Here is a 55,791-nt window from a genome sequence, read left to right as displayed (position 1 = left end):
CGCGCGAGATCGTTCATAGATTTCAGTGAACCGAACGAAGCAATCAGCCCCACCGATCCGGATGCCCCATGCCAAGTGAAACCGAAGCCCGCCGCCTCTTGCTCCTGCATCTCGGCAGCATCTTGCGGACGCTCAGCTGCGTGCTCGAATACGAGCCGGACGACCGGACGCTCGACTCGCTGCTGGCCGTCCAGCCGATGCTCGCGGACGCTCCGCTGCTGAATCAGGTGTTCGCTCACATGACCGTGCGAGAATTCACGCGTGCGATTCTCCACGCATACTGCCTATGGCCGCAACTGTTGCTCGACGAGCCGCTCGACCGCGATGCACTCGCCGGGTCCGTGTGCGCGTCGCTGTTCGCAGGCAACCCGGGCGGCTGGGCACGGTATGTCGCATCGCTCGGCGCCGTGATTCCGTGGTTCGGGCAAGGCATCGAACCCTCATCGTCGTTCGGTCGACGCTCGGCTCGCTCATCGCCGGCCGTGTGATTGCCGGTCATTCCCGGCTCCGTCAAAGGCGACACTCACGGGATTCGTCATGCCTACTTCAGAATCTCCGCCAGCATACGCGTGCCGGGCCACGCGAACGTCGACGCCTTTCCCGCAGTGGAATAGAAAGCGTTCAAGGCGCTGGCGGCCTGGCTCGGCTAGCTAGACCTCCCGGCTGCCCCCGGTGCACGATTCCGTCGCATCGGTTGCGAGTACGTCGAACGCCGCGGCACGACCCAGTTCGAACAACGCCGAGATCGATGTATCGGAAAAATCGAAGTCGCGTGCAAACGTGTTCCCGGCCGCGGCATGACCATCCAGAGCGATCCTGAAAACACGTCCGGGTGCGCGATTCCCCATCAACCGAATGTATTCCGGGAGTTGGCGTATGCGCGCCGCTGTCGCGTAATCGAGCCGGCTGGTTATACGTTCGATCAGATCGCGGAAATCGTTTGCATTTTCCTCGAACCGCAAGTCGTTACGCACCCGATCGGCATAGACGATCTCGTCGCGCCGCAGCATGACCTCGATCAGGTTCGACGGCAGCGGCCGCGGCCCTGAAAACAGATCGACGACGAATACGCGCCCGGCTATCCGTCCGCACCGTTCGATCACGAGGTCGAGCGGCGAGTTGCTGATAATGCCTCCGTCCCAGTAAGCGCGACCATCTATCAGCGTCCACGGCATCGCCGGTGGCAAGCTGCCGCTGGCAAGCAGGTGCTCGGGCGTAATACGATCGACATAACTGTCAAAGATACGCCGTTCTCCGCTTTCCACGTCCACTGTCCCGAGCAGCAGGCGCGTCGCGCTGGCCGCCAGCGCGTCGAAGTCGACATGGCGGCGCAGCAGGGTAAGCATCGGTTGCGTGTCGTAGCAACTCGTCCACCATGGCGCGCGGCCGGATGAAGGAATCCCGTCGAGCCACCCGTGTGGTCGCAGGAAATTCGGAACGCCGAACAGCATGATATGCCACGCGAGCATGGCATGTCCCGCATAGCCGGATAACGGCACGCCCACCGGATTCGGAATCGAAAGTTCGCGCCAGAACGCAACGAGTGCCTCGGCTGCATGCCCCGGATGACTCGCGGCAACAGCGCCGTTGAACGCACCGATCGAGACGGCTGCGATCACGTCCGGCCGAACGCCCCGCGCCTCGAGCGCGGCGATTGCGCCGCTTTCGAACGCACCTAGTGTAGTGCGTCACAAATAATGCAACTTAATCGCGGTTTACGAGTCTCCTTGATACGGAGGGAGAACTCATGCGAATCGCGGCGAAAGTTGAGCTAAGTGAAGCACAGCGCAAACAGTTAAAGACGTGGGCTACTGGCCGGACGATTCCGGTTCGACTGGCTGAGCGCGCCAAGATGATTTTGCTCGCAGCGCAGGGAAAGACAGATAAAGAGATCAGTGCGGACCTGGCTATCTGGCGAGGCACGGTCGCACGCTGGCGCGCTCGCTTTATAGCTGACGGTGTGACGGGGATCGAGCGGGATGAGACGCGACCCGGGCGCAAGCCGAAGATCTCCGCGCGCAAGGTCAAGACCGTTGTGGCACTGACGACGCAGCAACGTCCGGATAACGCGACGCATTGGAGCACACGCAGCATGGCAGCGGTGGCCGGCATAAGTGAGGCGAGCGTGCGGCGCATCTGGCAGGCGCATGGCCTCAAGCCGCATCGGTTAGAGAGCTTCAAGGTATCGAACGACAAGCACTTTGCCGAGAAACTCGAGGACATCGTCGGGCTGTATCTCGATCCCCCGGAGCACGCCTTGGTCCTGTGCTGCGATGAGAAGTCCCAGATCCAGGCACTTGATCGGACCCAGCCGGGCTTGCCGCTCAAGCGAGGTCGCGCTCAAACGATGACGCACGATTACAAGCGCCATGGTGTGACGACGCTGTTTGCCGCGATGAACACGCTCGATGGCAGTGTCATTGGCCAGTGCCAGACTAAACATCGTCACCAGGAGTGGTTGAGCTTCTTGCGCAAGATCGATCGCAACACGCCCAAGGACAAGGAGCTGCATTTGATCGCTGACAACTATGCAACCCATAAGCACCCCGAGGTACAGGCATGGCTTGCCAAGCACCCGCGATTCCACATGCATTTCACGCCCACCAGTGCCTCTTGGCTCAACATGGTCGAACGCTTCTTTCGTGACTTATCAGTGAACCAGTTGCGACGTGCGGCGTTCCGCTCGGTACCCGAATTGGTCAGCACAATCGAACAGTACGTGCAGAAGCACAATCGTCATCCGAAACCATTCATCTGGACAGCAAAAGCCTCCGACATCCTCGCGAAAGTCACGCGTGCCAGGGCCAAACTGAATAAGATGCAATCTGTTTGACGCAGACCACTAGCGCACCGCCGCCCTGCAGGATCAGGACCGTTTGGGCCGGCAGCTCGCGCAGCTGCAACGCGTTGTGTGTCGCAGCCTCGAGGTGCGCCCGAAGATTGACCCGGTGGCGGATCGCCTCCTCGGCAGCGGTCATTTCGTCCGCACGCACGCCGATCGAGAACATCGCGCGCAGGACATGATGTTTCAGATAGAGCAACGAATACGGGGCGTTCGGGAATCCACCCTGTTCGACGACTTCGGTCGCATCCGAGGCGTTGCCGAGGAAGTTGTATGGCACATCGAATACGTTTCCGTAAAAGATCGACACATCCCGATACGGCAAGCGCGCGCCGCACATGTTCCTGGCCGCGAGGCGCCCCTGACGCACCGCATTGTCCCAATGTTCGATACGCCTCTGCATGCCGAACACGGGATCGCGAAACCGCGCCACATCGCCGGCTGCATAGATGTCCGGATCCGACGATTGCAGGCATTCATCGACGAGCACACCGTCCGCTGTCGCGACGCCGCTGCCCGCAAGAAGTCCGCAATTAGGCTCGACGCCCACGGCGATCACGACGAAATCGCATTCGACGACCTGGCCGTCGGCGAGCACGGCCGCCTCAATCGACTCGTGCCCGATGAAGCGCCCGACTGTCGTTCCGATACGAACGTCGACGCCGCGCAATGCACACATCCTGCCGAAATGACCGGACAGTCGGGCGGAATGCAACTGCGGCAACAATCGTTCGCAGCGCTCGACGAGCGTGACTTCCAGACCTCGCTCGCGCAGCGTAGCCGCCGCTTCCATACCCGTGAAGCCGCCGCCTACGACAAGCACGCGGCGGCGCCGGGCAGCGTTTTCGCGAAGCGCGGCCGCGTCGCCGATGTCGTGAAGGTGGTAGACGCCGGTCAGCGTGGCGCCCGGCACCACCAGATCACGCGGCGAGGCGCCGGTCGCCACCAGCAGCTTGCCGTACCGCACCGCGGAGCCATCGTCGAGCCTGACCGCATGCGCGCCCCGATCGACCGAAACGACCTTCGCGCCCAACAGCAGGTCGATCCGGCGCATGTCGTAAAAACCGGCCGGATGTATCTCGATTGCCGCCGGAGCAATGTTTCCCGCGAGGAATTCCTTTGTCAGTGGCTGTCGCTGGTAGGGCAGCACGCCTTCGCCGCACAGGATCGCGATGCGTGCCACCGGATTCACGCGCCGCAACGTATGTGCGGCTGACACGCCGGCGGCGCCGCCGCCGACCAGCACATGATCGTAGTGACGCTCGCCCCCTGCTCGCGCCGTCACGTTGCTCGCTCCACGCTCATGTGAGGAGTAAGCCTGCGGACGATCGAGCGGGCAAAACGCGCGAGTTTTCTCCTGGCCATGCCATCACGAATCTCGCGTCCCGAGATTGAGCACGTCGCGATCGGCTTGCGCCCTGCCAGCACCTGCATCTGCTCGAATGCAGTCAGGTCGCCGCGCAGGCCCATCGTGCAGAAGAATGCGGTCGCGCGCAGTTCCGGCCCGTGACGCGCAAGCCAGGTCGATACAGGCGTCGACGCGCGCCCGGCCCAAACCGGCGTGCCGAGCACAACGACGTCGTATACCGACGGCCAGCACGTCGTCGGCCGCAAGTCCGCGGCACGCTTGTTGATCACGTCGGAAAGTGAGCGCAGAAAGCCGATGGCGCCGAGCCGCCGTCGACTGTCGGCGTCATGCAGAGGTTCGCAATCTGCGTTGAGCTCGGCAGCGAGCTGCCGCGCCAACGCCGCAGTCGTCCCGCTGCGCGAGTAGAAAACGACTAGTATGCGTCGGGACACGTCCATGCTCCACCCCCTGCTTCAATCGAGGATCCGAAGACCAGCTTATGCACCGGATGTCGGAGCGACGCTGATTCAGGTCAACACGTCGCTGCGCGATCGGGCGACAGTAGGCGTATCCGGATTCCCTGCGATTTCCCGCGCATGCGACATGTGGTATGACCTGATCGAACGACAGCGACAGTGGTTATGTACGTGGGACGCGGCCGCGCAGCTCGCGCGTGGCCTTTGGCCCGACGCTGCGCCGTCTTACTACGCTGATTTGTTCGAGCCCTTGCTCGACCTGCACGCCGACGCGCCGCGGTTCACGATCGATTCGGTTGATCTGGACGGCCAGCGCGTTGCCGTCGACGACACGATCGTCGCGCAAAACCCGTTTTGCTTGCTGCACCGCTTCGCGCGAGAGGGCATGCGACGCGTGATTCTGCTGTGCGTGCCGCTGGCCGGCCACGCGGCCGTAATGATGCGGGAGACGGTCGAGACGCTGCTTGCCGACGGCGACGTCTTCGTCACCGACTGGGCTAATGCGCGCGACGTGCCGCGTCATGCGGGCCGATTCGGCCTCGACGAGTACGTGGCGATGCTCGACGGCTTCATTGATGCACTGCTGGTCGACGGCCGACCGGTGCACGTCGTCGCCGTCTGTCAAGCGACGTTCCCGTCGCTCGGCGCGATCGCTCTGCGAGCGCAACGCGGGGCAGTGCTGCCGACAAGCCTCACACTGATCGGCGGCCCTCTCGACGCACGAATCAATCCGAGTGCGCTCGGAATCGCAGCCCGGTCTCGTTCGCTCGCCTGGTGTCGCGCCACGCTGATCGACGCGGTGCCACCCGGCTTTGCCGGATTCGGACGGCAGGTATTCCCGGCCTATCTGCAACGCGCCGAGATCGCGGTCGTGTACCCGCAACGATATATGACGCTCCTGGACTGCTATCGACAGGCCGCTTTGAGCGGCGATGCCGACGCGCTCGCGCATGCGCGCCGGGCACTGCGCGAATATCTGACGCTCCTCGATATGCCGGCCGAGTACTTCCTCGATACGATCGACATCGTTTTTCAGCGTGCATGCCTCGCGAACGGAACCTGGTACGTCAATGGCCGGCGGGTCGATCCCGCCGCGCTACGTGCAATCGTGCTGCTGACCGTAGAAGGCAAGCGCGATGCGGTCACCGGCACCGGACAGACCCATGCCGCGCTGGCAATGTGCAGCGGCCTCGCGTCGGATGCGCGGCTGCGCGTTGACATCGAGCATTGCGACCACTACGGACTGTTTACCGGTGAGCGCTGGCGCGCCGACGTCCATCCCGTCCTGCAGGCGACGTTTGCCCGGGCCGAAGACGGCCGGCTGAACTCGTGCACGGCGTGACGCGGCCTTTGCTCCGATCGGGTACGGTCGCGCAACCCTTCGTTTCCCGTTCACGTCGGTGACGAATGCTGGCCGGGCCCGCCCTGTTCCGCAGCCGCCACACGGCGCTTGACCGCGATGAAGCTATCGGGGCTGACCGAAACCGAGTCGATTCCACAAGCGACGAGAAAATCAGCGAATTCTGGATGGTCGCTCGGCGCCTGGCCGCATAGGCCTACCTTCGCCGCCGCGTTCCGGGCCGACTCGATCACGCGGGCGATCATCCACTTCACGGCTTCATTCTGTTCATCGAACAATCCGGCCAGTTCCGCCGAATCGCGGTCGACGCCAAGCGTCAATTGAGTCAGATCGTTGCTTCCTATCGAGAAACCGTCAAAGCGGTGCGCAAACTGGCTCGCCAGGATGACGTTCGACGGAATTTCACACATCACATAGATCTGCAATCCATCTTCGCCGCGCTTCAACCCGTTCGCAGCCAGGACGTCGAGCACGCGGTCCGCCTCGTCGAGTGTGCGGCAGAACGGAATCATCACGACCACGTTCCTGAAACCCATATCGTTTCTCAGCCGGGAAATGGCCCGGCATTCGAGCGCGAATCCGTCACGGTAGCGCGGCGAGTAGTAACGCGATGCGCCGCGAAATCCGAGCATCGGATTCTCTTCCCGCGGCTCGAACTGCGCGCCGCCGACCAGATGCGCGTACTCGTTCGTCTTGAAATCGCTCATGCGGACGATCACCGGCGCGGGATGGCATACCGCCGCGATACGCGCGAGGCCGTACGCGAGTCGCTCGACGAAGTAGTTCGACGGGTCGTCGTAGCCCGACGTCAGGGCTGCGATGGCGCGCTTCGCGTGCAGGTCCGTCAGCGTATCGTAGTGAGCCAACGCCATCGGGTGGGCCTTGATATGGTTGCTGATCACGAACTCCATTCGCGCGAGCCCGATTCCGTCGGCAGGCAGACGCCACCACCTGAAAGCCGCAGCCGGATTCGCGAGGTTCAGCATGATCCGCGTACGAGTGGCCGGAAGGTCGGTCAGGTCGATCGCCTCCACGTCGTACTGCGCGATGCCTTCATAGACGAATCCGGCCTCGCCCTCCGCACACGATACCGTCACCTCCTGCTGATCGTGCAGCAAGCGGGTTGCGTTGCCAGTGCCGACGATTGCCGGCAATCCCAGTTCGCGGCTCACGATCGCGGCATGCGACGTGCGGCCGCCATGATCGGTGATGATCGCCGTGGCGCGGCGCATCACGGGCAGCCAGTCCGGATCTGTCGTGTGCGTCACGAGCACCGCGCCATCGACGAATCGTGCCATGTCGCGCGGACTGTCGATCACACACACGCTGCCGGCCGCGATGGCCTCGCCGACACTGACGCCGGTGAGCAGCTTCCGGCCGGTCTGACCGAGCCGATATGTCTTGATGGCGCAAGCTTCGCGTCGGGACTGCACGGTTTCGGGGCGCGCCTGTACGATGAACAATTCCCCGCTGATACCGTCCTTCGCCCATTCGATGTCCATCGGCTGCCCATAATGCGCCTCGATCGCGCAAGCCCGGTTCGCAAGCGCAAGGATGTCGCGATCCGCCAGGACGAAGGCGGTACGTTCGGCCTTCGAGGTCGGGACGTTGCGGGTCGGCGCATTCTCGTCGCGCGCATAGATCAGCTTGTACGCCTTGCCGCCAAGCGTCTTGCCGATGACAGGCGTACACGCCGGATCGCCGAGCAATGGCTTGAATACTTCGTATTCGTCGGGGTCCACGGTGCCCTGCACGACGTTCTCGCCAAGCCCCCACGCCGCGCTGATCAGCACCACCTTGTCGAATCCCGTTTCCGTATCGAGCGAGAACATGACGCCGGCCGCGCCGACGTCCGAACGCACCATTCGCTGGACGCCGATCGACAGCGCGACACGCAAGTGATCGAAGCCCTTTTCTTCGCGGTAGGCAATCGCACGGTCAGTGAACAGCGATGCATAGCACCGGCGACAAGCAGCAAGTAACGCATGCTCGCCGCGCACGTTCAGGTAGGTTTCCTGCTGGCCAGCGAAACTCGCGTCGGGCAGATCCTCGGCGGTCGCGCTCGAGCGCACGGCGACGGCGACGTCGCCTCCGCCGGACTGACGGCACAATTGCCTGTAAGCATCCAGGATCGAGTCCGCAATGTCGTCGGGCCAGTCTCCGTGGAGGATCGACTGCCGAATCGACGCACCGGCCTCGGCGAGCGCCATCTTGCGTGCGGTGAAGGCGTCGAGCGTGCTGCCGATGGTCTGCCGCAATCCGTTTGCATCGATGAATCGCCAGTACGCATCCGCGGTCGACGCGAATCCGGGTGGCACGCTCACGCCCTGTGCGGACAAGTTGGCGGTCAGTTCGCCCAACGACGCATTCTTTCCACCGACACGCGCCACGTCGCCGCGGCGCAGGTCGCCGAACCAGACGATGTGTGTTTTTCCGTGATCCATGACGAGTCCTCCGATGGTCGCGGCCGGGCCGCGAGCGACAGGCACACGGTCCGGTATTTCCGGGCGCTACCGGCCGGGCACGTTCATCCTGGCTCCGCGCCACTGCTGCTCCCGTGATCTGAATCAAGAACGGCAACCGAACGCATGGAATGCGGTAGTCAACCCGCATTGCCCCGGGCCGGCATCGCGCGCCGGCTATGTGATGCCGGGCTTGCACCGGTGCCTGGCACGTGGCGGGTTCAGTGGGTCGACGATACGGTTGGAGTACCGGAACACGGCGTTTTCACGGGCAGCGAAGCAGATTAGCTGGAGCGGAGGCGCTCACTGCGCCGCCCCCATCGCAACTGCCAGGCAGACTACGCCTGGCGAACCGCCGCAGACCGGTCGATCATCCCATGGCGAATCGCGTCCGGAGCGCGGGACGTGTCAGCGCGAACTCTCGTGGGATTCGGCCCCAGCGGTCCTGGCGAGTTTCCGCTCCGCAAAGTCGAATGCCCGCTCCAGCGCGTCCACGGGATCCCCACCCATCATGTGCGGAACGGGACAGAATTCCCCCGTGCGCATGATCAGATCGAGTCGTATGTCATACCTCGGCTGGCGAGTCGACGCTCCCATGGCCTCGATCGCGAGATGGCACCCGGCCAGTTGCCGACTGAACGGCTCGAGACGCATCAGCAGGATGCTCGCTTCCGCTTCCAGATGTGCCGATCCGGCAAAGCCGAAATAAGCGATCTGCATCCCGATTCCCATGCTCCACTCCTGTCGATCGCTCCGATTGATGGCGAGAACCGATTCATCAGTGTGGTGCGCTCGCAATACCCGGTTTCATGCACCTATTTTCCATGGCGACGGCGCTATCTGGTTGACATGCGTCAACGCGACCGACTCTGCCAGCTTGCGCATGGCCCGCTCGGCAAATGCCGCCAGAATTGGACTGGCCTGGCCGTGCAACGTTTCGCGCGGCGTGACCCGGCATTCGGCCAGCGGCGCCTGGCGCGCGAGCATCCGCATTTGAGCCAATGCCGACTCCGCGCCGCGTTGCGCGAAACTGCAGAAGAATGCAACCTGCGGCAAACGCCGCTGATTCGCGTCGAGATAGGCGCGTACTGGCGAAGATACGCAGCCCGCCCAGACCGGGGATCCGATCACAACGAGATCGTATGCTGCCGGGTCCCGCTTCGGCGCGACGATGTCCGCCGGTTTCCGGTTGATCGCCTCGATAAGCGAGCGCAGATATCCGAACGGGCCCGAGCGCCCCTGCGTCAAGATGATTTCCTCGACGTCGGCGGCGAGCATCGCCGCCAGTGCGGACGCGGCCCGGCGGGTCGTGCCTGTTCGTGAATAGAACACGACAAGTATCTTTGCGGAATTCATGCTCCCTCCTTGCTGCATGCGGGACGTGGCTGTGTGTGCATCGCCCGGGGTCGAGCGTCGGACCGTGATTCACGGGTGCAGCGCACATGCGCCGCGAGCATGACGGGGCCGCGTCCACGGCCATGCGCAGCCAGCGCGATACGAAGCGGGATTCATCGGCCCCGGCATCCGCAGGCGTGCGTCGACGGATGCCGGCCCGGCTGCATCACCTCGCCTTGACTTCGATCTTCTTCTCGGCCTTGCGAGCTTCCGATGTCTTCGGCAGCGTGACCGTCAGAACCCCTTTCTCGAACGATGCCTCGATCTTGTTCCGGTCGACACCATCGGGCATCCGGAAGTAGCGTTCGAACGAGCCGAAGCGGCGCTCGTGGACGTAGTAGTCCTTGTTCTGCTCCTCCTTCTCTTCCTGCTTCTCGCCTCGAATCGACAAACCACCGTTCGAGAGCTTGACTTCGATGTCTTTCTCGCTCAGCCCCGGCAGTTCCGCGGTGATTTCGTATGACTTGTCGGTTTCCGCGAAATCGACCGCGGGCTCGGCCGCCCATTCGCGTTCGCGGCGCCAGAACGGCTGGCGCTCAAAGAACGAGTGCCTCGCCGACGGCACGCCCGCGCGGCGATTGAAATCGTCGATCAGTCGATCCATCTCGTGCCGCAGCGCTTCGACAGGATGCCAGTACGGCGCCATCGGCGAACGCTCCGCGCTCTCTTGCGGCTTCTTGACCGGCAGTTTGGTGGACGATTCATTCATGTCATACCTCCTCCTCGTCAGTAACACATTCATTCTCGGTTGGTCAGGACTGCGGCCATTGACGGAGATCAATGCTCAAGGGCAAGATACCGGCCGCCCTTCCGCGAGCAGACAGTGCACGACACGTTGCGGCCACTGGCCCCGAGTCGACCCGTGCGCAGCGCCGACGGGTGGCGCATACGGGTTTCCGGTGGCATGACTCGCGAGGTGTGCTACACAGTTTTCGCGGCCGCGCGGGAAGCATCGATGGTCCATTGCGCGCGGCACACGCTCAGTCCGGGCGGCGCGCGACAGCCCGAAGTGTCCGTGAATGGCTCCGACGACCAGATCGAGCCGGCCGAGGAAGATGCATTCGTGTGCGCATGCAGGTCGCCGCGCAGGTGCTCGCGTTCGACGAGTGAAGGCAGTCGATTTTCCCGCGACGCATCGATCTCGCCCTGGTCTTCACGCAATTCCGGTGGCGCCCAACGCAGCCCGATCGATGCAGAGACGGATTCCTCGGTCTCGCCGGCGATACGTTCTTGTTCGCGAAATACCGCGTACTCGTCGATCTTCGGTCCGTGTGCCCGCGTCATGCGCCGCAGGTGCGCGGGCAGCCGGCGTGTCATCTCACGATTGCGACCCGTCCTACGCTGGTGAAGCGCGCGCCATTCGTTGCGCAAATCCATTCCGGCCAGCATGCGATAAGCCTCGCAGGCTACCCGGCGATCGGCGGGCGACCTCGTCATGCTATGGGTACGCATCGTAGTGCCTTCGAAATCGCACGATCATGAAATGCCGAGTTGTCCGGCCCTACCGATCACATCCGGATCAGGCTCGACTTCACGGTGACGGGTTGCCGCACGATCGACACCATTGCCACGGAATACGCTCGACAGCCACGTCGCGTTTCGACTTCAAGTCGGCACAGATGTCATCGTGCCGGACGGCGGATTTCCTTCCTCCGGACGTGCCGTGCGCAGCCGCCGGCATACTTGACACAGGTCAATCGCGTGGCTGGGCTGATCACTAACCTGTATTTCAGCGAGACAGGCCTGCATTGTCGCGGCGTCGCGGTTCAAGGCCACTCAGGGCCGCAAGCTGCCGATGCAGGCGCCCCATTCACGAGGACACGGTATGGCCAGGCACAAGACGTATCCGCTCGCCCCACTGGATCGGGAGCTTGCTGAAAGAATCGAGTACGAACTCCACCATGACCCGCTCGCCGGCAAGGAGTCCATTGACGTGGATGTCAGCGGCGCACGCGCGACGCTAAGCGGCCATGTCGCGACCTATGCCGCAAAACTGGCTGCGGCCAAAGCGGCCCGGCAGATTCCAGGTGTCATTGCCGTGACAGACGATCTGGAGATCGTGCCCGCAGCGTCCACGCGATGCACCGATGCGCAGTTGCGCGATGTCGCTCTCGAAACGCTAAAGTGGAAAGCATACCTTCGGACCGACACGTTCGAGGTTTCCGTCCGCGACGGATGCGTTACCCTCGACGGGCGCGTCGATTGGACGTATCAGAAGCAACTGGCCGAACGAACGTTGGCGGCGCTCCCGGGTGTCACATCGATCCGCAATTGCCTTCATGTGGGCGACAAGCAGACACAAATGGAGGTCATGACTGCAATTCGGGCGGCTCTGCGCAATGCGGCTGAAGCCCAGGCCGATGCGCTTGACGTACATGTGTGCGACGGAACCGTGACTTTGCGCGGCACACTGTCCGCCGTCGAGGCCGGTTCGCTGATTAGCGAAGCCGCAAGGAACCACCCGGAGGTGCGTGTCGTGCGCAACGAGCTGCAAGTCATTGCTGCCGAAGCGGCTGAAGACGCTCGCCGTAAGGGCGGCGAGGCGGGCCGCATTCCGGATGACGACGCGGCTGACGGGCCCGGACCGTAAACGGAACGGCACCGCGCGGCAGTGCAGGCGTTCGCGATCAACGCGATCCGGCCGCAGGAATGCCGGTTTGCCGCGCAGCCGCATTGGTCGCGACCGCTTCGGGATCACATGACGCCACGAGGCGCCTCAGGTCGCTGACCTCTCCGCTAAAGCGCCTCGGCGCTCCTCTCCCGGCTATGCCACCCCACCGACGGTTCGAGCGGTTCGACCGCACTGGTTTCGTCGAGGTGAAAGAGCGCGTCGAATTGGGACGCGAGCGCGGCTTCGAAATAGTGGCTTTGTCGCTCCGTCTGCGGCAGATACAGCACGCCGATCGCGCGTTCCAGAAACGGTTCGTCGAGCGCGCGCGGGCTGTCACTCCGCATGGGCAGAAAGAAGCGGTCGTAACCCGTGGTGTGGAAAAGATGCTCCCAACTGTCGTGTAGTGCGGGACGCACCCATTTCTGCTCGACCTCGCCGTCCCATCGTGAAGCCGCTGAAACATGCCCGGTGTACGTCGTGAATCCGACCAGCAGCGCCCGATGCCGAGCATTTTCCCGCACGATCTGACCAAGGTTCCATTCGCCGCGACGCCGTGATTCCGTTGCGCGCGCATCGCCGAGATGCGAATTGTGTGCCCAGACGACAACCTTGCCGCTACCGCCACGGCGCACGCGATAGCGCGCCAGCGCGAATAGCGTGCCGGCCATGTGGGCATCGCGCAGGTTCCACGTGTTCATCCGATTTCCGAACATCCCGCGATAGTACGCTTCGGCATTGACGACGACCTGCGCATTCTGCTCGGCGAAGAACTGCGCATCGAGTGCGTCGGTGCCGTCGCGCGCCAGATGGTCGAGCTGGTCGGCACGCAGTTGCAGAAGCTGCCGCACCGCTCCAGCCTGAGCGGCAGGTCTGGCGCCGAACGCCGCAGCGTAACCATAGGCCTGCGGCTCCCGCACATGGTCCAGCGCCGCGTAGCGGGCACGCGCGCGCGCGGCCTCTGCCGGGTCCACACCCTCAAGGTAGCGAATCACCGCGTCCGCGGAACGATAGAGACTGTAGAGATCGAGGCCATACACGCCCACCCGGGTCTGCTGCGGCCTGGTGACGTTGATTCCGCGCAGCGCGGCAATGAAGTCGCGTACCTCCCGATTGCGCCACATCCAGACGGGGAAACGCTCAAAATCGTCAAGCGCGGACGATGCGTCGTCGGTCCCCTCGCCTTGCACGAAGCGATCGATTCGCCACGCGTCGGGCCAGTCTCCTTCAATGGCGATCGTGTCGAAGCCTTGCTCGGCGATCAGGCGCAGGGTGATTTCCCCGCGCATGCGGTAGAACTCGGCCGTGCCGTGAGTTGCCTCGCCCAGCAGAATCAGGTCACGGCCGCGCGCCATTTCCAGAAGTGCGTCGTAGTCGGTGCTGTCACCGTTCATACGCTGCCCGAGCGCACGAACAGCAAGGAATGGTGTTTTCGGCGGTTGCATCATGCGTTTTCTCCGTGCGAAATGCGGTTGTGGCGTGCCCGATCCGGGGACGGGGCGCCGGTTTCGGTTCGCACGACACGCTGGCAGAGAAGCCGGTCAGCGCTTGCCACCGTCCGGCGCAGCGGCACGCACGCCGTCGTCGCCGTCCGCCGCACCACGTTGCCGGTCCTGCACTGCGGCGAGGCAGCTTCGCACCTCTTCGTCGCTCGTCTGCGGGAAGTCTGCGTAGAACTGGCTGATGCTCATGAACCAGACCGGCTGCAGCAAGCAGATGAAGTCATCTGCAATCGACTCGAAACGGGCTTGCGCCCCGGCCGGGCACACGGGCACCGCGACGACAATTCGCTTCGGACACCGATTGCGCAGTGCATCAAGGGCCGCTTGCATCGTCGACCCCGTCGCCATGCCGTCGTCCACGACGATGACGGTCTTTCCTTCGACCGGGGCAGGCGACTGCTGTCCCCGGTAGGCCCGCTCCCGGTGTTGAAGCGCGATGCGTTCGCGTGCGATGGTGTCGAAAAGCTGTTGCTCGGTGACAGGAACGCTACGTAGTGCGGACTCGTTGAGATAGAGTGCGTCGCCCGTCGCGATTGCCCCGATCGCAAGCTCCGGATCGGACGGTGCCCCGAGTTTGCGTACGACAAGCACGTCCAGGGGGCACTGCAAGGCGCGCGCCACCTCGTAGCCAACCGGCACACCTCCGCGCGGCAGCGCCAGCACCACGACATCGCTGCGTCCACCGTAGCTCTCCAGCGCCGCGGCGAGTTGCCTGCCCGCATCGGTGCGATTCCGAAATATGCCGCTCATGATCGATGTCCTTTAAGTGATGTGTCCCATCCTCGCGATGCGGGAAGCGCGAATGCAGAGCGGCGCATCTCCAAGTCACGACACGGTGCTGTATTCAGGAGGGCCGCGGGCGCAACCAGCGCTCGAACCAGCCGACGGCAAGGCGCGTCACTTCGTCGAGCGCGCCGGGTTCCTCGAACAGGTGTGTCGCACCCGCCACAATCGCGATGCGATGCTCGCACGTCAGTTGCCCGGCGGCCTTTTGATTCAGCCTGATCACGTCCGTGTCGAGCTCGCCGACGATCAGAAGTGTGGGTGCGCGGACCGACGGGAGCGTCGTCCACGCCAGGTCGGGTCGGCCGCCCCGCGATACGACGGCGCCCACGATGCTGGTCCCCGCGGCCGAAACGAGTGCGGCTGCGGCACCCGTGCTTGCGCCGAAAAGGCCGACCCGGAGCATCCCGACGTCTGGCCTTTGCGCCAGCCAGGCAAGGGTCGCGTTCAGCCGGCGTGCCAGCAGCGCGATATTGAAGCGGTAGGTCGCGTCGACGTCGTCGTGATGCTGCTCCTCGAGCGTCAGCAGATCGAACAGCAGCGTTGCGAAACCTGCGTGCTGCAAACCTGCCGCCACTTGCCGATTGCGTGGACTGAAGCGGCTGCTGCCGCTGCCATGCACGAACACGACAATCGCGCTGGCGTCATCGGGAATCTCCAGAATCCCGTCAAGCGTGACATAGTCGACGGGAATCTCCACGTACAGCGTTTGCATCCATCGCTCCCGACGTCATCACGGTCCGTACGGGTACCGCCCGAGATCGCTACCCGAGCGCGCCCCACACAATCGCGCCTCGCCTCCACGTCAGCTTGCCTTGACCTTGATTTTCTTCCCGGCTTTGAGGGCTTCCGACGTCTTCGGCGGCGTGACCTTCAACACGTCCTTCCGCAGCGACGCCACCAACTTGTTCCAGTCGACACCGGTAGGCACGAGGAAGTCGCGCTCGAACAAACCGAAGTGTCGATCGCGAACGAAATAGTCCCTGTGCCGCAGCGCTTCGACCGGATGCCATCGCGGCGCCATCGGCGAACGCGCCGTGCTCTCCTGCGACTGCCTGAACGAAAGTCGGCGGGACGATGCGTTCATGTCGTAGCGCCTTCCCGTCACTGCCGTACTCATTCTCGATTGACAGACACCGCGGCACTTGATGCAGATCAACGCTCGGGATGAGAAGACGGGACATGCCTCTTGCGAACATGCGACCGTGCGCAACGCCTCGCGCTCGTTGACCCAGGTCAACCCGTCCGATCCGCCTGCAGGTGGAATATCGGTAGCCGGTGCCGCGACGAATCCTGCCCGGCTTCCTGTAACAGGAGACGTATCGTGCCCGCAAAATCGCTGGTCTTTCATCAGGATGCGCGCCAGCGCCTGCTCAAAGGCGTCAACGCGATGGCCGAGGCCGTCAAGATCACGCTCGGTCCCGGCGGGCGCAACGTGATCGTCGAGCAGCCCGGCGCCGCGCCGATGGTCGCGAACTCGGGTGTCGTTGTGGCCGGCTCTGTCGACCTGCCCGATCCGTTCGAGGAAATGGGCGCCCGGTTGCTGCGCGAAGTGGCAACCCGCACGAGCGAAGTCGCCGGCGACGGCACGACTACCGCCACCACCCTCGCCCAGGCGATCGTCGCCGAAGGAATCAAATGCGTCACTGCCGGACACGACCCGATGGCGCTCAAGCGCGCGATCGAAGCGGCCGGCCGCGACGTGGTCGCCGAACTACACCGCGTGTCGAAACCCTGCGCGAGCGCGGACGAAATGCGCCAGATCGCGACGATTTCCGCAAGCGGCGACAACACGATCGGCACGCTCGTCGCGCAGGCCGTCGAGCGCGTGGGCAGGGACGGCGCGATCAGCATCGAAGACGGCACGAAGCTCGACGACACGCTCGAGACGGTGGACGGCTCGCTGATCGATCGCGGTTATCTGTCGCCGCTTTTCGTCGAATCGGACAGTCATCGCGTCGTCCTCGAGGAGCCGCGGATCCTGCTCTGCGACATGAACATCAGTTCAATCGCGCAACTATTGCCGGTGCTCGAGGCGCTCAGCAGCACCGGCAAGCCGCTTCTGGTTGTCGCAAACGAAGTGGAAGGCGAAGCGCTTGCGACCCTCGTCGTCAACCATCTGCGCGGTACGCTGAAATCCTGCGCGATCCGCTCGCCGGGATTCGGCGAGGCACGCACCGAACAGCTTGCGGACCTCGCCGCACTGACCGGCGCAACCGTCATTTCAGCGCAGGCAGGACGCACACTCGAGCGCACGACGCTGGACGATCTCGGCGCAGCGCGTCGCGTGGAGATTACGCGCGAAACCACAACCGTCATCGCCGGGCACGGTGAGCGCAAGCCCGTCGACGACCGCATCCAGGCATTGCGTGCGCGTGTTGCCGCGACTCCACCCGGCTACGAGCGCGACGCGCTGACGCGGCGGTTGACGAAGCTCGCAGGCGGCGTCGCGGTGATTCGTGTCGGCGCCGCGACGGAAACCGCGCTGCGCGAACGCAAGAACCGTTTCGAGGATGCATTGCATGCGACGCGTGCCGCGATGGAGGAAGGCATCGTGCCCGGCGGCGGCGTCGCACTGCTGCGTGCGCGGCGCGCGATCGAGGTCAGCGGCGCAAACCTGACGGATGCGCAGCGTACCGGCGCACGGATCGTGCACGACGCCCTGGCGTCACCGCTTCGCCAGATCGCCGAGAATGCCGGGGCGGACGCACAGGCCATCGTACACGCGGTCGATTCCGCGACCGGACCATTCGGCTATGACGCGGCAACGGCAACCTATGGCGACATGATCGCAGCTGGAATCGTCGACCCCGTCAAGGTGGCACGCTCGGCGCTGCAGAACGCGATCTCGGTAGCGGCCCTGCTGCTTACCACGGACTGCATGATCGCCAGTCGCCCACGCACTGGCCCGTTGCGCGGCGCCCCGGGCGCCGGAAACTGGGGCGATGAACCGGGCTGATCCGTCCACGTACCGGGTGGGTCTCGAACGACCTGCTCAGCATGCGCGACACGCAACGGCGCGCGTCACCGGCACGCCGTATGCGCATCGCGTCGGATTTCGCATCGCTTCCGCTATCGGTCCGCAACGCCAACGGATGCTTCCGAGGTCGAGTGCGTCGATTGCCGCGCGCGGACACCGTCGGTTACCCCGGGCAGCGCCGCGCGCGAGCTCACGTTCGGTCCTCACGGCCGCGCGGGCCATTGATGCGTGTCAAGCCGCGCATGCATCGCAGGCCTACGCTGTAAATGCGGCTGACATCGTTCAAAAGCGCTTTCAGGCCAGGAGGCAACCATGCAGACCGGACATCACTTCCTTCCCGAGTTTCGGCACGCGACGTTGCCGACTTACTTCGTCTCCTTCGTATTTCCGCTGCTGCTCGCCGGCTACGAGGTTTATCGAATCGGCCATTGGGTCGTTCAGCATGGCTGGCATTTCGCGCAACTGCCACAGGCCGGCTATGAATTCACGCTGATGCTGATCGTGTTCGCACTGCAGGTAATTCTGGACGGGCTGTTCTTCATCACCGCGTGGGCCGGCAAACGTCCGGACGTCGCGCATCGACTCGCGAACCTGACGCTCGGTGTGCTGTGCTCGGTGCTGGTGATCGCATTCGATATCGCCCTGCAGGTCGCCGCTTTCTGAATACCCGTCATGGACGCGTCAATGGGCTGACGGGCACGACGGTTTCCCCCGTGGAAGGGATTCGACCACTATCGACGGATCAAACCATGAAGCCACCGTATGAGCTGGTCTTTCAAGGCATGTCACACTCGGACGCACTTGAGGCAGCCGCAGCGCGGCATGTGTCCAGGCTAGATCGATTCCGGCAGGACATCACACATTGTCGAATCGAAGTCGTGCTCGACGAGAAGCACCACCTGCAAGGAAAACCGTTCAATGTCCGGATCAAGGTCATGGTTCCCGGATATGAACTGGTGTCCAGCAAGGAACGCCACGAGGACGTGTACCTCGCGCTTCGCAATGCGTTCGGAAACGTCACACGAATGCTGGGAGACACTGCACGCAAGCAGCGAGGTCGCGGCAAGCAACGCGACGGACGCCCGGTCGGCCTCGCGGCGCGAAACGATGCGGGAAAATAGCACGCGCTTTTATGCGACACAGTCGTCGCCAGTGCCGGACCACGAAACCGTCTCACGCCCAATCCAGATCGACGCGATTCACGCGCCGGCCTTCCAACCGAACCGGAGCGCCACGTTTTCGTGCATTCAGCGGCCCCGGCAGCGGCAAGTCACGGGAACGTGCATCTGGCGGCCATACAGGTTATCCATGCGCACGCAAGGGCGGAGCAAGCGTTATGCCGCGCCGGACACGGGCGCGCAGCGAAGCCGTCGGCTCGGTATCCGGATGACCGTGTAAACGGCGCACCAAGCGTCCACCGTACTCTTCGCCCTTGTGCAGCAGGATGCGGCCGAATCGCTGACGAGTACTGCATTGCTGTAGCAAACCGGCACCGATGCGAATGCCGCGCTGGACAGCGCTGTACGCCCTGGCACCCGAAACCCGCGAGCTGATCGCCGGCGCAAAGGATGTGCTGGTGCGATCGCGAACGGCAGTTCCACAGCCAACGTTATTCTCATAGCGCGCACCAGGACAAGACTCCGAACGCGGTCCCTCAATCTGAGCTGTACTTCGACGGTTCCTCGTCCGCAAGCGGCATTGCACGCCTCCACACTAAATCGTCTCGGCGCCAGTGGTGCCCCGGAGGCATGCCGCAGCGCTCTCGGTCACGATCCGAAACCGCTTACCTAGCTGCGACGTCGGTTACCGAAGAGTCGCATCAGCATCAGGAAGAGATTGAGAAAATCAAGGTGGAGGGCAAGCGCGCCCATGATCGCGCTCTTGCCGGCGATCTCGCGATCTTCGCCTGCCGTGTAGATGCGCTTAATCCGCTGCGTGTCGTATGCTGCAAGGCCCGTGAACACGAGCACGCCGATCACGGAAACGGCGAATTGCAGTGCCGCGGAATCCACGAAGAGATTCACGAGCCCTGCAATAACGATACCGACAAGCCCCATGAAAAGAAACGCACCGAGGCGCGAGAGGTCGGAGTGCGTCGAGTACCCATAGAGGCTCATTGCACCGAAGTTGGCCGCGCTGATGAAGAACACGCGTGCGACGCTCTCGCCTGCATGTATGAGGAAGATCCCGGCGAGGGACAGGCCAGCCAGCGTGGCATAAAACCAGAAACTAATCTGCGCTGCGGCACGGCTGATGTGCTCGATGCGAATACTCAGAGACATGACGCGCCCCAGAGGGGCGAGCAGCACGATCCAGATGAGGGGCGTTCCGGCGTTCGACACTCGATGTCTCCGACCGCTTCGAGTCGGAACATCGGGCGGGTTCGGAAAAATGCGATGATTTCCATTCGTCCCGAATCGATGAGCCGCACGCGTAGCGAGGTGCCAACGGGATAGGCATCGGCTGTGATGAAACTGGACGGTCATGCGAGCAGAGATGTCAACGAGAAGAAGGAAGGCTCGCCGGAAGGCGGCGTCGCTAGCACCCTGGTACGTCGAGACGATAGCCCCACGTGTCCGTCACAATGTGCTTGGGATGAGCCGGATCTTGCTCGAGCTTGTGCCGAAGATGCCCGACATATACGCGTAGATAATGGTGATTCATTGCGCGTGACGGTCCCCAGATCTCCGCCAGCAAATGCTCATGTGTGAGCACCTGCCCCGGATAGCGGGCTAAAAGAGCAAGAAGACGATATTCCGTTCGGCTCAAGTGAACCGGATTACCTTCACGCAAAACGATGCGCTTACCAAGGTCGACTTCCACGCCACCGAAACAAACAATTCCATGCGACGGGAGCGAACCCGTCGCATGCCGCCGAAGGTGGGCATGAATTCGAGCAACGAGTTCAGCAGCGCCAAATGGTTTGGTCAAATAGTCGTCCGCACCGGCATTGAGCGCGGCAACTTTGTCCGACTCTCGATTCCTCGACGACAATATGACGAGTAAGGCAGACGACGATCGGCGAATTTCTCGTATCAGTTCCAGACCGTCCATATCGGGTACGTCGATATCGGCGATCACGAAATCCGGGTGTCGCCGCTCGATCTCCGCGAGCCCGCTTACACCGGCATCCGCCGGAAAGACCGATATTCCGTCCGCTTCGAGCGCCACGCAAACGAAGTGCCGGATGGCCGCCTCGTTGTCGATCACGATGCCAGTTACATGGGGTTCGTTCATGTCCGGGCAGATTGGCGTGTCAACGCATGGGCTTCAAGTCGTCAAGCGCGAGGTTCAACTGCAGCACATTGATCCGCGGCTCTCCCAACACCGCAAGTTGGCGCCCCGACGTGTGTTCGGCGATCAACCGGTCGACCTGATCGACTGGCAGACCGCGCGCTTTTGCGACCCTTTCCGCCTGATAAGCGGCGGCGGCCGGCGTGATGTCCGGATCGAGGCCGCTGCCCGATGACGTCGCCAGATCGACCGGAATCGGCTTCGTGGTGTCGGTTCCTGCGGCCTTGAGGGCATCGATTCGACCTTTGACCTCGTCGGCCAGTGCAGGGTTGGTCGGCCCGAGATTCGAACCGCTCGAACCGGATGCGTTATAAGGATTGGGCGTGGTTGCAGAGAGGCGCCCCCAAAAGTAGTAGGCCGCATCGAATTGCTGACCGATGTGCGCAGAGCCAATGGTCTTGCCGTTCCTCGTCAACAGACTGCCGTTCGATTGCCACGGAAACACCGCCTGGCCGATCACGGTCACCACGAGCGGATAAATACCGCCCGTTATCACGGTCAGCAGCGCGAACAACACAAGTACCGGTCGAATGACGGTTTTCATGATGTATGCCTCTTCAATCCTTCAAGCCCATCCGCACGCGGTCAGGATCATGTCGATCAGCTTGATGAACGGGAACGGCAGCGCGATGCCGCCCAGCCCGTAGATCAACAGGTTTCGACGCAGCAGCGACGCCGCGCCGAGCGGACGATACTTCACCCCTTTGAGCGCAAGCGGAATCAGCGCCACGATGATCAACGCATTGAAAATAACCGCCGACAGAATGGCGGATGACGGTGACGTCAGCCGCATCACGTCCAGCACACGCAGTTGCGGGTAGGTGGTTGCAAACGCCGCAGGGATGATCGCGAAGTATTTCGCGACGTCGTTCGCAATCGAGAACGTTGTCAGCGAGCCGCGTGTCATCAGCATCTGCTTGCCGATCTCGACGACCTCGATCAGCTTGGTCGGATTCGAATCGAGGTCGACCATGTTGCCGGCCTCCTTCGCCGCCTGCGTGCCGGTGTTCATGGCGACCGCGACGTCGGCCTGCGCGAGCGCCGGCGCGTCGTTCGTGCCGTCGCCCGTCATTGCCACCAGACGCCCTTCGGCCTGATGTGCCCGGATGGTCGTCAGTTTCGCTTCCGGCGTCGCCTCGGCAAGGAAATCGTCCACCCCCGCCTCCGCAGCGATCGCGGCCGCGGTCAGGCGGTTGTCGCCGGTCACCATGATGGTCTTGATGCCCATCTTGCGCAATTCGGCGAAGCGCTCCTTGATGCCGCCTTTCACGATGTCCTTCAGTTCAATCGCCCCGAGCGCACGCGCGAGCCCGTCATGCAGTTCCGCCACCACCAGCGGCGTGCTGCCGCGTCGCGCAATATCCGTGACGATCTGGTCGATGTCGGCAGGAAAACGCCCCCCGCGCGCCTCGACGTAGGATTTGATTGCATCGGCGGCACCCTTGCGGATTTCCCGATCCGGCAGATCGACTCCGCTCATGCGGGTCTGTGCGCTGAATGAAAGAAACACCGGGTGTAAAGCCGTCATGTCACGCTGGCGAATATTGAATCGCTGTTTCGCCAGGATCACGATGCTGCGACCTTCCGGCGTCTCATCGGACAGCGACGCCAGTTGCGCCGCATCAGCAAGCGCCTCTTCAGTCGCGTTCATCACCGGAAAGAAGGCCGACGCCTGACGATTGCCAAGCGTGATCGTGCCCGTCTTGTCCAGCAGCAGCACGTCGACGTCGCCGGCTGCCTCGACTGCACGGCCCGATGTCGCGATCACGTTCGCCTGCATCATGCGGCTCATGCCGGCCACGCCGATCGCGGAAAGCAAGCCCCCGATGGTCGTCGGGATCAGGCACACGAGCAGCGCAACGAGCGCGGTAATGGTGACTGCGTGCCCGGCCTTTACCGCCGCGACAGAGAAGATCGAGAATGGCAGCAGCGTGGCAGTCGCCAGCAACAGCACGATCGTCAGCGCGACGAGCAGGATCGTCAGCGCGATCTCGTTCGGCGTCTTCTGGCGTTTCGCGCCTTCGACCATCGCAATCATCCGGTCGAGGAACGCCTCGCCCGGATTCGCCGTCACCCGGACAACGATCCAGTCGGACAGCACACGCGTGCCGCCCGTCACTGACGAGAAGTCGCCGCCGGACTCCCGGATCACCGGCGCGGATTCGCCGGTGATTGCCGACTCGTCGACCGACGCGACGCCTTCGATCACCTCGCCGTCAGCGGGGATCGTGTCCCCGGTCTCGACAAGCACGACGTCATCCCTGCGAAGATCGCTCGCCGCCATGACGCGGACCGGCGATTTGGGATGAGGTCCCTCCAGTTTCTTCGCCATCACATCATGACGTGCCGCGCGCAGCGATGCCGCCTGCGCTTTCGAGCGCCCTTCCGCGAGCGCCTCGGCAAAGTTCGCGAACAGCACTGTGAACCACAGCCATAGTGCGACCGCGAGGATGAAGCCCGCCGGTGCCTCAGCTTCGCCTCGCAACGCGGCGATCCACAAGACGGTTGTCAGGATGCTGCCGACATACACGGAGAACATCACCGGATTACGCAGCTGCGTGCGTGGCGCCAGCTTGCGAAATGAATCCACCAGCGCAGGCCGAACAATCGCCAGATCGAACATCGACCGCGCGGCGAGCCGCGCGTGGCCGAGGTTGTCTTTCTGATGCGCCGGTTGTTGAGTATCGATAGTCATACGAACCTCGTCATCCGAAACTTCAGTGCCCCGCGATCATCATGAGATGCTCGACGACGGGCCCGAGCGCCAATGCAGGCACATAGGTGAGCGCGCCAACGAGAATCACCGTGCCGAGCAGCAAGATCACGAACAATGGTCCATGAGTCGGGAGCGTGCCCGCGGTGACCGCTATGCGCTTCTTCTCCGCGAGCGAGCCGGCGATGGCCAGCACCGGAACGATCGTGCCAAGGCGGCCGAACCACATCACGACGGCGAGCGTCACGTTATAGAAAGGCGTATTGACGGACAGGCCCGCGAACGCGCTGCCGTTGTTGTTGGCCGCCGAACTGTACGCGTAAAGAATCTCGGAAAAGCCATGCGGCCCGGGATTGGCGATCCCCGCCACACCGGCTGCGGACAATACGGCGATCGACGCACCGACCAGCACAAGCAACGGCGTCAGCAGCACCGCGATCGACACCATCTTCATCTCATAGGATTCGATCTTCTTGCCGATGTATTCGGGCGTCCGCCCGATCATCAGACCGGCGACGAACACCGCGAGCAGCGCAAAGATCAGCATGCCGTACAGTCCGGAACCGACACCGCCATAGATGACTTCGCCGAGCTGGATCAGCAGCAGCGGCACGAACCCGCCGAGCGGCGTCAGTGAGTCGTGCATGTTGTTGACTGCGCCGCACGAAGCCGATGTCGTCGCGACAGTGAAGATCCCCGACTGCGCGATGCCGAAACGTGTCTCCTTGCCTTCCATGTTGCCGCCGTCCTGAAGCGCGGAGGCCTGCTGATCGACATGCAACGTAGTCAAGACGGGATTGCCCGCCTGCTCGGCGGATATCTCGCCCCAGCACGCGATCGCGAACGCAATCGTCATCGCTGCGAGAATCGCGTACCCCTGACGTCGATCTCCGACGGTCCGTCCAAACACGACACAAAGTGCCGCCGGGATAACCAGCATGGCGATCATCTGGATGAAGTTCGATAGCGGCGTGGGGTTCTCATACGGGTGCGCCGAGTTCGCATTGAAGAAGCCACCGCCGTTCGTGCCGAGCATCTTGATCGCTTCCTGCGACGCAACCGGACCCATCGCAAGTGTCTGCTTGTCGGCCTTGAAGTCGGCCATCACCGGGTTGCCCTTCGCGTCCTTGATCGGGTTGCCTTGCGCATCCGTCTTCGGAGCCTGGTAGTGCGTGACCTGAAGCGTCGGAACGTCGGTATAGGACGCGAAATTCTGGATCGCCCCCTGACTGACGAGCAACAACGCGACGATGAACGCACACGGCGTCAGAACGTACAGCGTGATGCGCGTGAGGTCGACCCAGAAGTTGCCGACCGTCTTCGACGTGTGCCTCGCAAATCCTCGAATCAATGCGAACACGACCGCGATACCCGTCGCCGCGGAGAAGAAGTTCTGGACGGTCAGCGCGATCATCTGGGTCAGGTAGCTCACCGTCTGCTCGGGCGTGTAGTCCTGCCAGTTCGTGTTCGTGACGAAGCTGACTGCCGTGTTGAACGCGGCGTCGGGCGTCATCGGGCCGAACGCTTGCGGATTGCCCGGCAACCACTGCTGGATGCGAAGCACGCCATAGACGACCGCTACGCCAAGCGCATTGAAGGCAAGCACCGCGATCGCGTAATGCTTCCACGACATCTCGGCATCGGGGTCGACGCCGGCCAACCGATAGAGCGAGGATTCGATCGGACGCCCGATACGCCGCACGACAACGGACGAGCCGTCCAGCACGTTCGCGATATGCCGGCCAAGTGGAATCGCGAGTGCGATCAATACGACGATATAAAGGCCGGTCTGGAGCAAGTTGTTCACGTTCATTCGAGTTGCTCCGCGCGCAGTAGCGCATAGAGGAGGTAGGCGAACAGAATGACCGTCGCCGCCCCTGCGAGCCACATCATCCAGGCAATCATGAGCGGCCTCCCGAGGTGCGGCGCAGCTTGTCGCAGCCTGCGGCGAGGCCGCCGATCAAGATGGCGAGCACGGCAATAGCGATCAGATAGAGGAGATCCATAACGACTCCTTCAAGCGGAGTTACGCTGGATTCAGCGTATTCAACGCATCGTAACTTTCCCGAAAAACCGGCGCGATTTCGTGTAAACGGCCCGTAAAAACCGGGGTAGTCCCATTCATCGCACAGCCGCCGCTTCCGCCGTTTCCACCGTTTCGCGTTGGTCGCGAGAGCTTCGTGGCGTCACAGCTGCTCGCCCTGCTCGGCAGCGCCATCTTCGTGGTTCTTGTGCATCGGTTCGCGATTGCGCACCACGCTTCCCCCCTGCATGCGGTTACCCTCATGCAGTTGCGCTTTGTTCATTGTGGCTATGCGAGGATCACCATCGCGGAGAGATAGAGCATCGGCAATATGTGCGGGAAGACGGGTGCGTCAGGCGCTCACATCCGGTATAGCTCCACGAGCGCGCCGAATCCCGTCCGATACGAGATCGTCAGCAGATCGCGTAGCGGGATTTCCCTGCCATTTCTCCTTGTCCGAGCTATTTGTCGCGCTGCTCGTCAGATCCATCGTGCAACCTGGAGCCTTGAATGGCTTGACATGCCTCAAGAGAATCCACCGAGGAACAATAAGAGGGATAGTGGCAAGCACATGATTAGGTAGGCTATTTTTTTAGATCCTGACCGCTAACGCTGGCCCCACGTAGAGCGGCCTAGAGCTGTGCCTTGGCCGCTGCCTCCTCGCGACGAGCCGTGTTGTGCTCGCGCCGGACGGGGACAAGCTCCGCAAGCGTCGACCGGCTGAATGCGGAACGGGGCGGCCGACGCCTCATCGACGCATATCGACCGCGCCGACCAGAACTCAGTACAGCAAGAACGCCGCCCGCTCGCGTGCGAACACGGCATCCTGCGCATCGACGACACGTTCGATGTCGTCAAGCGAACGCCCGGCTTCCAGCATGTCCGCCACTTCGCGCGAGCCAACCGACGCCCGTATCGCATCGATCCGGAACTGCGCCGGATAACGCCGGTGCAGCGCCAACGCGAGCGCCAGCCCGATCTCGCCCGGCCGCGTCGCGCCGGGCAGCCGCTCGATGCGCACCCCTTCGCACAACCTGCCGTGATACGGCCCCTCCGCCGGTACGAAGCGAACGGGCGAGAACGTCGCGTGGAGCCGCATCGCGCGCAGATCGTCCGCGAGGATGCGCGCGTCGATCCACGGTGCGCCGACTACGCCGAAAGGTGTCGCGGTGCCGCGCCCGACACTGACCGCCGCCCCCTCGATGAGCCCCGTCTCCGGATAGCGTGACAGCGCGGCGCCATCGCGCAGGTTCGGCGATGGCGGCACCCACCCGAGCCCGGTGTCGTCGAAGCGCATCGCGCGCACGTAGTTCGCCATCGGCACCACGCTGAGTGCCGCGCCGATATGCAGGCGGTCGTTGAACAGCCGTGCCAGTTCGCCGAGCGTCATCCCCGGCTGGAGCGGCAGCGGGTAATAGCCGGTGAACGTAGCCGGCCCGGCATCGGCCACGGGCCCGCCGAACGCATCGCCGCCCAGCGGGTCCGGGCGGTCGAGCACGATCACGGGAAGATGGGCGGCGGCGGCGGCCTCGAGCGCATAGCCGAGCGTGGCCAGGTACGTGAAAAAGCGTACGCCTGCGTCCTGCAGGTCGATCACCAGCACGTCGGCATCGGCGAGCAGCGCGGGCGCGATCCGGCGACGCTCGCTATAGAGGCTGTGAACGACCACGCCGGTCGTCGTGTCGACGGTGTCGCCGAACGTCTCGTCGACGTCGGTGCCGAGCCCGTGCTCGGGCGCGAATAGCGCGACGAGCCGCGCGCCCGGCGCCTGCGCGAGCAGATCGACCGTGCGCCGGCCGAGCCGGTCGAAGCCGCTGCGGTTCGTGACGAGCGCAATGCGCTTGCCGGCTACGGCCGCGAAGCCGCTCGCCGCCAGCACGTCGATGCCGGCCAGCACCGGCCCGCGCGATGCCGGCAACCGGGCGGCCTGCGCGACGGCCGGCGCCATCGCGGGCACGCGTGTCGCAATCTGCGACGGCGTCACCGGCGCGGCCTCGCTCGAGACGATCCCGAGCACGAGCGCGCGCAATGGCATCGCCGTGCCGGTTTCGTCGGGATACAGCCGGCTCGTCAGCACGATCGCGAAGCGTCGCGTCGCGGGATCGATCCAGAGCGCTGTGCCGGTGTAGCCGAGGTGTTGCAGCGCGCCGACCGGCGGCAGCCGGTAGCGGTTCGCGACGAGCGGCGGCCCGATGGCCCAGCCGGGCGTGTGCAGGTCGCCCTCGGCGTCGAGCGTGGCCGGTGTCTCGAGCGCGGCGACGCTGCGCGTCGTCAGCACGCGCACCGGGCCGAGCGCGCCGCCGTTCAGCAGCATGCGCGCGAAGCGCGCCAGATCGTCCGCGCTCGCGAACAGGCCCGCATTGCCGGCAACGCCACCCATCGCCGCCGCGACGGGGTCATGCACGCTGCCGCGGAGCAAACGGCCATCGCGAACGACGGTGGGTGCAACGCGCGCGAGCAGCTGGCCCGTCGGCCGGAACAGGGTACTCGCCATCCCGAGCGGCCCGAACACGTGCTCCGCGCACCACGCGTCGAGCGGCCGGTGCGACGCGCCGGACGATCGCCAGTGCCACGTAATTGACGATCGCTGTAGCGCACCCGCGTGCCGGGCGACGCGACGGGCATCATCGCGACGATGTCGGCAAGCACGGCGGCGCGGCTGCGCAGCGCGCGGGACGACGACACGCCGGCCGGCAGACCCGACACGTGTGCGAGCAACTGGCGGATCGTGATGCCGCCCTTGCCGTGCGCACCGAACGCGGGCCAGTAGCGTGCGGCTGGCCCGTCGAGGCTCAGCATGCCGCGCTGCGCGAGCTGCATGATCGCGACCGCCGTCGCCACCGGCTTGGTCAGCGACGCGAGATCGAAGACGGTATCGGCCGTCATCGGCTCGGCATGCTCGCCCGTCACGCGCAAGCCGCGCGCGACGCGCACGCGCACGCCGCCGGCATCGCCCGTCACGACCACCGCGCCGGCAAGGTGCCCGTCCGCAATCTCGGCGGCGATCGCATCGCCGATCGCGGCGGCCTCCTGCGGCGCCGTGGTCGGGTCGGGTTGCGCTCGCGCTCCCGTTGATGCCAGGCCGAACATCAGCGCGACGGTCAACGTAACAGCGCAGCGCAGCGCCGCCCCGGCGGCCTCGATCGAACGCACGGCTAGCGGTTCGGCTGCCGATACGCTTCGGGACAGGCCTTGCACAGACGCATCGCGCCGTGCCGCTCGGGGTCGTGCCAGTAAAAGCGCACGTCGACGCCCCCTCGTGCCGGGACGACGACGCGTCTCGCTTCCTGGACGGCCCGGTCGTGCGCCGAGACGGTATATTGCCCCGGCGGCACGCGTGCGAACAGGAACGGGCCATCCGTGTGCACGTCGAGAATCGTCGACCTGCCGGATGACAGCGTCACGTCGACATCGGAAAGATAGTGGCCGGTCTTCGATGCGAACGTGATCCGCAGGTTGTATCGCGGGGCGACGTCACGAAACGCGGTGACCTCGTCCTGGCCAATTCCTCCGGTGATGTACGCGACACCGTTGCGCTCGACGGGCTCGGGCGACGTTTGCGCCAGCGCGCTTGCTCCGACGCTCAGCACGCAGGTCGCCAGCAGCATCTTCATGGTTCCGGTCCACATCTTCACTCTCCTGATTGAGCACGCATGGCTGCAATGCCGCCCGTCCGGTCGCGAAACGTGTTGCGTGCGATGCCGTCGTGCGCTCGCATCGGCGACGATGCCAGCGTCGCGCGGAACGTCGATTTTCCGTTGACTCAAGTCAAGGGCGTTTCTGTCGACGCCGGGCAAACCGGATGAAACGCCCGCGAAACGGTGATTGCGCCCCCGGCCGCCGGTGCGCCCGGACACGCCTGGAACCGGGAGGAAACGGCATCCATCCGGCGCGATGTCCGTGATCGCTGTCAGCCGATATTGCAGGGTCCGTCGGAAATTTCCGACACGGCCGCCCCGACGTCGGACAGCAAGCTCAGGCCACGCTGATTGTTCCGCCCGGCCCCGCCGCCAATACTGGAGACGTGACAGGACGCAACGCATTTCGCGGTCGACGAGCGGTTCTACCGCCCCGCCGCCGCAGGACCGAGGAGCTGGCGATGATTGATCCGACCGCAGCGCTCGCCGACGACGCCAACCTGGATGGCGAACCGCCGGTCGGCGCCCACCTCGTGACCCGCCGCCCCGGCTACCTGCATCACGGGATCTACATAGGCGGCGGCAACGTGATTCACTACGCGGGGTGGTCGCGCCATCTGAGCGGCGGCCCTGTCGAAGTCGTTACCCTCGACGACTTCCGTGCCGGCTTCGAGCTCGCGGTGATCCGCCACGCGCGCACGCTGTACGACGGAACGGAAGCCGCACGCCGCGCGGCGTCGCGCCTCGGCGAATGCCGCTACCGGCTTCTCACGAACAATTGCGAACACTTCTGCCTGTGGTGCCTGTTCGGCGTCGGGAGGAGCGAGCAGGTCGCGTCGTGTCTGCGCAATCCCGTGCACGGCCTCGCGGTCGTCGTCATGCTGATTGCTTGTGTGCTGGTCGCACGGGCGCATCCGGCGATGGTCGAGCGCGAATGCCGGGCCCGGTGCGCGGCCTAGCATCGCCCGAACCGCCGCCACTCACCGCGCGTCACCCGCGGCCGCGCAAGGCGGCACGCGCATACCCCCAGCGTTTCGCCTGCGCGATCGCTATGCGGATCGCGCTGCCCTCGGTACGCCCCTGCCGCAGCAACGCGTTGGCAATCTCGATCGCCTTGCCGCGAACCGGCGGCGGCAGATTCCGCATCGACGGCGGATAACGTTCGTCAGTCCATGGCATGGTCGATTCGTTCCGTACGGGATCGTGCCGCTCAGCGCGGCAACGCGGCAGGATCGTAGCGATTGCGCGGGTTCCACAGCATCCAGCCGTCCGTGCCCGCCGCGTCGGCGGCGTCGACCTGTGCGCGAATCTCGTCGGCGTCGAACGGCCGACGATCGAACGCATAGTCGCGAAACGCCTGGAGCCACGGCCGAAACCGGACGCCCTCCAGTCCGGTCCGGCGCTTCGCCTCGGCCAGCGACCGCGAAACGATCTCGCCCGGATGTTCGGTCGGTTTCCGGCAGCCCGGCAGACCCCATGTGAAACCGGATGGATACAGCATCGGCGACACGTAATCGACGACCGATCCGAGCGCGTCGAGTCGCTGCCCGATCGCGGTGTCGTCGGCGTTCCAGCAGACATATCCGAAGATGTCGGCCGACACGTAGAGGTTGTACGGCCGCAGCCGTTCGCGCGCGCCGGTCAGGAATCCGGTGATCGCTGCGACCCGGTTGGCCTCGGTATTGGGTTCGGCAAACCGGAGACCGTTGGCGTCGGGAAACCGCAGGTAGTCGAACTGGATTTCGTCGAAGCCCATCCGGGCGACTTCTTCGGCGACATCGTAATTGTGCTGCCAGGCCGCGCGCGACGTCGGGTCGATCCAGCGCTGATGCTCGCGGTCCTGCCAGATCTCACCGGCTGCATCGCGCACGGCCCACTCGGGGTGGGCGCGTGCCAGCGGATCGTCCTTGAACACGACGATGCGGGCAATCAGGTAAAGACCGCGCGCATGGAAAGTCCGCAGCAGGTCCGGCAGGTCGGGCGGATGAACGATTGCAGCCGACACATGGTTCGCGGCACCGGAGGTTTCGCGCGCAAGGCTGCGATAGGGCGTGACGCCACTGTCACCCTTCACGTCGATGACGAGCGCGTTGACCGCGGTCGTATCCTGCAGCGATAGTGCCGCTTCACGCAGCGTGCGATCCGCGACGCCGTATGCGGACAGATAGACCGCCTTCGGGCGCACCGGTGTCATGCGGATCGTATGCACGACATCGACCGGTGTCAGCGTGACTTCGGTCCGCGCGTAGCCCGGTGCACGCACGCTCACGCGCGTACCCGCCGCGTCGAGCTCCAGTGAAAACGCGCCATCGCGATCCGCGGTCCGGTTCACGCCCGGCGCGTGGCCGATCGCGCCGGCCAGCGGACGGCCGGTCGTTGCATCGACAACGGTGATCGACACCGGCGCCGCGCGGGCGGCGGCACCGGCGAACAACAGGAGCAGACAGACGATCAGGCGCTCAATCATGGCTTGCTCCGGCAGTTCGCAACAGTCCGTTCATGCATCGCGTGTCGCACGCATCCGTCATCAGGTAGCGCGGCAGCGCCATGGCCGGGTCCGCGCGTCCGACGGGGCGCGCGTCGAGCGTAAATGCCGCGACGTAGCCTTCGTCAACGGCCTGCTGGTCGGTCTGCGCATCGTGGACGCCGAACGGCCAGGCCAGCAGCGTGACCGGCTTGCCGGTCTCGGACTCGAGCCGTTCGCGGGACCGGCGCAACTGGAACGACACGAAGCGCCGATAGTCGTCCGGTGTCAGCCGGGCACGCTCGGTGCGGAAATTCGGATGCCAGTACGTATGGGACTCGATGTCGAACCCGCCGGACCGCCCGAGCGCGCGCAGCTGGTCCCATGTCATCGCATAGCTGGCGTTGGAGATGGCCGACGGATAGATGAACAGCGTGACCGGCACCGGATGCGTCGCCAGCAACGGACGCAGCACATCGTAGACAGAGCGGTGACCGTCGTCGACGGTGATCGCGACCGCGCGCGCCGGCAACGCACCCGTCTCGCCGCCATGCCAGCGCACGATGTCGGCGAGCGGCACGATACGATAGCCGTTCGCCTCGATCGCCCGCAGCTGGTTGAGGAACGTTTCGGTACGCACCGTCGTCGAATCCAGGCGCGCCGCGGCGAACCGGTGGTACACCAGGATCAGCACACGCGGCTGCGGTGGAGAAACGACGGTCGCGGCGTCGGTGGGCGAAACCGGCTGCATGCACGACAGCAGGAGCAGACCGGCGATCAGGCGAAAGGCCATGGCGGTCCTCGTGGAAGGGTTGCCTCATTTTTCGCGATCGCGGCGCGGATACCGCTGAGCCAGATCAACGATCGATCGCGCATCGACGAGATACATGCACGCGTTGGGCTGTCTGCACGTCAGCTTGCCTGCGCAACCAGTTCGGCATGAATCCGCTCGACATCGCCGCGCGTGCACAGCGCCGTACCAGGATGCTCGACCGAAGCAGCCGATGCGGCCAGCGCATAGCGGCACGCATCGTCGAACGGCACGCCGCGCGCCAGGGCCCAGACCATGCCGCCGACGAAACTGTCGCCGGCGCCGACCGTGCTGCATACCGCCGCCGGCCTGCCGGGCAGGCGCAGTGCGCGATCGTGCGTGACGACCCACGCGCCGCGCGCACCGAGCGTCAACGCGACGATGTCGGCCCGCCCCTGCTCGACGAGTTCCCTCGCCTTCCGGCACGCCGACGTGTCGTCGAGCGGTTCGCCGGCCAGCGCGCTCAGTTCGCCGAGACTGGGCTTCACGAGATGAACACCGGCCTCGAGAGCCGCTTGCAGCGCACGGCCCGACGCATCGACGACCACCCGGCTGCCGCTTGCCCTGGCTGCCCGCGCAAGCGTTGCATAGAGATCGTCCGGCGCGCCGGGCGGCAGGCTGCCGCTCAACACGAGATAGCGCGGCGCCGGTCGCATCGCCTCGATGCGGGCCGCGCAGTCGCGCCACTCGGCTTCCGTGACCTGCGGCCCCGGCATCAGGAAACGGTATTCGCGCCCGGTCGAGGTCTCGGTCACACAGACGTTCTCGCGCGTCTCGCCGGCGATCCGGATTCGCACGCTCGGCAGGTGCTCAGCCTCGAGCAGCAGCGTCAAGACGTCACCGGTCGGCCCGCCGGCCAGGTACAGCGCGATGCAGTCGCCCCCGAGCCGGTGAATGGTGCGGGCGACGTTGATTCCGCCGCCGCCGGGGTCGCGCCGCGGCCGTGCGCAGCGCAGCTTGTGCGAGTCGACAATGTGCTCGACCGAGGTCGCGACGTCGACTGCCGGATTCAATGTGACGGTAACGATATCGGTCATGGCATGTGGCTCGGAGTCAATGACAGGCGCGATCGGCCGGCTTGCGCGACGGACGCCGGCGCCGCGATTCCCGGCAATCGGTGCTTGCCGGCCGTGCCTTCACGTTACGTTCGATGCGGGTTGCAGCATTGACGCCCGTCAAGCGATGCCGCTACGGCACCCGATTGCGCTCGATCAACGACACGTTCGGACAGGCTCTTACAGTGAATCATTCGTAGCAGCCGAGCCCCCGTCATGGACGAGCAGCCGCTTTGCACCACCGTCTTCGCCGAGCGCTACGCGCAGCCCGGCGAAACGTCTTGCACAGCCGTGTTCCATCGCGTCGCCCATGCGCTGTCGCTCGCCGAACCGCCGGAGCTGCGCGCACAGTGCGAGCGTGCTTTCTTCCGGAACCTGCTGCGCGGCGCGATCGGCGCAGGCCGCGTCCTCGCGAACGCCGGTGCGAATACCGGCGCGACGATGGTCAACTGCTTCGTCCATCCGCTCGCGATTCCGGCCGGCACATCCGTACAGGCCGTCGACGCCGCGCTCGCGCAGGCGCTCGACGAGGCACGGCTCACGCTGTCGATGGGCGGCGGAATCGGCTACGACTTCTCGCCGGTGCCGCCTGCCGATGCGTACGGGCACCGCGCGTCATCCGCACGAGGCGCATGCGTCGCGATCGACCGCTTCGATGCGATGTGCCGTGCGCTGCCGTTCACCGGCCCGCGCCGCGGTGCGCAGATGGCCGTGCTGCGCTGCGATCATCCGGACCTCGCGGCGTTCATCGCGGCCAAGCGCGGACGATCGCGCTGGCCGACGTTCAACCTGTCGGTCGGCGTCACGGATGCGTTCATGGAGGCGGTCCAGCACGGTCTGCCGTGGGCGCTCGTCCATCGAGCGCCGCCCTGTTCCGCATCCGGCACGCCGCCTCGGCGGCCGGACGGACAGTATCTTTACGCGACGATCCAGGCTCGCACGCTCTGGCACGAGATCGTCAGCGCGGCGCGCGACAGCGCCGAACCGGGGCTGCTGTTCCTCGACACGATCCGCGATGCGAATCCGCTACGCGAGCACGAGCGGATCGACGCGACGAACCCGTGCGGCGAACAGCCGCTGCCGCCCTACGGCAGTTGCGTGCTCGGGCCGCTCGACCTGTCCCGGTTCGTTCTCCACCCATTCGGTACCGAGGGCAAGCCGCGCTTCGATTTCGCGACGCTCGCCGACGCGGTGAGGATCCAGGTCCGCATGCTCGACGATGTGCTCGACCTGACCGCATGGCCGCTCGCCGCGCACGAGCACGAAGCGCGGCGCACGCGGCGCATCGGGGTCGGCGTCACCGGGCTCGCCGACGCACTGACGATGTTGCGGCTGCGTTACGACAGCGGCGAAGCACGTGCGTTTGCGCGCGGGATCGCGCTGACGATGCGCGAACATGCGTTTGCCGCGTCGGCCGCGCTTGCCGCCGAGCGCGGCGTGTTTCCGGCCTACGATCCGGCCGCCTACCTGACCGGCCCCGCGTACCGCATGCTCGTGCCGCTGAAGGTGCATCATGCGATCGCGCGGCACGGGCTGCGCAACAGCCATCTGCTGTCGTTCGCGCCGGCCGGCAGCGTGAGCCTGGCGTTCTGCGATAACTGCTCGAACGGGATCGAGCCGGCCGTCGGCTGGACGCAGCGTCGCATGGTGCGCACCGCGGACGGACGGATCCGGCCGTTTCGTGTGGAGAATCATGCTTACCGGCTGTATCGCGAACTGCATGGCGACAGCGCCAGGCTGCCGGACTATTTCGTCACGGCGGCGGATATCGCGCCGGCCGACCATGTCGCGATGATCGCGGCGCTGCAGCCGTGCGTCGACGCCGGCATCTCGAAGACGGTGACGATGCCGGGCCAGTGTTCGCTCGCGCAGGTCGATGCGTTGTTCGTCCAGGCGTGGCGCGACGGTCTCAAGGGCATCACGATCTTCCGGCCCGATCCGCAGCTCGCCTCGGTCGTGACCGACGACGCGGCGCAAGCGCGGCGCGACAGCCCGGTCTGCATCGGCTGCTGACTTGAGACTTCGGAGTTCAGGTGGAGGCGCCCGTGATCGTTTCCGTATCGGCATCCGCCGGCCGGCTCGTCTCGTCGGCATCGTCCGGCGGCGTGATGAGCGCCACCAGCGAGTCGTGATCGATCGATTCGTGCAGCAGCAGGCTGTGCGCGATCCGTTCGAGCGCATCGCGGTGCCCGCCGAGCGTCGCCGCGACTCGCGCATGCGCGTCCTCGAGCAGCGCGCGCACCTCTTCGTCGATCAGTTGCGCCGTGTGCTCGCTGCAGCGGCCGTCGCCGGGCGTCCACACGCCGGGCGCGCCGCCCGGCTGCGCCGCATCGTCGAAGGTCGCCAGCCCGATCTTCTCGCTCATTCCGTACTGCATGACCATGTGCCGCGCCAGCGCGGTCGCGCGTTCGAGATCGTTCTGCGCGCCCGTCGACACGTCGCCGAACACGAGTTCCTCGGCGACGCGTCCGCCGAGCAGCACATCGAGCCGGTCGAGCAATTCGCTCCGGCGCAGCACGTAGCGATCCTCGGTCGGCACCTGCTGCGTATAGCCGAGCGCCGCGATCCCGCGCGGAATGATCGATACCTTCTTCACCGGATCGCAGTGCGTACGGCTTTGCGCGATGAGCGCATGCCCCGATTCGTGGTACGCGATGGTCCGCTTCTCCTGCTCGTTCATCACGCGGCTCTTGCGCTCCATGCCGGTCATCGCGCGGTCGATGGCTTCGTCGAAATCGGCCATGCCGATCGCCGGCTTGCCGAGTTCGGCCGCATGCAGCGCGGCTTCGTTGACGACGTTCGCGAGATCGGCGCCGACGAAGCCCGGCGTGCGTTGCGCCAGCTCAGCGAGGTCGACTTCCGGCGCGAGCTTCACGCGCTTCGTATGCACGGCCAGGATCTGCTTGCGGCCGGTCAGGTCGGGCCGGTCGATCGCGATGTGCCGGTCGAATCGTCCCGGGCGCAGCAACGCGGGATCGAGGATCTCCGGCCGGTTGGTCGCGGCCATGATGATGACGCCCGAATTGGCCTGGAAGCCGTCCATCTCGACGAGCAGCTGGTTGAGCGTCTGCTCGCGCTCGTCGTTGCCCGACATCAGGCCGACCCCGCGCGCCTTGCCGAGCGCATCGAGCTCGTCGATGAACACGATGCACGGCGCGCTTTGCTGGGCCTGCTCGAAGAGATCGCGCACACGCGCCGCGCCGACGCCGACGAACATCTCGACGAACGCCGAGCCGCTGATCGTGAAGAACGGCACCGCGGCCTCGCCGGCCACCGCGCGTGCCAGCAGCGTCTTGCCGGTGCCGGGCGCGCCGACGATCAGCACGCCCTTCGGGATCTTGCCGCCGAGCCGCTGATAGCGTTCAGGATTGCGCAGGAACGCGACGATCTGCTGCAACTCGGCCTTCGCCTCGTCGATGCCCGCGATGTCGTCGAACGTGATGCCGGTTTCCTTCTGCATGTACACGCGGGCTCGGCTTTTTCCCATGCCGCTCAGATCCCGCATGCCGCCCGGCCTTCGCATCATGAAGCTCCAGATCAGGACGAAGCCGATCAACGGGAAAATCCATGCCGCGAGCGTCCCGATCCAGCCCGTATCCGTCGCGCCGCGGTAGCGAATCCCGGCAGCCGTCAGCATGGCAACCAGACGTTCGTCGCTCACCCGGTTCGTCGTGAAGCGCCACGGCGGTCCAACCTTCTTCACCTCCGCCGCGTCGGACGCGGGCAGCGCTGCGCCCGCTTCCGGCATGCGCAGCGTGCCCGAGATCGACGACTGGCCGATCTCGAGATCGTCGACGAGCCGTGCGTCCACCAGGTGATGAAAATCACTGTAGGAAATCGACGTCGCGGCCGGCTGATACATCAGCAACTGAATCGCCACCAGCACGGCGAACGCGATCGGGATCAACAGTCCGGAGTAGTCGAATGACTTTTTCATGAGGTCGGGCCCGTCCGGGCGGCAACCGCGCGCTCACACATCGTCGCGCGTCCAGTGCGCCCGCAGCACGTCCTCGCCGTCGCGATAGTTGATCGCGAGATGGCCGTGATGCGCATGCAGCAACGCTTGAGCCAGGCGCCGGACCATATGCACGCCCGTCGTTCGAACGACGAGCGATTCCTCGGATTTATCGATCTCCATGACGCGTTCGAGTGCATGCTCGCTCTTCTCCAGAGCGGCCTGACGCTCCAGCAGATCGAGAATTGCTGAACGGTGTGCGTGCAGGTACGCGCCGCGCAACACCAGTTCGCCCGCCGGCGCGTTTTCCCGCATGCGCTTGCAGGCCGGGCATTCGAGCTGTCGACGGTCGAGCTGCGTCGCGTACCAGGTCCAGCGGCCGGCGTCACAGAGTGCGCCGCAGCCTTCGCAGATCCGGTCGCCTTTCGGCCGCTTCGGATCCCGATAACTGTCCTTCGTATGCGGCTGCATGCGCTTGTCGCGACGCAGAAAGTTTCGGCCGGGGCCGGTATGTGAACGATTCATCGCTGCTTCTCCTGGTAGTGGGTGGTACGAGCAAGCCGCTCACGCAACGGTCAACCGGTCGATGACCTCCCGGACGCCCCTCACCGACCTCGCCGCACCGCACGCGGCACGCCGTTCGGCCAGCGAGGCGACCGTACCCGTCAACGTGACGATGCCGTCGGCCGCTTCGATCGAAATTCCCGCGGATTCGCGCTGCACGCGACGCGCGAGCGCTTCGGCGATCCGGGTGCCGACGTCCGGCACCGTGTGGTCCGCACGCACCCGGATGCGGTTCGCCACGCCGACGACGCCGATCATCCGGCTCACCATGGCTTCCGCCGCGCGGCTCTGGAACGCATGATCGACCTCGCCGTCGAGCGTCACGCAGCCGTGATCGACCTCGACGCGGATCGCGTGATCGCGCAACGCCTCCTGCCAGCCGAGCGCGAACGTGATGGCGATTGCCAGCTCCTGGTCCGCGCAGGCGTTCTCGGGCGGGGTCACGCTCAGCTCGAGCACCAGTGCGCGCGCGTCCGCGACGTGCAGCGCCGTTTTCTGCGCCTCGAGCTTCTGTGCCCAACTGTCGACCGTGCCGCGCAACGTCACGATCCGGTCGCGGACATCGACGTCGATCCGGCGCGCGTCGATCGCCGGATTCCAGAACAGCGCCTGCTCGACGTCCTGCTTGAGTGCTGCATCGGATTTCATGTCGGTCTCCCGTCGGCCGGTGCCGGTCGCGAAACTTGCGATCGGATGCGTGCCGCACTGCAGCCAGCATCGCGCACAGCGACGGCGGCGGCTTGACGAGGATCAATCGACGGCGTACCGGCACGATGCATGTCGACCGTGCCGCGGCCGATTTTGTCCGTTGATACAGATCAACGGTGCAACGGCGCGCAACGCGATCATGACGACAGGGGTAGCGACAACCCCGCCCCGGGAGACCGTCATGATCCGCAAACAGTACCGAATCGTCCTTGCGACGCTCAGCGTGTTCATCGCGCTGGCCTCGCTGGTCGGCATCGTGCACGGGATGCTGTTCGACGAGCAGGTGTTCCGGTACTCGATCGCCACGCTGATCTCGAGCATCATCGCGTTCGTCGTGCTGCTGAATCCCGGGCCGGGCGACCGCCCGTGACGCCTGCGACACCCCCGCACTCGCCACCATGAACGGCATCCTGAAACTCGCCTTCAAGCTGCTCGTCAACGACAGCGCGAAATTCACCGCGCTGACCGTCGGCATCACGTTCTCGGTGCTGCTGATGATCGAGATGACCTCGCTGTTCGCCGGCATCCTGAACAAGTCGTCGGCGTCGGTCATCAATATCGGCGCGAAGGTCTGGGTGATGGACCCGGCCGTGAAGACGATCGCGAACAGCATCGGCATGCCCGACTACGTGCTCGATGCGGTGCGCAGCATCGACGGCGTCAAGTACGCGGTGCCGCTCTACTCCGGCGCCGCGCTCGTGAAACTGCGCTCCGGCACCTACCAGGCCGTGACGGTCGTCGGCCTCGACGACGCCAGCCTGCTCGGCCGGCCGACGATGCTGCAGGGCCGCATCGAGGACATCTATGCGGAAAACGGCTTCATCGCGATTCAGGATCCGGAGTTTCCGAAGCTCGAGAATCCGTCGGTCGGCACCGATTTCGAGCTGAACGACCACCGCGGCGTGATCGTCGGCATCGCGAAGGTGGCAGCCAGCGGCCTGTTCGGCACGCCGACGCTCTACACCACGTACGCCCGCGCGATCCAGTACATCCCGTCGCCGCGCTTCACGACCTCTTACATCCTCGTCGAGCCGAAGTCGGATGCGGACATTGCTCACATCAAGGCAGTGGTGAATTCGCTCGGCTATCGCGCGTACACGCGCGACGAATTCATCGCGCAGATCGCGCGCTTCTACAAGTACGAAACCGGGCTCGGCACCAACATCATGCTGATGACGATCATCAGCTTCGTGATCGGGCTGTCGATTTCAGGCCAGACGTTCTATGCGTTCATCCTCGAGAATCTGGACAAGTTCGGCGCGCTGAAGGCAATCGGCGCGAAGAGCCACGAGCTGGTCGCGATGATCCTGTTCCAGGCGACGTTCACCGCGCTGACGGGCTACGGCATCGGCGTCGGGCTGTGCGTGCTGATGATCAGTCTCGCGAAACTGCAGATTCCCGACTATGCGGCGCTCATCACGTATGGCAACCTGTCGCTCGCGTTCGGCATGGTGGTCGTGATCGCGACGATCTCGAGTTATCTCGGCGTGCGGCGCGTGCTGCGCATCGAGCCGTTCGACATCTTCCGGGGATGACGATGGCCGGCATCGCGATCGACGCCCGCGGCGTCAGCAAATGGTTCGGCGAAGGCGACGCGCGCACGCAGGCGTTGCGCGACGTGTCGATGCAGGCGAACTTCGGCGAGATGCTGCTGATCGTCGGCCCGTCCGGCAGCGGCAAGACGACGCTGCTCAGCGTGATCTCCGGCATCCTGCGCCCGGAATCGGGCTCGGTGGCGATCGACGGCGTCGACCTGTGGGCGCAGCCGAACGACGCGATCGCCGATTTCCGGCTGAACCGGATCGGCTTCGTGTTCCAGGACTATCACCTGTTCCCGCGGCTCACGACCGCGGAGAACGTCGCGATCCCGCTGATCCTGAAGCGCCGGCCGTGGGACGACGCGATGAAGGAGGCGCTCGAGTATCTCGACGTCGTCGGGCTCGGGAACCGCGCGCAACTGCCGCCCGTCAAGCTGTCCGGCGGCGAACAGCAGCGTGTCGCGATCGCGCGCGCGATCGTCAGCCAGCCCGACCTGCTGATCCTCGACGAACCGACCGCGTCGCTCGACGGCGACACGGGCCGCATGATCATCGACTTCGTCAAGCACAAGGTGCTGAACGACACGCGCTGCATCGTGATCGTCACGCACGACGCGCGGATCTTCGAATACGCGGACCGCATCCTGCGGATGGAAGACGGCCAGCTCGACGGAATCGAGCGCGGAGGTGCGCGATGAAACACCGGCTCGTGTTCGTGGCGGCCCTGCTCGGTTTCCTGGCAAGCCTTGTGGCCGCATGGGTTTACAGTCGTCAGGAACCGCCGCAGCCGCCGGTATTCAAGCCGGCCGCGAATCCGTACGCGCGCGGCGTCTATGCGAACGGGATCGTCGAGAGCGAGCAGCCGGCTGGTGCGAACGTGAACGTCTATCCGGACGTGTCGGGCGCGGTGACGCGCATCATCGTGCACGACGGCGACCCGGTGAAGGCCGGCGACGCGCTACTGACGATCGACGACTCGGTGCAGCGCGCCACCGCCGCCCAGCTCGCGGCACAGGCGGACGCGGCAGACGCGCTGCTCGACGAACTGAAGGCGCAGCCGCGTCGCGAGGTCCTCGACGTGGCCAGTGCGCAGACGACGGCCGCGCAGGCGAGCCTGAAGCTCGCACAGGATCAGTACGACAAGCAGCGGCACGCGTACGACATCGATCCGAAAGCCGTCAGCCGCGACGCGCTCGACACGGCCGCGAACGCGGTGCGCGTCGCGACGGCCAACCTCGATGTCGTGATGCGGCAGTATCGTCTGACGAAAGCCGGCGCGTGGAGCTACGACGTGCGCAATCAGGAAGCACAGGCCATCGCACTGCGGCGCGCGGCCGACGCGGCGGCTGCGCTACTCGCCCGCTACACGCTGCGCGCGCCGGCGGACGGCACGGTCCTGGCCATGAACGCGGCGCTCGGCTCGTACCTGACCTCGCAGGGGCTCTACGACACCTACACGCAGGGCAATACGCCCGTCGCGGTGCTCGGCACGCCGGTCGACCGCCTGCAGGTGCGCTGCTACATCGACGAAATCCTGATCCACCAGCTGCCCGACCTGCATGCGCTGAAGGCCCACATGTTCGTGCGCGGCACCTCGGTCGAGGCCGATCTCCAGTTCATCCGCGTGCAGCCGTACGTCACGCCGAAGATCGAGCTGTCCGACCAGCGCACCGAACGCGTCGACGTGCGCGTGCTGCCGGTCATTTTCCGTATCGTGCCGAACAGGAATGTGCGGCTGTTTCCCGGGCAGATCGTCGATGTGTACGTCGCAGGCAAATAACGGCACCCATCGCGCGCATGCGCCGCGCCGCCGGGCGGGTGCGCTGGTCATCGCCGCACTGCTCGCGGGATGCACGGTCGGGCCGGACTTCGTCCCGCCGCCCGCGCCGCGCGTCGCGCGCTTCGTGCCGCCCGACGATCCGCGCGCGGCGTCCGGCCCCTGGCGCGGCGACGGCCGGACGCAGGCATTGTCGGCGGATACGGCGCTCACGCGCGACTGGTGGACGCGCTTCGGCAGCCGCGCGATCGACTCGACCGTCGACGCAGCCCTGACTGGCAGCCCGACGCTCGATCTCGCCGAGGCGACGCTGCGGCGCAGCGAGCACGCACTGCGGGCCGGCCAGGGCATCTTCTTCCCGCAGATGGATGCACAGGCCGGTGCGGCGCGCCAGCGTTATGCGCCGCTGCGCACGGGCCAGGCATTGCCGCCATCGATCTTCAACCTGTTCACGCTGTCCGCGACGGTCAGCTATACGCTCGATCTGTGGGGCGGCGAACGGCGCCAGGTCGAAGCGCTGGCGGCCGACGTCGATGCGCAGCGCCAGGCGCTGGCGGGCGCGTACCTGATGCTGACCGCCAACGTCGTCAACACGATGGTCGCGCGCGCCGCCTATCGCGACGAAGCCGCAGCCACGCGCGAAATGATCGCACTGCTCGACGAGCAAATTCGTCTGACGCATGCGCAGGTGACGGCCGGCGCGGCGGCCTACATCGCCGTCCTCACGCTCGAATCGCAGCGCGCGTCGCTCGAAGCGACACTGCCCGCGCTCGACCAGAAGCGCGCGCAGGCCGACGACCTGCTTGCGCTATTGGCCGGCCGCTACCCGGTCGACTGGCAGACGCCGGACCTGTCGCTCGACGGGATCGCACTGCCCGCCAGCCTGCCCGATACGGCGCCGTCGTCGCTGGTGCGTCGCCGCCCCGACATCCTGCAGGCGCAAGCCCAGCTGCACGTCGCCAGCGCGCAGGTCGGCGTCGCGACGGCCGCGCTCTACCCGAACCTCACGCTGTCCGCATCGGGCGGATTCGACAGCATCGTCGCCGGCCAGCTGTTCGCGCCGGCCGGCCGCGCGTGGAGTGTCGGCGCCGGGCTGACCGCGCCGCTGTTTCACGGCGGCACGCTGCTGAACCAGCGGCGCGCCGCGCAAGACGCGTACGACGAAGCCGATGCGAGCTACCGGCAGGTCGTCCTGTCGGCGTTCTCGCAAGTGGCCGACACGTTGCGCGCGCTCGCCAACGACGCGACGGCGCTCGACGCGCAGGCCCGCGCGATGGCCGCGGCCCGCGATGCGCTGAAGCTGACGCAGGCTGGCTACGACGCGGGTATCGCGGGCTACGTCCAGTTGCTGGTCGCCGACGTGCAATACCATCAGGCGCGGATTGCGTGGCTGCAGGCCGTCGCGCAGCGCCTGCAGGACACGGTCGCGTTCTACGTCGCACTCGGCGGCGGCTGGGGCGACGCGGGCTGACGAGCGGGCAGACAGGCGCACCGACAAGCGCGCCGCGCAGGCATTGCGCCGCGTTCAGCCCGTTTGCGCGACGATGCCGGGCCGCTGCCAGGGCGGCAGTTCCGCCCAGCCGAGCGGGCCGTAGACGGTGCCGCCGGCGGCCTCGATCTTCTCGACGAACGCGGCAAGCGTCGTCCCCGCCGGAACGGTCAGCGTCGTCGCGTCGACGAAATCCTCGCTGCGCAGCCACGGCGTCGCGCCGCGGTTGATCTGCTGGACGCTCCACGCGCGCCCGTGCCGTCCGGCCTCGGGCGGCAACAGGCGCGGCGCATCGAACGCGACCCGGAGCAATTGCGCGCGCGAATCGCTGTATGGCGGTTTCGCGGCGTTCTGGTACGGCACGTCCGCCCAGCGCTCGCCGCATTGCTCGTCGAGCGGCAAGCAGGTAAACCACGCCCAGGGCGAGCGGACGAAACACAGCCGGTAGAGCGGCCCGGCCCCATCCAGATTGGCGATCAACGTCATGATGAGTTCATCCCGAAAGGCTCGTGAAACCGGTACGCATCGCGCGTACGGCATGCACGGATAACGGGGTCACGACACGACACCGCATCCGCGCACGGAATCACTATCCTGCCGCCGCGGGGGCCGAAGGTTGATCGTCGTCAAACCGCGCGCCGTCGGGGAATCCGGCAATTCCTGATTTCGGTCAACCGCCGCGCGCGCGTTGGGGATGTAATCGACTCACTGCTCTCTCGACTCCCGGTGAGGCGATCCATGAAACTGACTTTTCTCGGTGCGACCGAAACCGTGACCGGCTCGAAGTATCTGGTCGAGCACGGCGGCCGGCGCGTGCTCGTCGATTGCGGCCTGTTCCAGGGGACGAAGAACCTGCGGCTGCGCAACTGGCATCCGCTGCCGCTCGCGCCCGACACGCTGGACGCGGTCGTGCTCACGCACGCGCATATCGATCACACCGGCTATCTCCCGGTGCTGGTGCGCGAAGGTTATCGCGGCCCGGTGTACTGCACGGCGGCCACGGCCGAACTCTGCGACATCATGCTGCGCGACAGCGCGCGGCTGCAGGAAGAGGAGGCCGACTTCGCGAACCGGCACGGCTACTCGAAGCATCATCCCGCGCAGCCGCTTTACACGCTGGACGACGCGCAGCGCGCACTGCACCTGCTGAAGCCCGTCGCGTTCGACGAATGCACCGCGCTGGGCGGCGGCCTGGCGTTCCGACTGCTGCCGGCCGGGCATATCCTCGGTGCGGCGAGCGTCGTGATGCACTGGGATCACAAGGTGCTCGCGTTCTCCGGCGACCTCGGCCGGTATCACGACCCGGTCATGCAGCCGCCGCGGCCGCCCGCGCATGCGGATTACCTCGTGGTCGAATCGACATACGGCGACCGGCTGCACCCGGCGTCGGACCCCGAGAACGAACTGGCCGCGCTGTTCGACAAGACCTTCGCACGAGGCGGGGTCGTCGTGATGCCCTGCTTCACCGTCGGCCGCGCCCAGGAAATCCTGCACTACATCGCGCGGCTGAAGGCGTCCGGCCGCATGGGGCGCGTCCCGGTATTCCTCGACAGCCCGATGGCGACGGACGTGACGGAGATCTATCGGCACCATATCCTCGAACACCGGCTGACCGTATCCGAAGCGAACGCGCTCGGCCACGCGGCGACGATGATCCGCTCGGTGGAGCAGTCGAAGGCGATTGCCGAGCATCATGGCCCGATGGTCATCATCGCCGGCAGCGGGATGGCAACGGGCGGGCGCGTGCTGCATCACCTGGCCCGCTATGCGCCCGATGCGCGCAACACGATCGCGCTGGTCGGCTACCAGGCCGCCGGCACGCGCGGCGCGGCGCTGGCCGCACACGAGCCGACGGTGAAGATTCACGGCGAATACGTCCGCGTGCGCGCGCAGGTCGAGTCGATCACGACGCTGTCGGCCCATGCGGACTACGAAGAGATACTCAGGTGGCTCGGCACGATGCAGTGCGCACCTGTCCGGACCTTCGTCACGCATGGCGAACCCGCCGCCGCGGATGCATTGCGCCGACGTATTTCGGAGACCCTGCATTGGCCGTGCGAGGTGCCGACTTACGAGCAGTGCGTCGATCTGGACGAAGTCGAAGCCGGCGGCACGCAGGAGCCAGCAGCGCTGTCGTCCTGACCGACCTGACGGCGATGCCGGTGAAACGCCGGACGCGCGTGACGGAAAGCAGATGATGCCGGCTCCCGTCACGCGCCGCCAGGCGCGTCAGCCGACTTCGATGATCACCTTCAACGCATGGGTCTGCGCGGCGCGCCCGAACGTGTCGTACGCGCCTTCCACGTCGTCGAGCGAGAACCGGTGCGTGATCAGGCGCGTCGGATCGAGGCGCCCGGCGCGCACGGTCTTCAGCAGCATCGGCGTGCTGACCGTGTCGACGAGCCGCGTCGTGATCGAGATGTTGCGATCCCACAGTTTCTCGAGGTGCAGGTCGGCCTTGACGCCATGTACGCCGATGTTCGCGACCACGCCGCCCGGTGCGACCAGCGACGTGCACATCTCGAACGTCGCCGGAATGCCGACCGCCTCGATCGCGCAATCCACGCCGACGCCGTCGGTCAGCTTCATCACTTCCGCCACAGGGTCGCCGGTGCTGCCGTCGAAGCAGTCGGTCGCGCCGAAGTGCCGTGCGATCTCGAGCCGGTTGCTGTCCGGGTCGATCATGACGATCCGCGCGGGCGAGTAGAACTGCGCGGTCAGCAACGCGGCCAGCCCGATCGGCCCTGCCCCGACGATCGCGACCGAGCAGCCCGGCTGCACCTTGCCGTTCAGCACGCCGCATTCGAATCCGGTCGGCAGAATGTCGGACAGCATCACGAGCGCGTCCTCGTCCGCTTCGGGCGGAATCCGGTACAGGCTGGTCTGCGCATGCGGGATGCGCACGTACTCGGCTTGCGTGCCGTCGATCCGGTTGCCGAGAATCCAGCCGCCGGTCGTGCAATGTGAATACAGTCCGCGGCGGCAGTACTCGCAGCGGCCGCACGACGAAATGCACGAAATCAGCACGTGATCGCCCGGCGTCAGCGCGTCGACCGCGGCGCCGACCTGCTCGACGATGCCCACGCCCTCGTGGCCGAGAATGCGGCCGGGTTCGCACGTCGGCACGTCGCCCTTGAGGATGTGCAGGTCGGTGCCGCAGATCGTCGTGCGCGTCACCCTGACGATCGCGTCGGTCGGTGATTGCAGTTCCGGTTTGGGCCGCTGCTCGAGCGCCTTGCGCCCGGGGCCGTGGTAAACGAGTGCTTTCATCGCGGTTCCTCCATCGAAAGTTCGGCGGGCGGCGTACCGGCTTGCGCACATTCGGCCGCGCTCGGCGCCGGTTCCTCGGTACCCGGCGGCCGCATCGATTCGCGCCCGATCGGCGCGCGCATCGCGGATGCTTTCATCTCATGTGCATTCCGCCGTTGACGTCGAATTCCGCGCCGGTCGCGAAAGCCCCCGCGTCGGAACACAGGAACGCGACGAGCGCTGCGATTTCGTCGGGATCGCCCAGTCGGCCGACCGGAATCTGCGGCAGGATCTTCGTGTCGAGCACCGTCTTCGGCACCGATTCGAGCATCGCGGTGGCGAGGTAGCCGGGCGCGACCGTGTTGACCGTCACGCCGTGGCGCGCAAGCTCGAGTGCCAGCGCCTTCGTGAAGCCATGGATGCCGGCCTTCGCCGCCGCGTAGTTCGCCTGCCCGTATGCGCCGCGCGAACCGTTCACCGAGCCGATGTTCACGATCCGCCCGAAGCCGGCTTCGATCATGCCCGGCACGAACGGCTTCGTCATGTTGAACATGCCGTCGAGGTTGGTGCGCAACACCGCATCCCACATGCTCTTGGTCATCTTCACGAAGGTGGCGTCGTGCGTGATGCCGGCGTTGTTGACCAGCACGTCCACGCGCCCGAACTCGGTCAGCACGCGCGCCGCGCAATGCTGGCACGAATCGTAGTCGGCGACGTCGACCTCGAACGCATGGAAGGTCCGGCCCGCCTCGCGTTCGTGCGTGAGCCACGTCGCGACGTGGTCGTTGCGTTCCGTATGCGACACCGCCACCGTCATGCCGGCATCGTGCAGGCGACGGCCGATCGCGGCGCCGAGCCCGCCCATTCCGCCGGTGACGAACGCGACACGTTCAGCGCACATGGTCGCGCTCCCGTGCGTCGGCGACGCCGTTCAGGCGCCGGGCGGAAACCGGCGATTCGTCGTTCGCGCCGGTCGCGTCCTCGATCCCGCGCTCCAGTGCCGCCATCCACTCGGCCCACGGCATGCTGGCTTCGTTGACCATGGCCAGTCGTCCCGGATCGGGCAACCAGCCGGTCTGATAACGCGTCAGCGCACCGGCGCCGTATTCGCGCAACCAGCTACGCCACGCGCCGGCGCTCTCGTATTGCGCACGCATGCATATCCCGGCGGCATCCTGCCAGATCGCGATGCTCGCGATCGCATGATCGTGCATCACCTGCCGCGTTGCCTCGCCGAAAGCCGTCCACGCGCGCGTTTCCGCAAGCGCCTGCTGCAGCCGGCTCACCGTGTCGCGGTCCCGCTCGATGCGCCGCCCTGCCAGCGCATGCCATTCATGCTGCCAGTCGCGGTTCAGCGCGACCATGCGCAACGCGAGATCGCAGCCCGCGCGGCAAACGTCATTCGGTGTCGTCAAAGCGTACGTGCTCATCGGCTTTCCTCTTTCGATCCGGTCAATGGGTCGACATCCCGCGTCGTGCCGCATGCCACGCATCGGCATCGCGACCGTTTCACTGTGCGGCCGCGGCGCACGAGCGCCGTTGATCTGAGTCAAGCGCGCGGATTGCCTGCTTCGTAGACTGGATTGCACTGGCGGATCACCCGTCGATGGAGCGATTCCGATGAGCTACAAGAGCATGGTCGTGCACCTCGATACGAGCGAGCGAGCGCATTCGCGACTCGAGTTCGCGTTGCGCCTCGCCCGGCGCTTCGGTGCGCATCTGACGGGCCTGTTCGCGGTCTACACGCCGGAACCGCATTCGTTCTACGTGATGGCCGGCTCCGCCGATTATTTCCGCGCGCACCGCGAACAGCGCGACGAACGGCGCGCCGCGCTGGAACGCCTGTTCCATGCGGAAACCGCTCGCGCGAAAGTGCGTGCCGCGTGGGTTCACGCGGACGAGCGCGCCAATGCGGCCGTGCCGCGCGCCGCACGTCTTGCCGACCTCGTGATCGCCGGGCAGAGCGACCCGAACGATCCCGAAACCTACATCGACGACCAGTTCACCGAGAACCTCGTGTTGTCCGCCGGACGCCCTGTGCTGTTCTTGCCGTACACGGGGGAATTCCCGTCGATCGGTGAACGGGTGTTCGTCGCTTGGGACGGCAGCCGGGAAGCCACGCGCGCCGCGCACGATGCGATTCCCTTTCTCGCGCACGCGAAGCGGACGACGGTCGCCGCCGTGGTCGACGGCGATTCGCAAGCGGCGACCCTGCACATTCCGGCCGCCGATGCCGCGCTGATGCTGGCGCGCCACGCACACGACGTGACCGTGCTCGACATCGACACCGGCACCGGCCCGGCGGTGGGCGACACGTTGCTGTCGCGTGCCTATGAAACGGGTTCCGACCTGCTCGTGATGGGCGCCTACGGCCATCCGCGCTGGCGCGAGCTGGTGATGGGCGGCGCCACGCGCACGGTGCTGGCGTCGATGACGATGCCGGTGCTGATGTCGCACTGAACCGGCCGATGCGTACGCTCGCGCTCCTCGTCGTCAATGCCGGTTCGTCGAGCGTGAAGTTCGCGGTCTTCGCGTACCCGCCGCACGGCGATCCCGAGCGGCGGCCGCTGCACGAAGGTGAAGCGACCGGGAGCGGCAACAACGTGTCGATCCGCTTCGATGCGGAACCGGACGGCGCGCTGCCGCTGGTCGCAGGCGATCCCTACCGTGCCGTGCTCGCCCGGATCGCGACGTGGATCCGGGAGCAGTTGCCGCACATCGCGCTGGGCGCGATCGCGCATCGCGTCGTGCACGGCGGCGCGCGGTACGCGGAGCCGCTGGTCGTCGACGATGCCGTGCTGAATGCGCTGCGCACGCTGACGCCGCTGGCGCCGTTGCATCAGCCGCACAGCCTGGACGCGATCGACGCGCTGCGCGACGCGTTCCCGGACGTCCCGCAAATCGCCGTGTTCGACACGGCGTTTCATCGCACGCTGCCGCGCGTCGAGCAACTGCTGCCGTTGCCGCATGCATGGTTCGACCGGGGCGTGCGTCGCTACGGGTTCCATGGCCTGTCGTACGAATATCTCGCCGTCGCGCTCGACGAGTCGTTCGGCGCGCGCGCGCACGGCCGCGTGATCGCCGCGCATCTCGGCAGCGGCGCGAGCCTGTGCGCGCTGCGCGATTGCCGCAGCGTCGCGACGACGATGGGCTTCTCGGCACTCGACGGATTGATGATGAGCACGCGCTGCGGAACGCTCGATCCCGGCGTCGTCCTGCACCTGCTCGAAGCGGGGCAGCTGTCGGGCGACGCACTGGGAAACCTGCTCTATCACGAGTCGGGGCTCAAGGGCGTCTCCGGTACGTCGGGCGATCCGCGTGTCCTGCTCGCGTGCGAAGCGGCCGGCGACGCACCGGCCCGCGATGCGCTCGCGCTGTACGTCCATCGCATCGTGCGTGAAGCGGGTGCGCTTGCCGCGTTGCTCGGCGGCCTCGACATGCTGGTCTTCACGGCCGGCATCGGCGAACACTCGGCGCCATTGCGCGAGCGGATCTGCGCGTCGCTCGGCTGGCTCGGCATCGAGCTCGACCCGTGCGCGAATGCCGCCCATGCGCATGTCGTGTCGTCCGCGTCGAGCGCGGTCACGGTGGTCGTCGAGCCAGCCAACGAAGCCTGGGTCGCGGCGCGCGCCGCGGTGCGCGTGCTGCGCGGCAACCGCGACGGTTGATCCAGATCAGCGCAATCGGCGCACACGCGCCGAAGATGATTCCATCACCATCCGTTCAAGGGAAACGCCATGTACTCGAACATTCTGGTTGCGCTCGACGGCAGCGAAACGTCGTCCCGCGCACTCGACGCCGCGCTGAACCTCGCGTCGGAGACGGGTGCGCGGCTGACGCCGGTCTACGTCGTCGACTTCCTGGTGCCGGCCTACGACACGTACGGCTACGATCCGTCGATCCTGATCGATGCATTCCGCGAGGAAGGGCTGCGCGTCACGGAGGACGCGGCGAGGCGCATGAAGGCACGCGACGTGGCCGGCACGCCGCAGATCTCCAACGTCGCGCCGGCGGGTGAAGACGTCGCGCAACGGATCGTGAGCCTCGCCGGCGAGATCGGCGCCGACCTGATCGTGATGGGCACGCACGGCCGGCGCGGTTTTCAGCGGCTCTTCCTCGGCAGCGTGGCCGAGCGCGTGCTGCGGCATGCCACGTGCCCGGTCCTGATGATTCCGGCGAGCTGCGCCGCGAAGGCGTCCGCCGCCGAGCCCACCGCGGCATCGACCGAAAAGGAGCCGTCATGAACTACAAGACCCTGCTCGTCCATCTCGACGACAGCGCGCGCTGCGCGACGCGCGTCGATCTCGCGCTCGAACTCGCCGGGCGCTGGAACGCGCACCTGATCGGTCTGTACGTGGTTTGCCAGGATCTGTTCGAACCGTTGCGGCGCCCTGACGAACCGCTGAAGCTGGCCGTCTACGAACGCCTGTGCGACCAGCGGCGCAAGGAAGCGGAAGAACGATTCCTGACGGCCGCCGAACGCGCCGGACGCAGCGTCGAATGGCAGGCGCCGACCGGCGAAGCGACCGCCGCAGCGACCCTGCATGCGCGCCACGCCGATCTGCTGGTGCTCGGCCAGGAGGATCCGGACGACCGCACGACCTACGTGGCTCGCCATTTCGTCGAGGATGTCGTGATGGGCAGCGGACGCCCGGCGCTCGTCGTGCCCTACGCGGGCGACGTGCGAACGCTTGGCGAGAACGTGCTGATCGGCTGGGACGGCGGACGCGAAGCCGCACGCGTGGTGGCCGATGCGCTGCCGCTGCTCGCCCGCGCACGTTTCGTCAACGTCGAGACGGTCTCCCGCGGGCATCCCGATCCGGACAAGACGCCGGCGGGCGTCGATGTCGCCGCGTATCTCGAACGGCACGGCATTCGCGCGTCGTTCTCGACTACGCCGCGCGAACGGTCGACCAGCGTGGGGGCGACGCTGCTGAACCGGGTGACCGACCTGCACGCGGACCTGCTGGTGATGGGGCTGTACAGTCATGCACGCATGCACGAGCGCGTGCTGGGCGGCGCGACGCGCACGATCCTCGAGACGATGACGGTGCCGGTCCTGCTGTCTCACTGAGTGAGCGCAAGAAGCGGGTAGCCGCGTGCGGCTGCCCGCTTCTTGCGATGCCCCGCAGTCACGACCGTCACAACATGCCGGCGCACGCGCCCGGCCCCTCCCGTACGACCAGCACCGGCCGGTCCGCGATGCGCACCAGCGATTCGGCGACGCTGCCGAGCAACGCACGGCGCACGCCGCGGCGACCATGCGTGCCCATCACGATCAGGTCCGCATCGCATTCGGCGGCGGCTCGCGCCAGCACGTCCGAAACGTCCTCGCCGCACGCCTCGATCGTTTGCGCGATGCCGCGCACGCCGGACAGCTGAAACGCCGTTTCCGCGTCCGCGACCGCGATCGCGGCCTGGTCCGCGTCCAGTCCGGCCGGGTCGCGCTGGTCGATATAGCCGCTGTCGACGTCGGCCAGCCGCGGCGCATCCGATACCACGCACATGGCGATGACCAGGCTGCCCGACTCGAGCGCGAGCGAAATCGCCTCGTCGAGCGCGAGCCGCGCACTGCGGCTGCCGTCGAGTGCCGCGAAGATCCTTTGGTACATGATGCCTCCCTGCCGTCGTCCGGTTTCGGTCGATTCGCAGAGCCAGTCTGCGCCCGCCGGCCATCGTTCCGTTGACGCCGGTCAAGCCCGCAAGGCGCCGCCCGTACGCAGCAGTCCCGATTGGCGAACGCCGGCAAAACGCGCACAATTTCCGGCGACATCGCAGTTCCGGCCCGCCCCGCTCTTCGTGCCTTGCGCCCGGCCCGCCGCCCGCCAGCCGCCGGCGAAATCCGTCAGGATGAACGGCAATGACAGTGAATGCGTCCTCCTTCAAGGCCGGGCCGGTTCCGCACCGGGCCCGGCAAGCCCGCCATGCAGCCGCGGCCGCGCTGCTGACGCTGGCGCTTGGCCTGACTGCAACGTTTGCGGCGTCCCGGTCACTGCAGAACGGGGCCCGGCAAGCCGCCCAGGCAAAGTTCGAGCAAACCGCGACGCTCGCGACCGCCGACCTCAGGCGCAGCCTCCTCGGCGCGGCTGCCGTATTGCGCGGCGCGCGCGGCTTCGCGTCGTCACTGGCCGCGCCGCAATCGGGGTCGGCGTGGCGCGGCTATCTCGCCAGTCTCGATCTGGAGGGCTTGCAATCCCCCGTCCGCAGCCTCGGAAGAATCGAACCGGGCGCCGCCGCCGACGATCTGCCGACCCGGCAGGCACTGCGGCGCGCGGCGGAAACCGGCAAGGTCGGGCTCGCCGCGAACGCGATCCAGGACAGCACCGATGCGACGCTCGCCCGTACGGAGCTGACGCTGTACTTGCCGATTTATGCGAGCGCTGAAGACCTGCCGTCGTCCCAACCCCGGCGCGAGCGCGCGACCGGATATGTTTACGCGTCGCTGAATCCCGATCGTCTCGTCGATTCGTCCGTGCTCGATCGGCTACGCATGGAAATCATCGCCGACGATCCGGCGGCTCCCGTGTATTCCGGCGGCTTCGGCGGCGACGACGCCGATGTCCGCGATACGTTCAGGCGAACCGATTCGCTGACGTTCGGCGGCACGCCGCTCTCGCTGCGCTACAGCGCGTCGCGTGCCGCCATGTCCGGTGCCGCGATGGCCGTGCTGCTGGCCGGCGTCGCGCTGACGCTGACCCTGGCCGCGCTCGTGCGGCAGGTCGTCTCGATGCGCTCGCTCGCCGGTATGCGCGGCAGCGATAGCCCGCCTACCGAGGCCCGGATGATGGCCATCATCCGGTCATCGATGGAGGCGATCATTACCGTCGACGAAAACCAGACGATCGTGATTTTCAACCCGGCCGCCGAACGCGTATTCGGCGTTTCCGCAATGGACGCGGTCGGTGCGCCGCTCACCCGCTTCATCCCCGAGCGCTTCCGTGCCGCGCATTCGAGGCACGTCGAGCAATTCGGCGTGACCGGTGTGTCGGAGCGCCAGATGGGGCGGCAACGCGTGCTGTTCGGCTTGCGCGGCGATGACACCGAGTTTCCGATCGAGGCGTCGATCTCGCAGATCCGCGACGGCACCGGCAAGCTGTACACGGTCATGCTGCGCGACGTCACCGAGCGGGTGCGAGCGGAAAACGCCCTCAAGCAGTCGCGCGAGGAACTGCGCGACCTGTCCGCCAACCTGCAGAACGTGCGGGAGGAAGAGAAAACGCGGATTGCGCGCGAACTGCACGACGACCTCGGTCAGCGGCTCACCGCGCTCAAGATGGACTTGTCCGCCGTCGAACTGGGGCTCGCGGGCGTTGTCGCCCCCAATACCGGCGTGCGCGAGCAGTTGGGCGGCATGCACCGCCTGATCGATTCGACCGTTGCGTCGGTTCGGCGCATCGCGGCCGATCTGCGGCCGGTGATGCTCGACGACCTCGGTCTCGTCCCGGCGATCGAGTGGCTGGCGAACGATTTCACGCGCCGCTACAGGATCACGGTCGACCGCGACATCGTCCCCGTCGATACCGCGTTCACCGGTACCGGCGCGACCACGCTGTTCCGCATCGTGCAAGAGGCGCTGAACAATGTTGCGCGGCACGCCGACGCGACGCACGTGACGCTCACCTTGAAGGTCGAGGACGGCTACTGCATGCTGCGCATCGCGGACAATGGTCACGGCGCGCCGGAAAATGGCCATGACGCGCACGACCGCCCGTCGTTCGGACTGATCGGCATCCGCGAGCGCGCACACATGCTCGACGGCACGGTGACGATCGACAACCGGCCTGGAACGGGCTTCACGATCACCGTGGCGCTGCCGCTTCACGCCATCCAGCAAGGAGATGTGCTGCCATGACCAGGGTACTCATCGCCGACGACCACGCCCTCGTCAGGGATGGCCTGCGGCACATCCTGCGGAACGCAAGCGGTTTCGACGTCGTCGGCGAAGCGCAGGACAGTGCGTCGACGATCGCGCTCGTGCGCGACACGCACGCGAACGTGCTCGTGCTCGACCTGTCGATGCCCGGCCGAAACGGCGTCGAACTCATCAAGCAGATCAAGGACGAGAAGCCGGCACTGCATATCCTCGTGCTGACGATGCATGCCGAGCAGCAATATGCGGTGCGCGCGTTCCGCGCCGGCGCGTCCGGCTACATGACCAAGGAGAGCGCCAGCGCCGAACTGGTCGCCGCGCTCACCAAGATCGCCGCCGGCGGCGTCTATGTCAGCCTGACGATGGCCGAGCAATTCGCGCAGAGCCTGAACGAACCGACCGATCTCCTGCCGCACCAGCGCCTGTCCGACCGCGAGTTCGACGTCTTCCGGCGCGTGACGTCCGGCGAGTCGATTTCCGAAATCGCGCAGGCGCTCTGCGTCAGCGTCAAGACCGTCAGCACGTACAAGACGCGGATCCTCGAAAAGATGCAACTGCCGAACGACACGGCACTCGTGCGCTACGCGATGCGCCACAAGCTGTTCGACGACCCGGACGCGCTCTGACGGCGCCAGGACCGCCGGTTACCGTCGCGCTGCCGCGGCATGCGCTCCCCGACCCGCAACGATCGCGACAAGACACCGCACGCCTGTAGGAATCGGCCTACAGCACTTCCACGTCACCTACCGCATCTTCAATTCCGGCTGATTTTATTGATGCCGCGCAACGTCCATACTGCACATCAAGAAAAACAACCCAGCGTGCCTCCCGGAGCAAAGGCAGCATCACCGTCGAGACCGGCGTACCGGTCTCTCGGCCCGTCCGGT

Annotated in this window: 53 protein-coding genes and 2 pseudogenes; 22 read left to right on the top strand and 33 right to left on the bottom strand. The window is 65.7% G+C overall.

All coding sequences use genetic code 11. The features are described from left to right. Nucleotides 1–68 precede the first annotated feature (68 nt). Entirely contained in the window at nucleotides 69–488 is a 420-nt protein-coding gene (locus tag J7024_RS03160) for a hypothetical protein (RefSeq protein WP_175751355.1), read from the top strand. Between the two features lie 162 nt (nucleotides 489–650). Here J7024_RS03160 and J7024_RS37235 read toward each other — a convergent pair whose 3' ends face one another. Continuing rightward, nucleotides 651–1,619 (bottom strand): patatin-like phospholipase family protein, encoded by a 969-nt coding sequence (locus tag J7024_RS37235; protein ID WP_327796255.1) that lies wholly within the window; start codon nucleotides 1,617–1,619, stop codon nucleotides 651–653. A gap of 128 nt (nucleotides 1,620–1,747) precedes the next feature. Here J7024_RS37235 and J7024_RS03150 point away from each other — a divergent pair, with 128 nt between their 5' ends. Next, complete coding sequence (locus tag J7024_RS03150) at nucleotides 1,748–2,833, top strand: IS630-like element ISBmu8 family transposase (RefSeq protein ID WP_007180368.1); 1,086 nt, start codon at nucleotides 1,748–1,750, stop codon at nucleotides 2,831–2,833. Here J7024_RS03150 and J7024_RS03145 read toward each other — a convergent pair. Beyond that, nucleotides 2,790–4,127 carry an NAD(P)/FAD-dependent oxidoreductase gene (locus J7024_RS03145; protein WP_234744784.1) on the bottom strand — a complete coding sequence of 446 codons (1,338 nt, stop codon included), beginning with the start codon at nucleotides 4,125–4,127 and terminating at the stop codon, nucleotides 2,790–2,792. The two genes, J7024_RS03150 and J7024_RS03145, sit on opposite strands and share 44 nt — an antisense overlap. Continuing rightward, nucleotides 4,124–4,648 carry a flavodoxin family protein gene (locus J7024_RS03140; protein ID WP_124897412.1) on the bottom strand — a complete coding sequence of 175 codons (525 nt, stop codon included), beginning with the start codon at nucleotides 4,646–4,648 and terminating at the stop codon, nucleotides 4,124–4,126. The genes J7024_RS03145 and J7024_RS03140 overlap by 4 nt, the downstream gene beginning before the upstream one ends. A 145-nt stretch (nucleotides 4,649–4,793) precedes the next feature. On the opposite strand from J7024_RS03140, the gene phaZ reads away from it, so the two are divergent. After that, entirely contained in the window at nucleotides 4,794–6,008 is a 1,215-nt protein-coding gene (gene phaZ / locus J7024_RS03135) for a polyhydroxyalkanoate depolymerase (RefSeq protein ID WP_175751409.1), read from the top strand. Nucleotides 6,009–6,058: 50 nt separating this feature from the next. Here the strand turns inward: phaZ and ppsA are convergent, their stop codons facing one another. Then, nucleotides 6,059–8,470: a phosphoenolpyruvate synthase gene (gene ppsA, locus J7024_RS03130; protein ID WP_124897411.1), complete on the bottom strand. Its 2,412-nt coding sequence runs from the start codon at nucleotides 8,468–8,470 to the stop codon at nucleotides 6,059–6,061. Between the two features lie 144 nt (nucleotides 8,471–8,614). On the opposite strand from ppsA, the gene J7024_RS03125 reads away from it, so the two are divergent. Further along, nucleotides 8,615–8,776 carry a DUF3564 family protein gene (locus J7024_RS03125; protein WP_124897410.1) on the top strand — a complete coding sequence of 54 codons (162 nt, stop codon included), beginning with the start codon at nucleotides 8,615–8,617 and terminating at the stop codon, nucleotides 8,774–8,776. A gap of 120 nt (nucleotides 8,777–8,896) precedes the next feature. Here the strand turns inward: J7024_RS03125 and J7024_RS03120 are convergent, their stop codons facing one another. The 4 genes and pseudogenes from J7024_RS03120 to J7024_RS03105 all read right to left on the bottom strand — a co-directional run. After that, nucleotides 8,897–9,208: a hypothetical protein gene (locus J7024_RS03120; protein WP_175751411.1), complete on the bottom strand. Its 312-nt coding sequence runs from the start codon at nucleotides 9,206–9,208 to the stop codon at nucleotides 8,897–8,899. An 87-nt stretch (nucleotides 9,209–9,295) separates the two neighbouring features. Beyond that, complete coding sequence (locus J7024_RS03115) at nucleotides 9,296–9,844, bottom strand: flavodoxin family protein (RefSeq protein WP_124897408.1); 549 nt, start codon at nucleotides 9,842–9,844, stop codon at nucleotides 9,296–9,298. A 205-nt stretch (nucleotides 9,845–10,049) separates the two neighbouring features. Continuing rightward, nucleotides 10,050–10,592, bottom strand: coding sequence for an Hsp20/alpha crystallin family protein (locus J7024_RS03110; protein WP_175761559.1), 543 nt, complete (start codon nucleotides 10,590–10,592; stop codon nucleotides 10,050–10,052). A 138-nt stretch (nucleotides 10,593–10,730) separates the two neighbouring features. Continuing rightward, nucleotides 10,731–11,176 (bottom strand): annotated as a pseudogene (locus tag J7024_RS03105) (hypothetical protein); the annotation flags it as partial. A 532-nt stretch (nucleotides 11,177–11,708) separates the two neighbouring features. On the opposite strand from J7024_RS03105, the gene J7024_RS03100 reads away from it, so the two are divergent. Then, nucleotides 11,709–12,473, top strand: a complete 765-nt coding sequence (locus J7024_RS03100) for a BON domain-containing protein (protein WP_175761560.1) — start codon at nucleotides 11,709–11,711, stop codon at nucleotides 12,471–12,473. A 146-nt stretch (nucleotides 12,474–12,619) separates the two neighbouring features. On the opposite strand, the gene J7024_RS03095 is transcribed toward J7024_RS03100, so the two are convergent. The 4 genes from J7024_RS03095 to J7024_RS03080 all read right to left on the bottom strand — a co-directional run bounded on the left by J7024_RS03095 (nucleotide 12,620) and on the right by J7024_RS03080 (nucleotide 15,863). Then, nucleotides 12,620–13,936, bottom strand: coding sequence for an erythromycin esterase family protein (locus J7024_RS03095; protein WP_124897454.1), 1,317 nt, complete (start codon nucleotides 13,934–13,936; stop codon nucleotides 12,620–12,622). Between the two features lie 96 nt (nucleotides 13,937–14,032). Continuing rightward, nucleotides 14,033–14,743: a phosphoribosyltransferase gene (locus J7024_RS03090; RefSeq protein ID WP_175751365.1), complete on the bottom strand. Its 711-nt coding sequence runs from the start codon at nucleotides 14,741–14,743 to the stop codon at nucleotides 14,033–14,035. Nucleotides 14,744–14,837: 94 nt separating this feature from the next. Next, nucleotides 14,838–15,491, bottom strand: coding sequence for a dienelactone hydrolase family protein (locus tag J7024_RS03085; RefSeq protein ID WP_175751367.1), 654 nt, complete (start codon nucleotides 15,489–15,491; stop codon nucleotides 14,838–14,840). Between the two features lie 90 nt (nucleotides 15,492–15,581). Next, the gene (locus tag J7024_RS03080) at nucleotides 15,582–15,863 is read right to left on the bottom strand and encodes an Hsp20/alpha crystallin family protein (protein ID WP_234744783.1); all 282 of its coding nucleotides are present in this window, start codon (nucleotides 15,861–15,863) and stop codon (nucleotides 15,582–15,584) included. Between the two features lie 237 nt (nucleotides 15,864–16,100). Between J7024_RS03080 and groL the strand changes: the two genes are divergently transcribed. The 3 genes from groL to J7024_RS03065 all read left to right on the top strand — a co-directional run bounded on the left by groL (nucleotide 16,101) and on the right by J7024_RS03065 (nucleotide 18,877). Next, entirely contained in the window at nucleotides 16,101–17,735 is a 1,635-nt protein-coding gene (gene groL, locus J7024_RS03075) for a chaperonin GroEL (protein ID WP_124897403.1), read from the top strand. A 333-nt stretch (nucleotides 17,736–18,068) separates the two neighbouring features. Next, nucleotides 18,069–18,419 (top strand): hypothetical protein, encoded by a 351-nt coding sequence (locus J7024_RS03070; RefSeq protein WP_124897402.1) that lies wholly within the window; start codon nucleotides 18,069–18,071, stop codon nucleotides 18,417–18,419. A gap of 86 nt (nucleotides 18,420–18,505) precedes the next feature. Beyond that, entirely contained in the window at nucleotides 18,506–18,877 is a 372-nt protein-coding gene (locus J7024_RS03065) for an HPF/RaiA family ribosome-associated protein (RefSeq protein WP_124897401.1), read from the top strand. Between the two features lie 666 nt (nucleotides 18,878–19,543). Here J7024_RS03065 and J7024_RS03060 read toward each other — a convergent pair. The 9 genes and pseudogenes from J7024_RS03060 to J7024_RS03015 all read right to left on the bottom strand — a co-directional run bounded on the left by J7024_RS03060 (nucleotide 19,544) and on the right by J7024_RS03015 (nucleotide 29,415). Then, nucleotides 19,544–20,098, bottom strand: coding sequence for a Bax inhibitor-1/YccA family protein (locus J7024_RS03060; protein WP_234744782.1), 555 nt, complete (start codon nucleotides 20,096–20,098; stop codon nucleotides 19,544–19,546). Between the two features lie 196 nt (nucleotides 20,099–20,294). Further along, complete coding sequence (locus J7024_RS03055) at nucleotides 20,295–20,993, bottom strand: response regulator (protein ID WP_124897399.1); 699 nt, start codon at nucleotides 20,991–20,993, stop codon at nucleotides 20,295–20,297. Between the two features lie 19 nt (nucleotides 20,994–21,012). Next, the gene (gene kdpC / locus J7024_RS03050; RefSeq protein WP_124897398.1) at nucleotides 21,013–21,594 is read right to left on the bottom strand and encodes a potassium-transporting ATPase subunit KdpC; all 582 of its coding nucleotides are present in this window, start codon (nucleotides 21,592–21,594) and stop codon (nucleotides 21,013–21,015) included. 21 nt (nucleotides 21,595–21,615) lie between these two features. Then, nucleotides 21,616–23,673 carry a potassium-transporting ATPase subunit KdpB gene (gene kdpB / locus J7024_RS03045; RefSeq protein WP_124897452.1) on the bottom strand — a complete coding sequence of 686 codons (2,058 nt, stop codon included), beginning with the start codon at nucleotides 23,671–23,673 and terminating at the stop codon, nucleotides 21,616–21,618. 94 nt (nucleotides 23,674–23,767) lie between these two features. Next, nucleotides 23,768–25,576, bottom strand: coding sequence for a potassium-transporting ATPase subunit KdpA (gene kdpA / locus J7024_RS03040; RefSeq protein ID WP_124897397.1), 1,809 nt, complete (start codon nucleotides 25,574–25,576; stop codon nucleotides 23,768–23,770). Continuing rightward, complete coding sequence (kdpF, locus tag J7024_RS03035; RefSeq protein WP_059559490.1) at nucleotides 25,573–25,668, bottom strand: K(+)-transporting ATPase subunit F; 96 nt, start codon at nucleotides 25,666–25,668, stop codon at nucleotides 25,573–25,575. The genes kdpA and kdpF overlap by 4 nt, the downstream gene beginning before the upstream one ends. Continuing rightward, complete coding sequence (locus J7024_RS03030) at nucleotides 25,665–25,769, bottom strand: potassium ABC transporter ATPase (protein ID WP_208446966.1); 105 nt, start codon at nucleotides 25,767–25,769, stop codon at nucleotides 25,665–25,667. Before J7024_RS03030 ends, kdpF begins: the two co-directional genes overlap by 4 nt. A gap of 798 nt (nucleotides 25,770–26,567) precedes the next feature. After that, nucleotides 26,568–28,876 (bottom strand): annotated as a pseudogene (locus tag J7024_RS37075) (exo-beta-N-acetylmuramidase NamZ domain-containing protein). Nucleotides 28,877–28,941: 65 nt separating this feature from the next. Next, complete coding sequence (locus tag J7024_RS03015; RefSeq protein WP_124897396.1) at nucleotides 28,942–29,415, bottom strand: carboxypeptidase regulatory-like domain-containing protein; 474 nt, start codon at nucleotides 29,413–29,415, stop codon at nucleotides 28,942–28,944. Between the two features lie 470 nt (nucleotides 29,416–29,885). On the opposite strand from J7024_RS03015, the gene J7024_RS03010 reads away from it, so the two are divergent. Next, nucleotides 29,886–30,383, top strand: a complete 498-nt coding sequence (locus J7024_RS03010; RefSeq protein WP_124897395.1) for a lecithin retinol acyltransferase family protein — start codon at nucleotides 29,886–29,888, stop codon at nucleotides 30,381–30,383. Between the two features lie 31 nt (nucleotides 30,384–30,414). Here J7024_RS03010 and J7024_RS03005 read toward each other — a convergent pair whose 3' ends face one another. From J7024_RS03005 to J7024_RS02990, 4 genes are all read right to left on the bottom strand, one after another. After that, a complete protein-coding gene (locus J7024_RS03005; RefSeq protein WP_124897394.1) occupies nucleotides 30,415–30,603 on the bottom strand; it encodes a hypothetical protein in 189 nt (62 codons plus the stop codon). 31 nt (nucleotides 30,604–30,634) lie between these two features. After that, nucleotides 30,635–31,891, bottom strand: a complete 1,257-nt coding sequence (locus J7024_RS03000; RefSeq protein ID WP_124897393.1) for a putative glycoside hydrolase — start codon at nucleotides 31,889–31,891, stop codon at nucleotides 30,635–30,637. Next, entirely contained in the window at nucleotides 31,884–32,681 is a 798-nt protein-coding gene (locus tag J7024_RS02995) for a polysaccharide deacetylase family protein (RefSeq protein WP_124897392.1), read from the bottom strand. Before J7024_RS02995 ends, J7024_RS03000 begins: the two co-directional genes overlap by 8 nt. 119 nt (nucleotides 32,682–32,800) lie before the next feature. Next, on the bottom strand, nucleotides 32,801–33,736 hold the full coding sequence (locus tag J7024_RS02990) for a 1-phosphofructokinase family hexose kinase (RefSeq protein WP_124897391.1): 936 nt from the start codon (nucleotides 33,734–33,736) through the stop codon (nucleotides 32,801–32,803). Nucleotides 33,737–33,970: 234 nt separating this feature from the next. On the opposite strand from J7024_RS02990, the gene J7024_RS02985 reads away from it, so the two are divergent. After that, nucleotides 33,971–35,767 carry an adenosylcobalamin-dependent ribonucleoside-diphosphate reductase gene (locus J7024_RS02985; RefSeq protein ID WP_124897390.1) on the top strand — a complete coding sequence of 599 codons (1,797 nt, stop codon included), beginning with the start codon at nucleotides 33,971–33,973 and terminating at the stop codon, nucleotides 35,765–35,767. Nucleotides 35,768–35,783: 16 nt separating this feature from the next. Here J7024_RS02985 and ftsH read toward each other — a convergent pair whose 3' ends face one another. The 3 genes from ftsH to J7024_RS02970 are packed head-to-tail and all read right to left on the bottom strand — an operon-like array spanning nucleotide 35,784 to nucleotide 38,921. Continuing rightward, nucleotides 35,784–37,691 (bottom strand): ATP-dependent zinc metalloprotease FtsH, encoded by a 1,908-nt coding sequence (gene ftsH / locus J7024_RS02980; protein WP_124897389.1) that lies wholly within the window; start codon nucleotides 37,689–37,691, stop codon nucleotides 35,784–35,786. 33 nt (nucleotides 37,692–37,724) lie between these two features. Beyond that, a complete protein-coding gene (locus J7024_RS02975; protein ID WP_124897388.1) occupies nucleotides 37,725–38,234 on the bottom strand; it encodes a BCAM0308 family protein in 510 nt (169 codons plus the stop codon). 39 nt (nucleotides 38,235–38,273) lie between these two features. Further along, complete coding sequence (locus J7024_RS02970; protein WP_124897387.1) at nucleotides 38,274–38,921, bottom strand: BON domain-containing protein; 648 nt, start codon at nucleotides 38,919–38,921, stop codon at nucleotides 38,274–38,276. A gap of 241 nt (nucleotides 38,922–39,162) precedes the next feature. Between J7024_RS02970 and J7024_RS02965 the strand changes: the two genes are divergently transcribed. From J7024_RS02965 to J7024_RS02945, 5 genes are read left to right on the top strand one after another with little or no spacing between them, the layout of a single operon-like run. Beyond that, nucleotides 39,163–39,351, top strand: coding sequence for a DUF2964 family protein (locus J7024_RS02965; protein WP_124897386.1), 189 nt, complete (start codon nucleotides 39,163–39,165; stop codon nucleotides 39,349–39,351). 28 nt (nucleotides 39,352–39,379) lie between these two features. Then, the gene (locus tag J7024_RS02960) at nucleotides 39,380–40,516 is read left to right on the top strand and encodes an ABC transporter permease (protein WP_124897385.1); all 1,137 of its coding nucleotides are present in this window, start codon (nucleotides 39,380–39,382) and stop codon (nucleotides 40,514–40,516) included. Next, nucleotides 40,513–41,217: an ABC transporter ATP-binding protein gene (locus tag J7024_RS02955; protein WP_175751373.1), complete on the top strand. Its 705-nt coding sequence runs from the start codon at nucleotides 40,513–40,515 to the stop codon at nucleotides 41,215–41,217. The genes J7024_RS02960 and J7024_RS02955 overlap by 4 nt, the downstream gene beginning before the upstream one ends. Further along, nucleotides 41,214–42,299 carry an HlyD family secretion protein gene (locus tag J7024_RS02950; RefSeq protein WP_124897384.1) on the top strand — a complete coding sequence of 362 codons (1,086 nt, stop codon included), beginning with the start codon at nucleotides 41,214–41,216 and terminating at the stop codon, nucleotides 42,297–42,299. Before J7024_RS02955 ends, J7024_RS02950 begins: the two co-directional genes overlap by 4 nt. Beyond that, nucleotides 42,277–43,767, top strand: coding sequence for an efflux transporter outer membrane subunit (locus J7024_RS02945; RefSeq protein ID WP_175751375.1), 1,491 nt, complete (start codon nucleotides 42,277–42,279; stop codon nucleotides 43,765–43,767). Before J7024_RS02950 ends, J7024_RS02945 begins: the two co-directional genes overlap by 23 nt. A 54-nt stretch (nucleotides 43,768–43,821) precedes the next feature. Here J7024_RS02945 and J7024_RS02940 read toward each other — a convergent pair whose 3' ends face one another. Further along, on the bottom strand, nucleotides 43,822–44,271 hold the full coding sequence (locus J7024_RS02940) for a hypothetical protein (protein WP_124897382.1): 450 nt from the start codon (nucleotides 44,269–44,271) through the stop codon (nucleotides 43,822–43,824). A gap of 252 nt (nucleotides 44,272–44,523) precedes the next feature. On the opposite strand from J7024_RS02940, the gene J7024_RS02935 reads away from it, so the two are divergent. Continuing rightward, nucleotides 44,524–45,927 (top strand): MBL fold metallo-hydrolase RNA specificity domain-containing protein, encoded by a 1,404-nt coding sequence (locus J7024_RS02935; protein ID WP_175751377.1) that lies wholly within the window; start codon nucleotides 44,524–44,526, stop codon nucleotides 45,925–45,927. Nucleotides 45,928–46,014: 87 nt separating this feature from the next. Here J7024_RS02935 and J7024_RS02930 read toward each other — a convergent pair whose 3' ends face one another. From J7024_RS02930 to J7024_RS02920, 3 genes are all read right to left on the bottom strand, one after another. After that, nucleotides 46,015–47,055 carry a zinc-dependent alcohol dehydrogenase family protein gene (locus tag J7024_RS02930; protein ID WP_124897380.1) on the bottom strand — a complete coding sequence of 347 codons (1,041 nt, stop codon included), beginning with the start codon at nucleotides 47,053–47,055 and terminating at the stop codon, nucleotides 46,015–46,017. A 133-nt stretch (nucleotides 47,056–47,188) separates the two neighbouring features. Then, nucleotides 47,189–47,935: a beta-ketoacyl-ACP reductase gene (locus J7024_RS02925; RefSeq protein ID WP_124897379.1), complete on the bottom strand. Its 747-nt coding sequence runs from the start codon at nucleotides 47,933–47,935 to the stop codon at nucleotides 47,189–47,191. Beyond that, nucleotides 47,925–48,464 carry a hypothetical protein gene (locus J7024_RS02920; protein ID WP_175770494.1) on the bottom strand — a complete coding sequence of 180 codons (540 nt, stop codon included), beginning with the start codon at nucleotides 48,462–48,464 and terminating at the stop codon, nucleotides 47,925–47,927. The genes J7024_RS02925 and J7024_RS02920 overlap by 11 nt, the downstream gene beginning before the upstream one ends. A 190-nt stretch (nucleotides 48,465–48,654) precedes the next feature. Between J7024_RS02920 and J7024_RS02915 the strand changes: the two genes are divergently transcribed. The 4 genes from J7024_RS02915 (at nucleotide 48,655) to J7024_RS02900 (ending at nucleotide 52,108) form a co-directional block, all read left to right on the top strand. Continuing rightward, nucleotides 48,655–49,494, top strand: a complete 840-nt coding sequence (locus J7024_RS02915) for a universal stress protein (protein WP_124897377.1) — start codon at nucleotides 48,655–48,657, stop codon at nucleotides 49,492–49,494. Between the two features lie 8 nt (nucleotides 49,495–49,502). Then, the gene (locus J7024_RS02910) at nucleotides 49,503–50,702 is read left to right on the top strand and encodes an acetate/propionate family kinase (RefSeq protein ID WP_124897376.1); all 1,200 of its coding nucleotides are present in this window, start codon (nucleotides 49,503–49,505) and stop codon (nucleotides 50,700–50,702) included. 69 nt (nucleotides 50,703–50,771) lie between these two features. After that, nucleotides 50,772–51,278, top strand: a complete 507-nt coding sequence (locus tag J7024_RS02905) for a universal stress protein (protein ID WP_175787228.1) — start codon at nucleotides 50,772–50,774, stop codon at nucleotides 51,276–51,278. Then, entirely contained in the window at nucleotides 51,275–52,108 is an 834-nt protein-coding gene (locus J7024_RS02900) for a universal stress protein (protein ID WP_234744781.1), read from the top strand. The genes J7024_RS02905 and J7024_RS02900 overlap by 4 nt, the downstream gene beginning before the upstream one ends. 67 nt (nucleotides 52,109–52,175) lie before the next feature. Here the strand turns inward: J7024_RS02900 and J7024_RS02895 are convergent, their stop codons facing one another. After that, entirely contained in the window at nucleotides 52,176–52,646 is a 471-nt protein-coding gene (locus J7024_RS02895) for a universal stress protein (RefSeq protein ID WP_124897373.1), read from the bottom strand. A gap of 248 nt (nucleotides 52,647–52,894) precedes the next feature. Here J7024_RS02895 and J7024_RS02890 point away from each other — a divergent pair, with 248 nt between their 5' ends. Together J7024_RS02890 and J7024_RS02885 are read left to right on the top strand one after the other, a co-directional pair. Beyond that, nucleotides 52,895–54,886 (top strand): PAS domain S-box protein, encoded by a 1,992-nt coding sequence (locus tag J7024_RS02890; RefSeq protein WP_124897372.1) that lies wholly within the window; start codon nucleotides 52,895–52,897, stop codon nucleotides 54,884–54,886. After that, on the top strand, nucleotides 54,883–55,530 hold the full coding sequence (locus J7024_RS02885; protein ID WP_124897371.1) for a response regulator: 648 nt from the start codon (nucleotides 54,883–54,885) through the stop codon (nucleotides 55,528–55,530). Before J7024_RS02890 ends, J7024_RS02885 begins: the two co-directional genes overlap by 4 nt. Nucleotides 55,531–55,791 lie beyond the last annotated feature (261 nt).

The organism is Burkholderia sp. WTPI3 (assembly GCF_021483755.1).
In the GTDB taxonomy this organism is placed as follows: domain Bacteria; phylum Pseudomonadota; class Gammaproteobacteria; order Burkholderiales; family Burkholderiaceae; genus Burkholderia.
This window is presented reverse-complemented; position numbering and strand designations above follow the sequence as displayed.

What these genes read in the sequence shown, in the direction of transcription:
- J7024_RS03005 (WP_124897394.1), bottom strand. Translation starts at nt 30,603, where the DNA reads ATGCCATGGACTGACGAACGTTATCCGCCGTCGATGCGGAATCTGCCG.
- J7024_RS02905 (WP_175787228.1), top strand. Translation starts at nt 50,772, where the DNA reads ATGTACTCGAACATTCTGGTTGCGCTCGACGGCAGCGAAACGTCGTCC.
- J7024_RS03125 (WP_124897410.1), top strand. Translation starts at nt 8,615, where the DNA reads ATGGAATGCGGTAGTCAACCCGCATTGCCCCGGGCCGGCATCGCGCGC.
- J7024_RS02960 (WP_124897385.1), top strand. Translation starts at nt 39,380, where the DNA reads ATGAACGGCATCCTGAAACTCGCCTTCAAGCTGCTCGTCAACGACAGC.
- J7024_RS03070 (WP_124897402.1), top strand. Translation starts at nt 18,069, where the DNA reads ATGCAGACCGGACATCACTTCCTTCCCGAGTTTCGGCACGCGACGTTG.
- J7024_RS02970 (WP_124897387.1), bottom strand. Translation starts at nt 38,921, where the DNA reads ATGAAATCCGATGCAGCACTCAAGCAGGACGTCGAGCAGGCGCTGTTC.
- J7024_RS03000 (WP_124897393.1), bottom strand. Translation starts at nt 31,891, where the DNA reads ATGATTGAGCGCCTGATCGTCTGTCTGCTCCTGTTGTTCGCCGGTGCC.
- J7024_RS02925 (WP_124897379.1), bottom strand. Translation starts at nt 47,935, where the DNA reads ATGTGCGCTGAACGTGTCGCGTTCGTCACCGGCGGAATGGGCGGGCTC.
- J7024_RS03010 (WP_124897395.1), top strand. Translation starts at nt 29,886, where the DNA reads ATGATTGATCCGACCGCAGCGCTCGCCGACGACGCCAACCTGGATGGC.
- phaZ (WP_175751409.1), top strand. Translation starts at nt 4,794, where the DNA reads ATGTGGTATGACCTGATCGAACGACAGCGACAGTGGTTATGTACGTGG.
- J7024_RS02985 (WP_124897390.1), top strand. Translation starts at nt 33,971, where the DNA reads ATGGACGAGCAGCCGCTTTGCACCACCGTCTTCGCCGAGCGCTACGCG.
- J7024_RS02895 (WP_124897373.1), bottom strand. Translation starts at nt 52,646, where the DNA reads ATGTACCAAAGGATCTTCGCGGCACTCGACGGCAGCCGCAGTGCGCGG.
- J7024_RS02950 (WP_124897384.1), top strand. Translation starts at nt 41,214, where the DNA reads ATGAAACACCGGCTCGTGTTCGTGGCGGCCCTGCTCGGTTTCCTGGCA.
- kdpC (WP_124897398.1), bottom strand. Translation starts at nt 21,594, where the DNA reads ATGAAAACCGTCATTCGACCGGTACTTGTGTTGTTCGCGCTGCTGACC.
- J7024_RS03015 (WP_124897396.1), bottom strand. Translation starts at nt 29,415, where the DNA reads ATGTGGACCGGAACCATGAAGATGCTGCTGGCGACCTGCGTGCTGAGC.
- J7024_RS03160 (WP_175751355.1), top strand. Translation starts at nt 69, where the DNA reads ATGCCAAGTGAAACCGAAGCCCGCCGCCTCTTGCTCCTGCATCTCGGC.
- kdpB (WP_124897452.1), bottom strand. Translation starts at nt 23,673, where the DNA reads ATGTTCGATCTGGCGATTGTTCGGCCTGCGCTGGTGGATTCATTTCGC.
- J7024_RS02965 (WP_124897386.1), top strand. Translation starts at nt 39,163, where the DNA reads ATGATCCGCAAACAGTACCGAATCGTCCTTGCGACGCTCAGCGTGTTC.
- J7024_RS03085 (WP_175751367.1), bottom strand. Translation starts at nt 15,491, where the DNA reads ATGCAAACGCTGTACGTGGAGATTCCCGTCGACTATGTCACGCTTGAC.
- J7024_RS02935 (WP_175751377.1), top strand. Translation starts at nt 44,524, where the DNA reads ATGAAACTGACTTTTCTCGGTGCGACCGAAACCGTGACCGGCTCGAAG.
- J7024_RS03055 (WP_124897399.1), bottom strand. Translation starts at nt 20,993, where the DNA reads ATGAACGAACCCCATGTAACTGGCATCGTGATCGACAACGAGGCGGCC.
- J7024_RS03115 (WP_124897408.1), bottom strand. Translation starts at nt 9,844, where the DNA reads ATGAATTCCGCAAAGATACTTGTCGTGTTCTATTCACGAACAGGCACG.
- J7024_RS02940 (WP_124897382.1), bottom strand. Translation starts at nt 44,271, where the DNA reads ATGACGTTGATCGCCAATCTGGATGGGGCCGGGCCGCTCTACCGGCTG.
- J7024_RS02915 (WP_124897377.1), top strand. Translation starts at nt 48,655, where the DNA reads ATGAGCTACAAGAGCATGGTCGTGCACCTCGATACGAGCGAGCGAGCG.
- ppsA (WP_124897411.1), bottom strand. Translation starts at nt 8,470, where the DNA reads ATGGATCACGGAAAAACACACATCGTCTGGTTCGGCGACCTGCGCCGC.
- J7024_RS02945 (WP_175751375.1), top strand. Translation starts at nt 42,277, where the DNA reads ATGTGTACGTCGCAGGCAAATAACGGCACCCATCGCGCGCATGCGCCG.
- J7024_RS03080 (WP_234744783.1), bottom strand. Translation starts at nt 15,863, where the DNA reads ATGAACGCATCGTCCCGCCGACTTTCGTTCAGGCAGTCGCAGGAGAGC.
- J7024_RS03065 (WP_124897401.1), top strand. Translation starts at nt 18,506, where the DNA reads ATGAAGCCACCGTATGAGCTGGTCTTTCAAGGCATGTCACACTCGGAC.
- J7024_RS02995 (WP_124897392.1), bottom strand. Translation starts at nt 32,681, where the DNA reads ATGGCCTTTCGCCTGATCGCCGGTCTGCTCCTGCTGTCGTGCATGCAG.
- J7024_RS02975 (WP_124897388.1), bottom strand. Translation starts at nt 38,234, where the DNA reads ATGAATCGTTCACATACCGGCCCCGGCCGAAACTTTCTGCGTCGCGAC.
- J7024_RS02900 (WP_234744781.1), top strand. Translation starts at nt 51,275, where the DNA reads ATGAACTACAAGACCCTGCTCGTCCATCTCGACGACAGCGCGCGCTGC.
- J7024_RS02930 (WP_124897380.1), bottom strand. Translation starts at nt 47,055, where the DNA reads ATGAAAGCACTCGTTTACCACGGCCCCGGGCGCAAGGCGCTCGAGCAG.
- J7024_RS02890 (WP_124897372.1), top strand. Translation starts at nt 52,895, where the DNA reads ATGACAGTGAATGCGTCCTCCTTCAAGGCCGGGCCGGTTCCGCACCGG.
- J7024_RS03090 (WP_175751365.1), bottom strand. Translation starts at nt 14,743, where the DNA reads ATGAGCGGCATATTTCGGAATCGCACCGATGCGGGCAGGCAACTCGCC.
- J7024_RS03100 (WP_175761560.1), top strand. Translation starts at nt 11,709, where the DNA reads ATGGCCAGGCACAAGACGTATCCGCTCGCCCCACTGGATCGGGAGCTT.
- kdpA (WP_124897397.1), bottom strand. Translation starts at nt 25,576, where the DNA reads ATGAACGTGAACAACTTGCTCCAGACCGGCCTTTATATCGTCGTATTG.
- J7024_RS02955 (WP_175751373.1), top strand. Translation starts at nt 40,513, where the DNA reads ATGACGATGGCCGGCATCGCGATCGACGCCCGCGGCGTCAGCAAATGG.
- J7024_RS02990 (WP_124897391.1), bottom strand. Translation starts at nt 33,736, where the DNA reads ATGACCGATATCGTTACCGTCACATTGAATCCGGCAGTCGACGTCGCG.
- J7024_RS02910 (WP_124897376.1), top strand. Translation starts at nt 49,503, where the DNA reads ATGCGTACGCTCGCGCTCCTCGTCGTCAATGCCGGTTCGTCGAGCGTG.
- J7024_RS02885 (WP_124897371.1), top strand. Translation starts at nt 54,883, where the DNA reads ATGACCAGGGTACTCATCGCCGACGACCACGCCCTCGTCAGGGATGGC.
- ftsH (WP_124897389.1), bottom strand. Translation starts at nt 37,691, where the DNA reads ATGAAAAAGTCATTCGACTACTCCGGACTGTTGATCCCGATCGCGTTC.
- kdpF (WP_059559490.1), bottom strand. Translation starts at nt 25,668, where the DNA reads ATGATTGCCTGGATGATGTGGCTCGCAGGGGCGGCGACGGTCATTCTG.
- J7024_RS03030 (WP_208446966.1), bottom strand. Translation starts at nt 25,769, where the DNA reads ATGGATCTCCTCTATCTGATCGCTATTGCCGTGCTCGCCATCTTGATC.
- J7024_RS03150 (WP_007180368.1), top strand. Translation starts at nt 1,748, where the DNA reads ATGCGAATCGCGGCGAAAGTTGAGCTAAGTGAAGCACAGCGCAAACAG.
- J7024_RS02920 (WP_175770494.1), bottom strand. Translation starts at nt 48,464, where the DNA reads ATGAGCACGTACGCTTTGACGACACCGAATGACGTTTGCCGCGCGGGC.
- J7024_RS03110 (WP_175761559.1), bottom strand. Translation starts at nt 10,592, where the DNA reads ATGAATGAATCGTCCACCAAACTGCCGGTCAAGAAGCCGCAAGAGAGC.
- J7024_RS03140 (WP_124897412.1), bottom strand. Translation starts at nt 4,648, where the DNA reads ATGGACGTGTCCCGACGCATACTAGTCGTTTTCTACTCGCGCAGCGGG.
- J7024_RS03095 (WP_124897454.1), bottom strand. Translation starts at nt 13,936, where the DNA reads ATGCAACCGCCGAAAACACCATTCCTTGCTGTTCGTGCGCTCGGGCAG.
- J7024_RS03120 (WP_175751411.1), bottom strand. Translation starts at nt 9,208, where the DNA reads ATGCAGATCGCTTATTTCGGCTTTGCCGGATCGGCACATCTGGAAGCG.